We start from the raw sequence: 57,671 nt of genomic DNA on the forward strand, positions 1-57,671 counted from the left end.
GTCATCCGATGCCGGAATACATGTAATTAAGAATTGGACGCAGACGTTATGAGTTATTTAGAGCTACTTCCAGCAGTGGATGTCAAAGATGGTCGCGCCGTCAGGCTTGTCCAAGGCGAACTCAGCGCCGAGACTGCTTACGGCAATCCGCTTGAAGTTGCCTTGGAATTTCAAGCAGCAGGGGCCGAATGGTTACACCTGGTAGATCTCGATGCCGCCTTCGGAATCGGTGAGAACAGTGCGCAGTTAGCAGAAGTTGTTGGCCGACTCGATATCAAGGTGGAGCTTTCTGGGGGAATTCGTGATGATGAATCACTTGCGCGAGCACTTGCAACAGGATGTACTCGTGTCAATCTTGGAACTGCAGCGTTAGAAAATCCAGAGTGGACTGCTCGCGTGATTGCCGAACACGGTGATCGGATTGCGGTGGGCCTTGATGTGCGCGGACATGTTCTTGCCGCACGTGGGTGGACCAAAGAAGGTGGAGATCTCTTTGAAACTATTGAGCGCTTAGAGCGTGATGGATGTGCGCGCTATGTGGTTACTGATGTAACTAAAGATGGAACTCTGCAAGGACCAAATATTGAGTTACTCAAAGAGGTGTGTGCTGTTACTTCAAAGCCAGTAGTTGCATCGGGTGGAATTTCATCTTTGGCAGATATCGCCGCACTTTCAGCGCTGAACTCACTTGGCGTGGAAGGTGCGATTGTGGGCAAAGCGCTCTATGCCGGTGCCTTCACTCTTGCCCAAGCACTCGAGCAGACACGATCATGAGTCTTTCCGTACGAATCATTCCGTGCCTTGATGTCACTGATGGCCGAGTGGTGAAGGGAGTTAACTTCACAGATCTTGTAGATGCGGGCGATCCGGTAGAAATGGCTGCGCTCTATAACAAAGAGGGCGCTGATGAACTCACCTTCTTAGATATTTCGGCAAGTGTTGCCGGGCGCGAAACAACTCTTGATGTGGTGCGCCGAACTGCCGAACAAGTTTTTATTCCACTGACGGTAGGCGGCGGTATTCGCACGGTGGAAGATGTGGACCGCTTACTACGTGCCGGTGCGGATAAAATCAGTATCAATACTGCCGCGATTGCGAGACCAGAACTCATCTCTGAAATTGCAGATCGTTTTGGTTCGCAAGTTCTTGTGATCTCTATCGATGCCCGCCGGGCCCGAACTGAATCCGGTTTTGAGGTAACGACTCATGGCGGTCGCCAGAGTGCTGGCATCGATGCACTTACTTGGGTTGAAAAAGCATGCGCACTAGGAGTCGGTGAAATATTGCTCAACTCAATGGATGCCGATGGAACTCGCGCCGGATATGACATCGGAATGATCAAGGCAGTACGAGCTGTGGCAAAAGTTCCCCTAATCGCAAGTGGAGGGGCGGGAACCCTGGAAGACTTCAGCGCCGCCCTGGATGCTGGGGCCGATGCCCTGCTTGCAGCAAGCGTCTTTCACTTTGGGGTGCATCGCATCGGGGATGTGAAGAAATATCTGACTGCTCAGAATTATTCGGTGCGCAATACCCAGAGCGCGTAAGGCAGAATGAGCACATGAGAGCTGAACTTTCCCCAGAAATACTCGCGCTCTTAAAAGACCCAACAACTTTGATCCCTGCAATCGCACAAGATGTTAATTCCCGAGAAGTACTCATGCTTGCCTATATGAATACCGAAGCACTCGCGTTGACTCTTGCAACCGGCAAGGCAACTTACTTTTCCCGAAGTCGCAATGAGATCTGGGTAAAAGGTGAAACATCGGGACATACCCAGATGGTGCATTCGGTGGCACTTGATTGTGATGGCGATGCACTTCTGATTACCGTCGACCAAGTGGGGGCCGCCTGTCACACCGGTGACCAGACTTGCTTTCACCAAAGCCTTGGTAATTTCTCATGAAAATTAAAGAATTTCGCAAGCACGCACAATCTCACAATGTCATTCCGGTTTATCGAAAACTTCTTGCTGATGGCGAAACGCCACTTAATATCTATAAGAAGTTAGCTCAAAATAAGCCTGGGACCTTTCTGCTGGAGTCGGCAGAGCACGGGGGAGTATGGTCCCGATATTCATTTATCGGGGTGAAAAGTCAGACCACGTTGACCGAAAAAGATGGGCAAGCGCTCTGGATTGGAAAACCTCCGGTAGGAGTTCCGACAGGAGTCGATCCACTGACTGCGCTACGTCAAAGTGTTGCCCATTTAAAATCACCAAAAATTGAGGGCTTACCAACTCTGACCGGTGGACTCGTTGGATATATGGGCTATGACGCAGTGCGCCGGTTAGAGAAGTTGCCAACAACTTCTGCGCGCGATATTGAACTTCCTGAAATCTCCTTCATGCTTACCAGTGATCTAGTTGTCATGGATCACTCAGATGGCACCATCATCTTGATTGCCAATGCAATCAACTGGGATGGATCAAGTGAGCGCGTCGATGATTCATATCGTGATGCAGTCTCTCGCTTAGACCGGATGCAAAAGGAGCTACTCGGTTCCATCGCTGGAGATGTATCGGCCCTTCCCTCCTTTGATAAACCTATCTTTGATCGCAGTATGAGCGAGCAAGATTTCAAAAGCAAGGTGGAAATTGCAAAGGAGGAAATTCGTGCAGGTGAAGCTTTTCAGATAGTTCTCTCGCAGAGATTTTCCATGCCTACCTCGGCTGATGCGCTTGATATCTATCGCATGCTGCGCCTTAATAACCCCAGCCCATATATGTATCTCTTTAGATTTGAAGATGGATATGACGTTGTTGGTTCAAGTCCGGAAGCACTTGTGAAAGTCACCGGTAAGCAAGTGATGGTGCACCCCATTGCCGGAACTCGCAAACGCTCTGACTCCATTGAAGAAGATGTGCGATTAGGCGAAGAGTTACTGGCAGATCCTAAAGAGCGGGCAGAACATTTGATGTTGGTAGATCTGGGACGTAATGATTTAGGTCGCATCTGCGCACCTGGTTCTGTTGAAGTAATTGATTTTATGCACATCGAACGTTATTCCCATGTGATGCATATTGTTTCTACCGTCGTGGGCGAACTTGCAAGTGATAAGTCACCGATTGACGCACTCTTTTCAGTCTTTCCTGCCGGAACACTCTCCGGCGCTCCAAAGCCGCGAGCGATGGAGATTATTGAATCCCTTGAGCCCACACGTCGCGCGCTCTATGGTGGAGCAATCGGATACTTTGATTTCACCGGCAATATTGATACCTGTATCGCGATTCGCACGGCGCTGGTGCATAACGGGATCGCATATGTGCAAGCTGGCGCCGGAATTGTTGCGGACTCTGATTCCACTGCCGAAAATGATGAGACCCTTAATAAGGCAGCGGCTGTTTTGGGCGCTATCGCAGCTGCCAATGAGATGAAGCGATAAAAACGGTGAAAATTCTCATCTCACTAATCTGCGTGGCAACGATTGCAATTATTCTAAGTCGCAGACTTCGACTCTCAACTCGGTATGAGCGAGCTCCGCGAACTCTCACCCAGTGGAACGCACTGGATAAAGGCATCGATCCCACAGAGGAAAAGCAATGAGCGTTCTTGATTCAATTATTGAGGGTGTCCGTGAAGATCTTGCCATGCGTCGACTGCCGCTATCGCAGATTCATGAAGCGATGGAGAATGCGGCAAAACCACTAGATGCTTATGCATTCCTTTCACAATCTGAGATGAATGTGATTGCTGAAGTAAAGCGATCATCTCCAAGTAAGGGCGCACTTGCACCCATTACAGATCCAGCTGCGTTAGCAGAGCAATATCAAGAAGCCGGTGCAGCTGCAGTCAGTGTTCTTACCGAGCGTCGTCGTTTTGCCGGCTCACTTGAAGATCTCGATGTGGTGCGGGCACGGGTAACAATTCCGGTGCTTCGCAAAGACTTTATGGTTGATGAGTATCAATTCCTAGAAGCACGGGCACATGCCGCCGATATTGTGCTTCTTATTGTTGCTGCTCTTTCTCGTTCTCAACTCAAGGATTTTTATGACCTCTCCTGCGAACTTGGGATGGCTTCACTGATTGAAGTCCACACTGCGCAAGAGCTAGAAAGTGCGATGGAGATTTCACCACGCATGATTGGCATCAACTCTCGCAACCTTAAGACTCTCGATGTCGATACCCGGGCCTTCGCTGATCTCATCCCGCAGATTCCCGATGAGATTATCCGAGTGGCCGAGTCTGGAATCTCGAGCCGAAGTGATGTTCAGGGTGCGCAAAACTGTGGAGCTTCTGTGATTTTGGTCGGTGAAGCGCTGGTTAAGTCTGGGGATCCGATTTCTGCGATGCAGGAGTTGCTGGGTCGCCGGTAGTCTTGGGCTTATGACTACGACTGCCGAGAACGCGCTAGCCGAGATAGCCGGACATTTTGGTCCCTATGGCGGCCGGTTCGTTCCCGAAGCACTTATCGGTGCTCTTGAAGAGTTAGATGCGGCAAGAATTTTTGCCCAAACCGATCCAACTTTTATCGCCGAATTAGCAGAGTTACATCGCACCTATACCGGTCGTCCCAGCATCATTACAGAGGCAAAAAGATTCGCTGAGCATGCAGGTGGAGCGCGAATTCTGCTCAAGCGAGAAGATCTCAATCACACTGGAAGTCATAAAATAAATAACGTTTTAGGTCAAGCACTTCTGACAAAGCGAATGGGCAAGAAACGCATTATTGCTGAGACCGGTGCCGGTCAACATGGTGTTGCTTCAGCAACTGCTGCGGCATTGATGGGTCTTGAATGTGTTGTCTACATGGGCGAAGAAGATACAAGACGTCAATCACTGAATGTTGCGCGCATGAAGTTACTTGGCGCCGAAGTTATTCCAGTGACGTCTGGTTCTCGCACACTCAAAGATGCAATTAACGAAGCAATGCGCGATTGGGTTACTAACGTTGAGACAACGCATTACATGCTGGGCACAGTAGCCGGACCGCATCCATTCCCATCGATGGTCCGTGATTTCCATAAGATTATTGGCGAAGAATCTCGCGAACAGGTATTGGCACTGACCGGAAGATTGCCGGATGCCGTGATGGCATGTGTGGGCGGCGGATCTAATGCAATTGGAATTTTCCATCGCTTTATTTCCGATGAATCTGTACGACTGATTGGACTCGAGGCAGCAGGAGATGGTGTTGAAACTGGTCGCCATGCAGCAACTATTACCGGGGGATCACCGGGAGTTCTTCACGGAAATCGAACTTATGTATTACAAGATGCCAATGGACAGACAATTGAATCTCATTCGATTTCGGCGGGTCTTGATTATCCGGGTGTGGGCCCAGAACATGCCTACCTTCATGACGTAGGTAGAGCGGAATACCGAGCTATCACTGACGCGCAGGCGATGGAAGCATTCTCACTTCTTTCAAAGACCGAGGGAATCATTCCTGCGATTGAAACGGCGCATGCTCTGGCTGGTGCGATGCAGGTGGGTAAAGAACTTGGTCCTGATGCAATTATTCTGATTAATCTCTCTGGCCGCGGAGATAAAGATGTGCAAACGGCGGCGCAGTATTTTGGAATTCCACTTTAAATGAGCACACCGCTTGAAACCCTTTTCACTACCGTTCGCAGCGAAAATCGCGCAGCGCTTATTGCTTACATCCCGGCAGGTTTTCCCACTCAAGAGGGATGCAAAAAGGTAATTCAAGCATTTGTCGATGGCGGCGTTGATGCAATCGAAATCGGTTTTCCCTATAGCGATCCAGTGATGGATGGCCCAACGATCCAAGCTGCAGCCGATAGGGCGCTATCGCAGGGCACTGGGGCGAAGGAAGTTTTCGAAGCACTCAAGCACGCCACAGATTTAGGTGTGCCAGCAGTTGTGATGACGTATTGGAACCCGATTGAAAAATACGGAGTAGAAAAGTTTGCCCAAGCGATTTCAGACAACGGCGGCTCTGGTGTTATTACTCCCGATTTAACTATTGAAGAATCAGCAGCCTGGACGGCCGCTGTTGCGCAAAGTGAAATTAACTCAATCTACGTTGTTGCGCCAAGCACGAAAGATGCACGACTTACCAGTGTGACTGATCATTGCAGTGGTTTTGTCTATGCGGCTTCACTGATGGGTGTGACAGGAACACGCACAAGTGTTTCATCCGGTGCGCCAGATCTCGTTGCTCGGATTCGAAAGAGTACGGATACGGCGGTGGCGGTGGGACTCGGTGTTTCAACGAGAGAGCAAGCCAAGGGCGTGGCAGGGTATGCCGACGGTGTAATAGTTGGGTCAGCATTTATCAATAAACTTTTGGAGTCAGAAGATGAAGCAAGTGGTTTAATTGCTGTGCGTGAGTTAGCGGAGCAACTATCACAAGGGGTACGTGAAGGACGATGAGAGAATTTAAGTTGTGGTTTGGTCTAGCTTCACGATTGACCTTGGGTGGAGTTCTGCTCGTTGCTGGATATTTAAAGTATGACGAGATTGATAAATCGCAGATGGCTGTGCGAGCCTACGAAATGCTTCCTATCGCTCTAGCTAATTTCATCGGCATAGTTCTGCCATTCGCTGAAATCGGGATGGGTTTGCTTCTGATCCTCGGCGCAGCTACTCGAATCACAGCAGCGCTCAGCGCCTTGCTCATGGTGGTCTTCGTTATTGGCATCTCACAGGCGTGGGCGCGAGGCCTTTCTATCGACTGTGGCTGCTTTGGAGGGGGAGGCCAGGTTGAGCCTGGAACTGCGAATTACATCACTCCACTGCTACGAGACACCGGCCTATTGGCCCTTGGGATTTATCTTTTTCGCTACCCACAAAGTAAATTTAGCCTTGATAAATCCTCGCAGAAACTGAATCTAGAAAAAGGGATATGAAATGAGCGCGAAGCCACAACCTGGGAAAGATAACTTCACTCGCAACCTTGTTATTGGTGTTGTACTCGGTGTAGTCCTAATTATGCTCGTACCAACGATTATCTCTAAGCAGACCAAGCTAGCTGCAAAGATTCCAGCGAGTGTTTCCGCAGAACGAGGATATGGAATTGTCTTTAATGGTGAACTCACCGGCGTTCCTGTCCTTGATATTTATGAAGATTTCCAATGCCCTAGCTGCGCACGTTTTGAAGGAACCCAAGGTCAGTACCTTGACTCAATAATTGAAGATAAGAAGGCAACTGTTGTCTTCCACACTCTCTCATTTCTCGGTCCCGAATCCGTAATCGCGGCAAATGCAGCAGCATGCTCGGCCGACGAAGGTAAATTCTTAGCTCTCCACAAGATGCTCTATCAGACTCAACCTCGAGAAAATTCCGGAGCCTGGACTAATGAAGCACTTGTTGCAGCTGGGGAATCAGTGGGTATTAAGTCAAAAGAATATGAAAAGTGTGTCAACAATGGCACCTATGCTGATTGGGTGGGAAATGTGCAAGCCTCCGCTGCACAGAGTGATGTGAATTCAACTCCAACAGTCTTTATCAACGGTAAGGAACTAGATCGCAATGCCTATTACGATCCGGCTCTCTTTATCGCCGCTGTAGAGCGCGGATAATTTTTGCGCAGTGCAATTCCAACGCCAACTATTTCGGCGTTTGAAATTGGTCCGCTCACGATCCACTTCTATGCTCTCTGCATTATTGCCGGGGTTGCACTCGCAATCTGGTTAGGCAATCGCAGGTTTCTCACCTACTTCCCGCAAGGAGTGGGTGTCGTTGCAGATGTTGCCGTATTTGCAATCCCTGCTGGTGTAATCGGTGGCCGTCTCTATCACGTAGTGACATCACCAGAAAATTACTTTGGTGCAAATTCTCGGGCTCTTGATATCTTCAAAATCTGGAATGGCGGCCTTGGAATTTGGGGCGCGATTGCACTCGGTAGCGTGGTTGCCTTTTTTTACTATAAGAGAATTGCATCGGCGAAAGATTTGCCATCTTTTGCCTATTTTGCCGATGCACTTGCACCGGGTATCGCAATTGCCCAGGCGATAGGGCGCTGGGGAAATTGGTTTAATGCTGAGCTCTTTGGTCGCCCACTTGATGCACCGTGGGCACTTTCGATTCCACTGCAATCTCGCCCGGCTGGATATGAAAACTTCGAAACCTTTCACCCCGCATTTCTCTATGAATCACTGTGGTGCTTTCTTATTGCCGCAGTGTTACTCGCCGCGCGAAAGCGTCTAGTCCCAGGATCTATCTTTCTGCTTTACATCACACTTTACTGCTTCGGGCGTTTCTTCTTTGAAGCTATACGTATTGATTCGGCCCAGTCTTTTGCCGGACTTCGCCTGAATCAATATGTTGCCGGATTGTTGTTTCTTGGGGCAGGTGCAGCATTTCTGAAGTTTTATCGACGGACAAGGTAGGATTCGCATATGGCTTTAGAGGATGTATTCCAGCGCAATCTGCATCACCGCACCCACCGTGCTGGTTGGTTGCGGGCTGCCGTCCTTGGTGCAAACGATGGTTTAGTTTCAACTGCCTCGCTCATGATTGGCGTTGCAGCTGCTCGCGCCGGTGAGCAGAGTTTCCTTATCACGGCAGGTGCTGCCGGAATTGCCGCTGGTGCGATGTCGATGGCTGTTGGTGAATATGTCTCGGTTAGATCACAAAATGATATTGAAGAATCAGACAGACTCCTGGAGATTGAGCATCTAGCAATTGATCCGGAAGGCGAGTTTGAAGAACTTGTACATATCTATATGGAGCGCGGGCTATCTCGTGAACTTGCGGTGCAGGTTGTTCATGCCATGCATGAGCGCAATCCATTGGAAGCGCATCTACGCGATGAACTAGGTCAGCATCCGCATACAAAGGCACGTCCAGTGCAAGCAGCGGTGGCATCGGCAATCGCATTTACGCTCGGAGGGTTAATTCCATTTGTGGGCGCATTCGCACCGACCTTCGGAGCAGCCGCATCGAGCATCGTTGGATTCACCATCGTGGGTCTGGTAATTACCGGAGTTGTGAGCGCGCGCACAGCTGGGGCGAAGATACTGACCCCGACACTGCGAGTCATGGCGGGCGGCGTCTTGGGTATGGCTATCACCGCCGGGATTGGTCACCTCTTGCATTTGAGTGGCATCTAAAGCACCCCCTTGCTACCCTTTTGACCAGTAGATTTTAAGATAGTTGGGCCAATGATGTCCCTGAGTTAGCTAGAAATAGAGGGGCATCAGCGAATGGCACTTTCATCGAATTATCCTGTCGCAGAGGGTCTTTACGATCCTGCACAAGAACACGATGCATGCGGCGTTGCGATGGTTGCCACCTTAAATAAAATTGCTACACATGACATTGTTGCCAAAGCACTTACTGCACTTCGCAATCTAGAACACCGTGGCGCATCTGGTGCAGAACCAGATAGTGGTGATGGTGCCGGAATTCTGATTCGAGTCCCTGATGCTTTTTATCGCGCCGAAGTTTCATTTACGCTACCTGTCGAAGGATCCTACGCAACTGGAATAGCATTTATTGCACAAGGCGCCGAGGTTCGCGCACAGATTGCAAAGCTCGCAGATGAAGAAGGTCTCACCGTCCTTGGTTGGCGCGAGCTACCAATTAATTCTTCTGCTCTAGGAAAGACCGCCCTCTCTGTTATGCCGCGCTTTGAGCAACTCTTCGTTGCTGGAAAGAAAAATGAATCAGGAATCGCTCTTGACCGTTTGGCATTCGCACTTCGCAAGCGTGCTGAGCACGCACTTGATCTCTATTTCCCTTCATTGTCATCACAGACAATTGTTTACAAGGGCATGCTGACAACCGGACAATTAGAAGAATTCTTCCCAGATCTCAGTGATACTCGTGTTGTTTCTCCACTGGCTCTGGTGCACTCACGTTTTTCTACCAACACATTCCCATCATGGCCACTTGCCCACCCGTATCGATTCATCGCCCACAACGGCGAAATCAACACAGTAAAGGGAAATAGAAATTGGATGCGAGCTCGCGAATCACTTCTTGAAAGTGATGTCTTAGGCAAAGATCTAACCCGACTATTTCCTATCGTTGAAATGTCAGGTTCTGACTCAGCTTCATTTGATGAAGTACTAGAACTTCTCTATCTCGGCGGTCGCTCACTGCCACACGCAGTTTTGATGATGATTCCAGAAGCGTGGGAGAACCACGCGACCATGTCACAGAAGCGGCGCGACTTCTATGCATTTCATTCCTCACTGATGGAGCCATGGGATGGACCAGCCTGCGTTACTTTCACAGACGGCCACCAAGTGGGCGCTGTGCTGGACCGCAATGGTTTGCGCCCATCTCGATACTGGGTAACAGCTGACGGTCTCGTTGTTCTCGCCTCTGAAGTAGGCGTACTTGATATTCCGGCGGAGAAGATTGTCCGTAAGGGTCGTTTGCAACCAGGAAAAATGTTCCTAGTTGATATCGAAGCTGGCCGCATTATTGAAGATGATGAGATTAAAGATTCACTAGCTGATGCCGCGCCATATGGCAGCTGGTTAGCCGATGGAATGATCAGACTTTCAGATCTTCCGGCGCGCGAACATATTGTTTATCCACACAAGTCAGTGCTGCGTCGTCAAAAGGCATTTGGATATACAGAGGAAGAAATTAAGATTATCGTCACTCCAATGGCAAAAGGTGGGGGAGAAGCACTTGGTTCCATGGGAACTGATACGCCAATCGCTGCTCTATCGGCAAAGCCACGCCTGCTCTTTGATTACTTCACTCAGCTCTTTGCGCAAGTAACTAATCCGCCACTGGATGCTATTCGTGAAGAGTTAGTAACAAGCTTGGGTGGAGCTATCGGTCCAGAACACAATCTGCTTGATCCTGGTCCTGAGTCATGCCGCCAGATTTCCATTGCCTTCCCGGTAATTAACAACGATGAGCTCGCAAAGATTATTCACGTTAATGCCGATGATAATTATCCTGAACTTGAGTCCTACGTTGTTCGGGGACTCTTCCCGGTCACAGGTGATGGCAACACCCTGCACACTCGTTTGGAAGAGATTAAGAAGGAAGTTTCCCAAGCGATTGCTAATGGCGCACACATCATCGTTCTCTCTGATCGTGATGGCGATGCCGAAGATTGCCCAATTCCTTCACTTCTACTTACCGCCGCCGTGCACCACCACCTAATTCGTGAGAAGACTCGCACCAAAGTTGGCCTCGTTGTCGAAGCGGGCGATGTTCGAGAAGTTCACCACGTTGCACTTCTGATTGGTTATGGCGCAGCTGCAGTAAATCCATACCTAGTGATGGAAACTGCTGAAGATTTAGTAACGCAAGGAGTTATCACCGGCATTACCCCGGAAAAGGCGGTTGCCAACGTTATTAAGGCGCTGGGCAAAGGCGTTCTTAAAGTAATGTCCAAGATGGGTATTTCAACTATCGCCTCCTATACCGGAGCGCAGGTCTTTGAAGCGATTGGTCTGGGGCAAGATCTCGTTGACGAATACTTTGTCGGAACCACTTCTCGTTTAGGTGGAGTGAGCCTGGATGTCATTGCGCAAGAGACAATCAGACGTCATCACCTGGCATACCCGGTTGGGGGAGAGATTCCTGGCGCCAAGCGCTTAGCTGTTGGCGGGGAATATCAATGGCGCCGCGATGGTGAGCCACATTTATTTAATCCAGAGACCGTTTTCGCACTTCAGCATGCAACTCGCAATAAGCGTTATGACATCTTCAAGCGCTATACCAATCAGGTTAATGATCAGAGTAAAACTCTGATGACTCTGCGTGGGCTCTTTGAATTTAACACCTCACAGCGCGCGCCAATCTCTATTGATGAAGTTGAGCCAATTTCGCAAATTGTGAAGCGATTCTCAACTGGTGCGATGTCTTATGGCTCGGTTTCACAAGAAGTCCATGAGACGCTGGCTATTGCCATGAACCGTATGGGCGGTAAATCAAATACAGGTGAAGGCGGAGAAGATGCCTCACGCTTCCTTCCGATGGCTAACGGTGATTCCAAGAACAGTGCAATCAAGCAAGTTGCATCCGGTCGATTTGGCGTGACAAGTAATTACCTCACCAACGCCACAGATATTCAGATCAAAGTGGCACAGGGTGCTAAGCCTGGTGAAGGTGGCCAACTTCCTGGATTCAAGGTCTATCCATGGATCGCACAAGCACGTCTTTCAACTCCCGGTGTGGGACTCATCTCCCCGCCCCCTCATCACGATATTTATTCGATTGAAGATTTAGCGCAATTGATTCATGATTTAAAAAATGCTAACAAGGATGCACGTGTGCACGTCAAACTTGTTGCTGAAGTGGGCGTGGGAACCGTTGCAGCTGGTGTCTCTAAAGCACACGCAGATGTTGTTCTTATCTCTGGCCATGATGGTGGAACAGGTGCATCTCCTCTTACTTCACTTAAGCATGCGGGTGCTCCATGGGAGCTAGGCCTTGCCGAAACCCAACAGACGCTGCTTCTTAACAACTTGCGTGATCGCATCGTTGTGCAGGCAGATGGGCAGATGAAGACAGGTCGCGATGTAGTGATTGCAGCGCTACTGGGTGCAGAAGAATTCGGTTTTGCAACTGCGCCATTGGTTGTTTCTGGTTGCATCATGATGCGTGTGTGTCATCTAGATACATGTCCGGTCGGTATCGCTACCCAGAACCCAGAGCTACGTAAGAAGTTCTCTGGAAAGCCTGAATTTGTTGAGACATTCTTTGAATACATTGCCGAAGAAGTTCGTGAAATTCTGGCATCCCTTGGTTACAAGACATTGCTTGAGGCAATTGGCCACGTGGAAAACCTTGATACCCGCGCCGCTATTGATCACTGGAAGGCGAGCGGTTTAGATCTTTCTCCACTTCTGATGCGCCCTGATGTTGATTCGCCTTTACATAACACCACACAGCAAGATCACGGATTAGCAGCAGCACTTGATAACAAGCTCATCGAGCTATCAAAGGCAGCGCTTGAGTCCAAAGAATCTGTGCGTATTGATGTGCCAGTGCGAAATGTGAACCGCACGGTTGGAACAATGTTGGGAGCCGAGATCACACGTCGTTATGGGTCCGAAGGACTTCCTGCCGGAACTATTGATGTGACGCTGCATGGATCTGCGGGCCAATCACTGGGTGCTTTTATTCCACAGGGTCTGACCATTCGTATGTATGGAGATGCCAATGATTATGTGGGCAAGGGAATTTCAGGGGGCCGAGTAATCGTGCGCCCAGATGAGAAGGCCACATTTAAATCTGAATCAAATGTAATTTCCGGAAACGTCATTGGATATGGGGCGACATCAGGAGATATCTACATCCGCGGTCTTGCTGGTGAAAGATTCTGCGTGCGCAACTCTGGCGCTACTGCAATTGTTGAGGGCGTGGGCGATCACGCACTTGAATACATGACCGGTGGCACAGTGGTCATTCTTGGCAAAACTGGCCGAAATATTGCAGCAGGTATGTCTGGTGGACGTGCTTTCGTGTTAGACCTTGATACCGCAATCGTTAATACCGAGATGGTTGATGTCTTGGCAGTGCCGGCAGATCAGCGCGAAAACCTTCGTGCCTTGCTATCTTCTTTCCACGTTGAAACGGGTTCAGAAATTGCAGAATCAATCCTTAAGAATTGGGAGACAGAGCTCGCGCGCTTCTCACTGATTATGCCTCGTGATTACGCTCGTGTGCTAGCAGCGATTGAGAAGGCTAACCGAGAAGGTTTACCGGTTGATGAGTATGTAATGGAGGTTGCAGCAAATGGCTGATCCAAAAGGATTTATGACGACTCCGCGCGAGACGCCCAAGCGACGTCCGGTCGATGTTCGTATTCAAGATTGGCGCGAAGTTTATGAACCTCAATCGATGGAACATCTGCAAAAGCAAGCAGGTCGTTGCATGGATTGCGGAATTCCGTTCTGCCACTCTGGTTGCCCCCTAGGTAACCTGATTCCAGAGTGGAATGACCTGATTTTTCGTGGCGATAAAGTCGAAGCTATTGATCGTCTGCACGTTACCAATAATTTCCCTGAGTTCACGGGTCGCCTATGTCCTGCGCCATGTGAGACAGCGTGTGTTGTCGGAATTAACCGCGATGCTGTCACCATTAAGCAGATTGAACTTCGCACCATTGAAGAAGCATTTGATGATAACAATGTAAAGCCGCTAGCCCCTGAGCGTCTTACTGGAAAGACTGTGGCTGTCATTGGCTCTGGCCCTGCCGGGTTAGCTGCGGCGCAACAACTTACTCGCGCTGGTCACACAGTTGCTGTCTATGAGCGAGCAGATAAAATTGGTGGCCTGCTTCGTTATGGAATTCCAGAATTTAAGATGGAGAAGCACATCGTTGACCGCCGACTTGCACAGATGGAGCAAGAAGGAACTCGATTCCGTCCAGGTGTTGATATCGGCGTGGACCTCACTGGCGCCCAACTTCGCAGTACCTACGATGCAATCGTTCTAGCAATCGGTGCAACGCAGTGGCGTGATCTTCCCATTCCAGGGCGCGAAAACAAGGGCATCTACCAAGCAATGGAATTTCTTCCTTGGGGAAATAAGCAAGCTTTGGGAGAAATCGAAGAGTCACCTATCAATGTTGCTGGAAAACATGTAGTCATTCTTGGTGGCGGAGATACCGGCGCGGATTGCTTAGGCACTTCGATTCGACAAGGTGCGGCCAGCATCACGCAAATTGAAATTATGCCGCGACCAACAGATGAACGTCCTTCATCACAACCTTGGCCGACCTACCCAATGATCTATCGCGTATCTAGTGCGCATGAAGAACTCGACAACCGAGTCTTCTCAGTGAGCACACAAGAATTTATTGGCGATGGAAACGGGAACCTTAAAGCTCTTAAGATTGTGGAAACTAAGTTTGAAAATGGAAAGTTCGAACCTGTTCCAGGCACTGAGCGCGAGATTCCGGCGGACTTTGTCTTCCTAGCTATGGGATTCACTGGACCAGAAAAGTCTGCCATCATCGAACAACTTGAAGTTGGCCATGATGATCGTGGCAATATTTCCCGCGATGAGAATTTCCAATCAACTGAAGAAGGAATCTTCGTGGCAGGAGATGCTGGGCGCGGGCAATCACTGATTGTCTGGGCGATAGCCGAAGGTCGCGCAGCTGCTGCAGCTGTAGATCGCTACCTCGTGGGGGAGACGCAGTTACCTTCACCGATTGAGCCCACTACTCGCTCGCTAATGGTTTAAATCAGGTTTAACCCAGTGGCTTAATCGCCATTACACCCGAAGTTCACGTCAGCGACGCCGTAACTTCACCACAAGCCTAGATAGGGTAATCACATGCGTCGCGCAAAAATAGTTTGCACCTTAGGTCCAGCAGTTGAGTCTCCAGAGAAAGTAAAGGAGCTCATCGAAGCCGGAATGAATATGGCTCGCTTAAATCTCTCCCATGGTTCCTATGAAGAACACCAAGGGCGCCTAGACCGAGTGCGTGCAGCTGCGAAAGAGGCAGAGAAAGCTGTTGCAGTTCTGGTTGATTTGCAAGGACCAAAGATTCGTTTAGCTCGATTTGAAAACGGACCACACGAGCTATCACGTGGGGATATCTTCACCATCACCACCGATGAAGTTGCTGGCACAAAAGAGCGCGTTGGTACTACTTACAAGGGGCTGCCAGGAGATTGCAAAGCTGGCGATCGCATTCTTATCGATGATGGAAGAGTTACCGTTGAAGTATTGGAAGTCAAGGGCAACGACGTCATTACAAAATGCACCCAGCCGGGTTTTGTCAGCAATAACAAGGGAATTAACTTGCCGGGTGTGGCAGTTTCGGTGCCTGCGATGTCAGAAAAAGATGAGGATGATCTCCGTTGGGGACTACGTGCTGGAGCGGACTTTATCGCTCTCTCTTTCGTTCGAAATGCAGCAGATGTGAAAGTTGTTCACGCCATCATGGAAGAGGTTGGAATTAGAGTTCCGGTAATTGCAAAGATTGAAAAACCTCAGGCGGTAGCAAATTTAGAGGAAATTATTGCCGCCTTCGATGGAATTATGGTTGCTCGTGGCGACCTCGGTGTTGAGCTGCCTATTGAAGATGTTCCGATGGTGCAAAAGCGTTGTATCGAGCTCTCCCGTGATGCGGCAAAGCCAGTCATAGTTGCAACACAGATGCTTGATTCTATGATGAGTAACTCTTCTCCCACTCGCGCGGAGGCAACAGACTGCGCAAATGCGGTACTTGATGGCGCAGATGCACTCATGCTCTCAGGAGAGACAGCCGTGGGTGAATTCGCTATTCAAGCGGTGCAGACAATGGCTCGCATTATTGAACGCACCGAAGAGCTTGGGCTTGACCGAATCCGGCCATTAACAAAAAATCCACGCACCAAGGGCGGTGCGATCACAAAAGCGGCGGCCGAAGTAGGGGAAATTTTGGGTGCCAAGTTCCTGGTGACATTTACTCAATCTGGTGACTCTGCGCGTCGGATTTCACGACTTCGTTCATCAATTCCTATCATTGCAATCACTCCTGATGTCGGTACCTATAACCGGCTGGCACTGACGTGGGGCGTTGAGTCATTGATAATTTCGATGGTCAAGCACACTGATGAGATGGTTTTACAAGCAGATAAAATCCTTATCGATGGAAAGCGTGCTGAAATAGGCGAGCCTGTCGTGATTGTCGCTGGATCTCCACCAGGAATACCTGGTTCAACCAATGCGATGCGAGTACACATTGTGGGTGATGCCGTAAACGGCGTTGTTCCTGCGTATCGTTAATCCACAACGCTCACCGTTTCACCTATCTGCCGACTTCTAATACGATATGGGCTCACGCCTCGGTACTCCAACGGTAGAGAGGGCAGTCTCAAACACTGCATAGTGTCGGTTCGAATCCGACTCGAGGCACATGAGCAATGAAGCGGGTGCCAAGAAGGCTGTCAGAATTCTGGTTGCCGAAGATGAGGCTCTTATTCGTATGGACCTCGTGGAAATGTTGCAAGAAGCAGGTTATGACGTCATTGCCCAAGCAACTAACGGCGAGGAAGCAATTGCACTCGCGTTAGAACACCAACCGGACCTTGCAATTCTTGATGTGAAGATGCCGGTGCTTGATGGCATTTCTGCGGCAGAAAAGATCATTGCAACTGCGCCAGTTTTAATGCTGACCGCATTTAGCCAACGTGAGCTCATTGACCGCGCGCGCGATGCTGGAGTGATGGCATACGTGGTTAAACCATTTACTATCGGCGATCTTGTTCCTGCAATTGAAATAGCCATCAGTCGTCACACACAGATGCAATCACTGGCACTTGAAGTTGCAGATCTTCATGAGCGACTAGAGACTCGTAAAATTATCGATCGCGCAAAAGGAATCTTGATGAAGGCTTTGAATCTTTCAGAACCTGAGGCATTTTCCTGGATTCAAAGGGCGGCGATGGACCGACGCCTTAGTATGAAAGAGGTTGCCCAGGCCGTGATTTCACCTGAGGCTGCCCTGGATAAATAGCCCCACTTTGGGGACTTTCGTAACCAAAAAGTAATCACTCACGCGGGGAAAGCTCGAATTCCACCTTGTCTCAACCACAGGTTGAGCATTACTCTTAGCGCTTCCCTGTCCCGGGACACATGAAAGACGAAACAGGAAGGCAATACATGAATAAGAAGATCGTAAGCGGCTTTGCAATAGCTGCTGCTGCAACACTTGCATTCGGTGCAGTTGCAACAGCTCCAGCGAACGCTGCTGCTAAGAAAATAAAGCTTGCATACATGGGCCCACTAACTGGTGGAGCTGCATTTCTAGGTACGGATCAAATTCCTGGTGCAATCTGGGCAATCGATCAGTACAACCGCACAAACCCAAAGGTGAAGATTGAGCTTGTCAAGGCAGATTCACAGTGCGATCCAACAGTTGCTGCAAACGTTGCTCCAGGTGTTGCTGCTGATAAGGCAATCATTGGCGTCATCGGAACAGCATGTTCTGGTGAAGCTCGTAACTCATTCCCAGCATATAAGGCTGCAGGTCTGACTATGGTTGCTCCATCAGCTTCAGCAGTGGACCTTACAAACAGAAAAGCGAAGTCGAACGGCTTCCCAATCTTCCACCGCGTTGTTGCTAATGATTCGTACCAGGGTCCAGCTCTTGCTCGCTATGCAGCAGACGGAGTTGCTTCACCTAAGTACTACATGATCGATGATCAGTCTACTTATGGCGCACCACTCATCAGAGAAAACGCAACTCCAACTGCAAAGAAGCTCGGCACAATCGTGGGAACAGATAACTTCCCAGATGACACCAAGGACTTCACATCAGTTGTTGCAAAGGTAAAGGCTTCTGGAGCGAATATTGTTCTATTCGGAGGTTATGACTACACAGCTGGTCCACTCATCAAGGCACTTCGCGATGGTGGATATAAGGGTGTATTCGCAGGCGGCGACGGAGTTCAGACTTCTGGCTTCGTAGGACTTGCAGGCGGAAAGGCAATTGCTGTAGGCGTCAAGATGACTGCAGCAGATGTTCCATTCAATACATTGCTTACAGCAGCACAACTAGCTGACTTCACCAAGGTAACTGGTGTGAAGGTTCCTGGTCTATATGCAGGAACAGCATGGACTGCGGCCAACGTCTTCATTCAGTGCATTAAGGAAGGCGCATCAACTCGTTCAGCAATCCAGAAGTGTGTAAACAATGGCACATTTACTGATGCTGGCGGAAATAAGTTCAAGTTCGATCGTTACGGTGACCCAACAACAGCTGCAGCCGTTGGTGGATATATCGTTACGAAAGACGGCGAAACCATCTACGACAAGATTGCTTAATAGCTTCTTTCACGTAGTTAAGTAGTTGCAAGGCAGTAAGCGTGACCACCACCCAGTTAGTCTGGGTGGTGGTCACGCTTCATAACACTCGCTAGTTTCGAGATTGGTAAAAATGAATTTTTCAGTGCTCCAAAGTCAATTCGCCTCCTTGGCTTTCCAAGGGATTGCGCTGGGCCTTATTTACTCCCTAGTGGCTCTGGGGTACACCATGGTTTATGGAGTCCTTAGACTCATCAACTTTGCAAATTCTGAAGTATTCATGTTGGGAACATTTGCAACACTCTACGTAGAGGCGCATATTTTCAAGATAACAAATGATTCCGAACAGTTACACGGAATAAAATTAATTTTAGTTCTACTGGCGGCTCTCGTTGGCTCCATGGTCGTTTGCGCCGTGCTCGCGATGCTTGTTGAATTGGTGGCCTACCGAAGATTACGAGCGCGGGGAGCAAATAGACTTGCATCCTTGATTTCGGCTATTGGCGTTTCAATATTTCTTCTTGAAGGCGTGCGAATCATCACAGAGTCACGACCAATGGCTGCTCCCCGGGTTCTGCAAAAGTGGAGTTTTGGAACCGTGTGGGGCGCCGATATTCGCATCGATACAGTTCTTACAATCATCATCCCAATCGTGGTGTTCGTAATCCTAGATCGCTTCGTCACTAAGACTCGTCTCGGCAAGTCAATTCGCGCGGTCTCTATGTCCGAAGAGAATTCGAAGCTGATGGGAATCAATATCAACCGTGTTATTACTTTGACATTCTGCATTGGAGGCATCACCACAGGAGTCGCTGCGTTTTTGTATACAACAGTCTATGAGAACACCGTCTTTAAAGTCGGCTTCACAATGGGCATAGCGGCATTTACTGCAGCCGTTCTAGGTGGCATTGGAAATCTTCGAGGAGCGTTTTATGGTGGTTTGGCTCTGGGAATTCTTGAGCAGTTCGCTTCGGCGATTTTAGGTGGCCAGTGGAAGGCCGTTACTGTATTTATGGTTTTGGTTGTAGTCCTACTATTCAAACCGAACGGCCTCTTTGGTGAAGCTGTTCAGCAAACGAGAACATGATGAGTAAATTTGGTAATTTCAATCTTCGCGATAAAGGTGCTGCCATCTGGACCGGATGGAATCGTGCGACTCGAACAATTTTTGTTCTGGTCATTGTTGGTCTTGCGGCACTTCTTCCATTCTCCGCACAGTGGGGCCCTACTTCTTTCCTGAATACTCCCATCACATCTTTTGAAAATGTATTGGTTTATCCAATAGGGATGTTCGTTCTCATGGCCCTTGGACTCAATATCGTTGTAGGAAAGTCAGGACTTCTCGATCTCGGTTATGTTGCATTCTTTGCTATTGGTGCCTACACCCAAGGAATTATGTCGACTACGCTTGGTTGGAACACCTGGGAAATTATGCCTTTTGGAATTGGATTTGCGATGCTCTCCGGTGTGCTACTTGGACTTCCGGCGCTTCGCTTACGTGGTGATTATTTAGCAATTATAACTTTAGGCTTTGGTGAGATCGTGCGAATAGTGGCGCTAAATCTGAGCGCTACTGGCGGCAGTGAAGGAATTCCTGGAATCCCGAACCCACCTGCTGTCCTTGGATTTAAGTTCGATTTGATGCACCCGCAAGATTTCTTCTGGCTTGTGCTCTTCATGATTCTTTTAGTTATTTGGATGATTCGTCGCTTTACCGTTCGTCGTCCCGGTCGTGCATGGGAGGCCATCCGTCAGGATGAGGATGTTGCGGCACTTATGGGTGTCAACACTCTTATCTACAAGCTCTGGTCATTCGTTATCGGTGCCGCAGTTGGTGGGGCCGCTGGCGTACTTTATGCATCCAAAGTGATGGTTATTTCACCGGATATGTTCAAGTTCGATGTATCAATCTTAATTCTTGCCTGCGTCGTCTTCGGTGGTATTGGAAACATCTGGGGTGTAATCCTGGGTGCCTCCATTCTGGCGTACTTGCCAGAGCGCATCCGATTTATCTCCGATGCACGTCAATTGGTCTTTGGGCTAGTTCTCATCATCATGATGAATTTACGTCCAGATGGCCTCTTGCCCCGTAAGAAGCGAGAAAAAATTGAAGAGAAGAGGACGATGTAATGTCGAAGAAACTTCTCGAACTCAAGAACGTCACCATTAAATTCGGTGGTGTCACAGCTCTGAATGAAGTCGATTTCCATGTCAATGAGGGCGAGATTTGCGCTCTCATTGGACCAAATGGTGCGGGCAAGACTACGGTCTTTAACGTTGTGACTGGTGTTTATCCTCTAACATCTGGTGAGATTGTGTTTAACGGTGAAAACATTAATGGCAAGAAGCGTCACCATATTGTTAAAGCTGGCCTTGCTCGTACATTCCAGAATGTTCGCCTCTTTGGAGATATGACCGCGCTAGAAAATGTTCAGACCGCAGCGGATGTTCACAAGAAGACCGGTCTAATTCGCGCCCTTTTTGGAACACCATTGAATCGCCGCGAAGAGCGAGATGGCAAGGCTCGCGCTCATGAGCTTCTTGAGTTTATGGGAATCAATCACCGAGCAGATCAGTTGGCTAAGAATCTTCCCTATGGTGATCAGCGACGTCTTGAAATTGCACGTGCACTAGGCACAGAACCGAAGTTGATTTTACTTGATGAGCCAGCTGCGGGATTTAACCCCGCGGAGAAGGTTGCGCTGGCTGAAACGATCAAGAGAATCCGCGATAAGGGATATACCGTGCTTCTCATTGAACACGACATGTCACTGATTATGGGAATCTCTGATCGTGTTGCGGTGCTGGATTTTGGCCAAAAGATTGCAGATGATCTTCCATCAGTAGTTCAAAATGACCCTCGAGTAATTGAGGCCTACCTGGGAGTGCCTGCGGATGAATCTTGAAATTAAGGACCTTCGAGTTCACTACGGCAAGATTGAGGCTATTAAAGGTGTCTCAGTTGTTGTCAATCAAGGTGAAATTGTAACTCTGATTGGTGCTAATGGAGCAGGTAAGACAACGATTCTTAAGACCATCTCTGGTCTTCGTCCAGTTTCCAGCGGAAGCATCACATTTGACGGTGAAGATATCAATAAGATTCCAGCACACAAGCGGGTAGATCTCGGTATCTCGCAAGTTCCTGAAGGTCGCGGAATTTTTCCGGGTATGACAGTTCTGGAAAACCTTGAGATGGGAAAGTTTAATCGCAAGGATCGTAAATCTGAGATGAATCAAGACCTTGATCGCGTTTACACCTTATTTCCACGTTTAAAAGAGCGTGTCGCGCAAGCCGGCGGAACTCTTTCAGGTGGCGAACAGCAGATGCTTGCAATGGGTCGTGCGCTCATGGCTCGTCCGAAGGTATTACTCCTTGATGAGCCATCTATGGGGCTAGCACCACAGATGATTGCAAATATCTTCCGCATCATTACCGAGATTAATAAGCAGGGAGTAACAATTCTCCTGGTTGAGCAAAATGCCCAGCAGGCACTACAGCGTGCTCATCGTGCGTACATCCTTGAGACTGGAAATGTTACGAAGGAAGCAAAGGCTGCAGATCTACTTAACGATCCAGCTGTTCGTGAGGCATACCTGGGAACAGGTGCGCACTAGTTCCGTATTAGGAATTATTCTTACGAATTGAGAATGAGGCAGGTGATGCGAGCTGTACAGGTTCGCTGACCTGCCTCGTTTGTTATTACGATCTCATAGACACATAACGTGCGGCCCAATGAAATAGGGGTAGCAACTGCTGTTACCCAACCACTTGTTGCTGATTTATGGTGAGTCGCGTTGATATCAACGCCAACAATTTTGCGATCAGGACCAGCATGTAATTGCGTTCCAATGGAGCCAAGTGATTCAGCAAGCACAACATTGGCCCCGCCATGGAGCAATCCAATTGGTTGCGTGTTTCCCTCAACTGGCATCCGAGCAACAAGTCTTTCGGGGGAGACTTCAAGCATCTCGATGCCCATCTTGATATCGAGGGCGCCTTGTCCGCGTTCTTTGATGATTGCTAGGTAATCTGGTTGCGTCATAGTTGATGAGTTTATATCTAAGATGAGCCTATGACCACGAAGAGATTACTTCTTATCGATGGTCATTCCATGGCATACCGTGCTTTTTTTGCTCTCCCAGCCGAGAATTTCACCACTGCCCAGGGCCAGCACACCAATGCAATCTATGGTTTTGCAACGATGCTCATCTCCCTTCTAAAAGATGAAAAGCCCACCCACGTGGCGGTGGCCTTTGATGTCTCTCGCAAGACATTTCGCACCGAGATTTTTCCTGAGTACAAGGCAAATCGAGCAAAGACACCTGATGAGTTCAGATCTCAGATGTCATATCTCAATGAATTAGTAAAGGGTTTTGGAATCTCGCAATTCTCACTTGAAGGATTTGAAGCAGATGACCTGATTGCCACAATTACCAAACGCGCAGAGAAAGAGGGCGCAGAGGTATTGATCTGTACTGGAGACCGTGACAGTTTCCAGTTGGTCACAGCTCAAACAACTGTTCTCTACCCCAAGCGTGGTGTGAGTGAGATGGCGCGCATGACCCCGCAATCAGTGCAAGAGAAGTACGGAATGACGCCGGATCAGTATCCGGATTTTGCCGCACTTCGTGGGGATCCCAGCGATAACCTGCCATCAATTCCTGGTGTCGGTGAAAAGACGGCCGCAAAGTGGGTTGTGGAATATGGCTCTCTTACCGAACTACTTTCAAAGGCTGCGACAGTGGGTGGCAAGGTGGGTGAATCACTGCGAGCAAATATCGATAACGTGGTGCGCAACCGTGAACTCACCCAACTTATTCATGATGCACCCATCACCTTTGAAATTGATGCGCTGGCATGGAAGGGAGTTGATGACTCCAACCTCACCGCTCTCTTTGAGCAGTTGGAGTTTAGAACGCTCAAAGAACGCTTGAAAGCTATCTCAACGACGCTAGCTACCGTGAAAGATACGCAGAAGAGCAAGAGTGCTGACTCGGCGCCCTCACTCTTTGGGGCTGAAGTTACTTCCGAAATTCTTTCGGCTAAAGAGGCCGATGCAAAGATTGCCTCACATACAGGTCCAATCGCGATTGCGTGCGACTTAGTAGATGACCAACTTCAAAGATATGCCGTAGCTCTTTCTAAGAGTTCAGCTTTTCTTGTTGATTCACTTGAGATGGGTTCATGGGCAAGTGATGCGAAGGTAGAAAAAATTGCCCATGACGGGAAAGCCATTGCTCGCCAAGGAGTTCTCACCGGTGTTGTTTTTGATACCTCACTGGCTGCATATCTGGTTAACCCTGGCGTGCGCGCACAAGATGTTTCAGATCTACTTGAACGCTGGGGAGATGGCAGCCAACTTGATGAGTCTTCTGCTGAACAACTCTTATTAACTACGGCATGTGCACTCTTTGGTCTTCGTGATTCACTGACCGCAGAGCTAGAAAACCGTGGTTTAACTAAGTTATATAACAAACTCGAACTTCCGATAGCAGATTTACTGGCAATTATGGAGAACCGGGGGATAGCAGTAGATAAGAAGGAGCTTCAAACCCTGGCTGCCTTCTTTGATGCCGAGGTCGCGCGCGAGACCAAGAATGCTCATGAGGCTGCGGGACATGAATTTAATGTTGCTTCCCCTAAACAGTTGCAGGTTGTTCTCTTCGATGAGCTCGGTTTGCCTAAGACTAAGAAGATAAAGACTGGATTTACAACCGATGCCGATGCGCTCTCATGGTTATTTGAAAAGACATCACATCCTGTCTTGGCGGCACTTTTGCGTATTCGCGAGACGAAGAAGTTGGCAACCACAATTGAAGGACTTGTTGTTGAAATCAAGAGTGATAAGAGAATCCATACCCACTTTGCCCAGACAGTTGCTGCCACAGGGCGCTTGTCCTCAGTTGCGCCCAATCTGCAAAATATTCCGGTGCGCACCGAAGAAGGTCGCAAAATTAGAAACTGCTTTATTGCAGGAAGTGGTTATGACGCACTCCTGACGGCTGACTACAGCCAGATTGAAATGCGCATCATGGCTCACTTATCAAATGATGAGCATTTACTTGCAGCTTTTGAATCCGGTGAAGATCTACATGCAACTGTTGCCGCCGAGGTATTTGGTGTTAAGGCAAGTGATGTCGATCCTGAAATGCGTAGGCAAATTAAAGCGATGTCATATGGCCTTGCCTATGGCTTGAGTTCATATGGGTTAGCTGTTCAATTAGATCTCACTCCACCTGCCGCCCAAGATTTGATGGATCGATATTTCGAGCGTTTTGGTGGGATTCGCGATTACTTAAAGACTGTTGTCGATGATGCGCGCAAGGTGGGTTACACAGAAACAGTGATGGGACGTCGCAGATACTTGCCCGATTTGCTTCACGATAATCGTCAACGTCGAGAGGTAGCTGAGCGCATGGCTCTCAATGCTCCAATTCAAGGATCGGCCGCTGACATCATTAAGCAAGCGATGCTTAACGTGCAGCAGGCGTTGGTCGCCGGTGGTTACAAATCTCGGCTCTTGTTGCAGGTTCACGATGAATTGATCCTGGAAGTAGTAAAGAGTGAAGTTGATAAAGTCTCTGAACTTGTCCGCATGCAGATGGGCAGCGCATTTCCACTTCGGGCGCCGCTGGATGTCTCAGTGGGAATCGGTGCTAGTTGGAATGAAGCGGCTCATTAGCGATTTATCTGAATAACAGGCCCTGGTTGCCCATATTTTGAGGCTGGGATTTGCTACTAAATCACCTTCACACGTATTCTTGCGCAGTCCTGTCCCTACTACTTTCTATCCCTACGGAGCACCTTGACTACTCAAATTGCAATAAATGACATTGGTTCAGCGGAAGATTTCTTAGCCGCAATTGAAGGAACAATCAGAAATTTCAGCGACGGAGATCTCGTCGAAGGTACAGTTGTACAAATTGATCGCGAAGAAGTACTCCTCGATGTCGGCTACAAGACAGAAGGCGTAATTCCAGCACGCGAACTTTCAATCCGCCACGATGCAGATCCAAATGACATCGTTAAGGTCGGAGATCGAGTAGAAGCTCTCGTATTGCAGAAGGAAGATAAAGAAGGTCGCCTGATCCTTTCCAAGAAGCGTGCTCAGTATGAGCGTGCTTGGGGAGATATCGAAGGCAAGAAAGAGCGCGACGAGGTTGTCGTGGGAACTGTTATTGAAGTTGTCAAGGGCGGACTCATCGTCGACATCGGATTGCGTGGCTTCTTGCCAGCATCACTTGTTGAAATGCGTCGCGTTCGTGACCTCACTCCTTACATCGGTAAGCAGGTTGAGTGTCGCATCATCGAACTCGATAAGAATCGCAACAACGTAGTTCTTTCACGTCGTGCATTCCTTGAACAGACACAGTCACAATCACGTACTGAATTCCTGAACCAGCTCCAAAAGGGCCAGGTTCGCACAGGTGTTGTCTCATCAATCGTTAACTTCGGTGCATTCGTTGACCTTGGTGGCGTTGATGGTCTTGTTCACGTCTCTGAGCTCTCATGGAAGCACATTGATCACCCAGGTGAAGTTGTTGAAGTTGGCGACGAGGTAACTGTTGAAGTTCTCGAAGTTGATTTTGAGCGTGAGCGTGTCTCACTCTCACTTAAGGCGACACAAGAAGATCCGTGGCAGGCATTTGCTCGCACCCACACAATCAACACTGTTGTGCCGGGCGTCGTAACGAAGCTTGTTCCATTTGGTGCATTCATCCGTGTCCACGAAGGCATTGAAGGCCTAGTTCACATCTCAGAGTTGGCAGAACGCCACGTTGAGATTCCAGAGCAGGTTGTTGCCGTAGATGACGAACTATTCGTGAAGATCATCGATATCGATCTTGAGCGTCGTCGCATCTCACTCTCACTTAAGCAAGCAAATGAAGGCCAAGAAGTAGAGATCGAAGCATTTGATCCAACTCAATACGGAATGTCTGCTCGTTATGACGCAGAAGGAAACTTCATCTATCCAGAAGGATTCGATGCTGATACCCAAGAGTGGAAGCCAGGCTTTGACTCACAGCGCGAGGAGTGGGAGCGTCAATACGCTGTTGCTCAAGAGCGCTTCCTTGCACACAAGAAGCAGAAGGCAGAAGCAAAGGTTGCGGAAGAAGCAGCTGTAGTTGCCGCCGAATAAGTCTTAAAGAAAGAGAGACTCATACGGGTCGCGGGGTGTTACTTAACCTCGCACACCCCGCATGGGTCTCTTTTTTCATCCTCAGAGATAGGCTAGCTCCATGTTAGTTGTTGCACTCACTGGTGGCATTGGTGCAGGAAAGTCCACTGTGGCGCAATGCTTTGCCGAACTTGGGGCGCTAGTAATCGATGCGGATCAACTCGCTCGTATGGTCATTGAACGAGGAACCGATGGTTTTGCTGAAGTCTTACTTCGTTTCGGAGATGAAGTAATTCAAAATGGTGATATCGACCGTAAAAAACTTGCTGAGATTGTTTTCAGCGATGCGTCAGCACGAGCAGATTTAGAGGCGATTATTCATCCGCGGGTTCAGGCGATCTTTGCCGAAGCAGTGGCTGACCTAGATCACGATGACATCCTGATTTATGAAATTCCATTATTGGCAGAAACAAATGCGGCTGAGAAGTTTGACTATGTCATTACCGTTGAATCAGATTTAGAGCTACGCAAGGAACGCTTGCTTAAGCGAGGACTCTATATTTCACAGATCGAGAAGCGGATTGCAGCCCAGGCATCACCTGAATCTCGAGAAGCTCTTGCTGATACTGTTATTTACAACAACTCTGATGAAGATTCGCTCCTGCGCCAGGTTGAAAATCTCTGGGAGAGCGTTCTTCTGCCGCAGTCGCTAGGCTAAGAGTGTGCGCCCAGTAACTGATCTCCAGCGGAAAGTCGCGCCCTTTCAGGTCATAAGTGATTACATTCCAGCCGGAGATCAACCAGCGGCAATTGAGGAGATCGCAAAGCGGATCAATAACGGCGCTCAGGATGTTGTTCTCTTAGGTGCTACCGGAACTGGAAAGTCGGCAACCACGGCTTGGCTGATTGAACGTTTACAACGTCCCACACTTGTTCTCGCGCCAAATAAAACCTTGGCAGCCCAGTTGGCCAATGAATTTAGAGAACTGCTGCCTAATAATGCGGTGGAGTACTTCGTTTCATACTATGACTACTACCAACCTGAAGCCTATGTTCCGCAAACTGATACCTTTATTGAGAAAGATTCAAGTGTCAATGATGAGGTCGAGCGACTTCGTCACTCAGCGACCAACTCACTTCTTACTCGCCGCGATGTTATTGTGGTTGCAACAGTGTCTTGTATTTATGGGCTTGGAACGCCGCAGGAATACATAGACCGGATGATTCGCCTGAAAGTGGGCGATGAAATCGAACGTAATGCGCTGCTACGTAAGTTTGTTGATGTTCAATATAAGCGAAACGATATGGCCTTTGAGCGCGGCACCTTCCGGGTTCGAGGTGACACCGTAGAGATAATTCCGATGTATGAAGAGTTGGCTGTGCGTATTGAAATGTTCGGGGATGAGATTGAGAAGATTATGACGCTCAATCCGCTCACCGGTGAGATTGTCCATGATGAAACTGAAATCTATATCTTCCCGGCAACCCACTATGCCGCCGGTCCAGAGACGATGAAACGCGCTATGGGGGAGATTCAAGATGAGCTTCAGGTGCAGCTCAATCTCTTTACCAAGCAAGGCAAGTTACTTGAAGAACAGCGCCTTCGCATGCGTACTACCTTTGATTTGGAAATGATGGAGCAACTGGGTTTCTGTTCTGGCATTGAAAATTACTCACGTCATCTAGATGGACGCGAAGCCGGATCTGCGCCCAACTGTCTCCTTGATTACTTCCCGGAGGATTTCCTGGTTGTCATTGATGAAAGTCACGTGACTGTTCCACAAATTGGTGCGATGTTTGAAGGCGATGCATCACGTAAACGAACCTTGGTGGAACACGGATTTAGATTGCCCAGTGCACTAGATAACCGACCACTTAAGTGGCCGGAGTTTTTGGAACGCACAGGGCAGAAGGTTTATTTGTCAGCCACACCCGGCAAATATGAGATGGAGAAGGTCGGGGGAGATGTCGTTGAACAGGTGATTAGACCGACTGGGTTGGTTGATCCACAAATCATTATCAAGCCAATTAAGGGGCAGATTGATGATTTACTCTACGAAATCAATATTCGGGCAGAGAAGAATGAGCGCGTATTAGTTACTACTCTGACTAAGAAGATGTCAGAAGACCTTACGGATTACCTGCAAGAGCGCGGAGTGAGAGTTCGCTATCTTCACTCTGAGGTAGATACCTTGCGACGTGTTGAGTTACTACGTGAACTTCGTATGGGTGAGTACGACGTCCTGATTGGAATCAACCTCTTGCGCGAAGGACTCGATTTACCGGAAGTTTCACTTGTCGCAATTCTCGATGCTGACAAAGAAGGCTTCTTGCGTTCTGCAACTTCACTGATTCAAACAATTGGGCGCGCCGCTCGAAATGTTTCAGGTGAAGTCCATATGTATGCCGACAATATGACCGCGGCCATGACCAAAGCTATTGATGAGACCAATAGACGAAGAGCGAAGCAGGTTGCGTATAACCTCGAGCGCGGGGTGGATCCCCAACCGCTACGTAAGAAGATCAGCGATATCACTGACCTCATCGCCCAAGAAAGTGATGACACAGATGACATCATGGCCGGAATTAAGGGTAAGAAATCTTCGGCGGCCCTGCCATTCTTATCGAAATCAACGGATTCCATGCCGCGCCAAGAACTCATTGCATTGATAGGCTCCCTCACCGAGCAGATGCGTGGCGCAGCCGATCAACTTCAATTCGAACTTGCTGCTCGCCTGCGTGATGAATTAAAAGAGCTAAAGCGTGAACTTCGTGGAATGGATGAGGCTGGTACGTGAGCATCGATAAGTTAGTCGTACGTGGTGCGCGCGAGCATAACCTCAAGGATGTTTCTATTGAACTTCCACGCGATGCACTCATTGTCTTTACCGGCCTTTCAGGCTCGGGTAAATCAAGCCTTGCCTTTGACACCATCTTTGCCGAAGGTCAGCGTCGTTATGTCGAATCTCTTTCCGCCTATGCCAGACAGTTCTTAGGTCAGATGGATAAGCCTGATGTCGATTTCATTGAAGGCTTATCTCCGGCAGTTTCTATCGATCAGAAATCAACGAATCGAAATCCACGCTCAACGGTGGGAACAATTACCGAGGTCTATGACTACTTCCGACTGCTCTTTGCACGTGCTGGTCGCCCGCACTGCCCAGAGTGTGGCAAGGCTGTTTCCCGACAGAGCCCGCAACAAATCGTGGATCAAATCCTCACCATGCCGCCAACAACTAAGTTCCAAGTATTGGCACCAGTCATCCGCGAACGTAAAGGTGAGTTTGTCGAACTCTTTGCAGAGTTAGTTACGCAGGGCTACTCCCGCGCTCGAGTTGATGGGGAAATCATCCAACTCACCGAAGCGCCAAAGCTTAAAAAGCAGGAGAAGCACACCATCGAAGTTGTCATCGATCGCCTGACAGCTAAAGCTGAGAGTAAATCTCGCCTGACTGATTCGATTGAGACTGCCCTCAAACTCGGCAATGGCTTAGTACTTCTTGATTTTGTTGATGCCAAGAGTGGTGAGAAGGAACATACCTATAGCGAGCACTTAGCTTGCCATGATTGCAATCTCTCTTTCGAAGAACTTGAACCGCGCTCGTTCTCTTTTAACTCTCCATTTGGAGCGTGTGAAGAATGTTCTGGAATCGGAACTAAGTTAGAGGTGGATGAAGAACTCATTATTCCTGATGATTCAATCTCCATAAATGAAGGTGCTATTGCACCTTGGGCTGGGGGACAGTCATCAGAGTACTTCCTGCGATTACTTGAAGCGCTGGCGCTGGAACTCAAATTCTCACTCGATAATCCTTGGAAGAAACTCTCGGTTAAAGCCAAAGAAGCAATTATGAATGGCTTTGATTACGAAGTTCATGTCAAGTATAAGAATCGTTATGGCCGTGTCCGTAACTATTCAACTGGCTTTGAAGGTGTCATTCCCTTTATTCATCGTCGCCATGGTGAAACCGATAGTGATTACAGCCGCGATAAATACGAGGCATATATGCGCGAGACGCCATGTCCTGCTTGTAAGGGTGCGCGCTTGAAGCCAGAGGTACTTGCGGTCACGCTAGGCGGAAAATCAATTGCCGAAGTATGCGCACTTTCTATCGATGATTGCGCAACGTTTCTCAAGCAAGTGACCCTCAATAAGCGAGAAGCACAAATTGCTGAGCGCGTTATGAAGGAAGTTCATGCCCGGCTAGGTTTTTTACTTGATGTGGGCCTTGATTACTTATCACTCGACCGCCCGGCAGCAACGCTTTCTGGCGGTGAAGCTCAACGTATTCGTCTTGCAACCCAGATTGGTTCCGGACTTGTCGGAGTTCTCTATGTCCTAGATGAGCCATCCATCGGACTTCATCAACGTGATAATCGCAGGTTGATTGAGACCCTAACGCGCCTTCGCGATCTTGGAAATACTCTGATTGTTGTTGAACATGATGAAGAGACCATTCGCACTGCAGATTGGGTCGTTGATATTGGACCTGGTGCCGGCGAGCACGGCGGTCGAGTCGTTGTCTCAGGTTCCTATGAGGAACTGATTGCATCGAAGGAATCAATTACTGGTGCTTATCTATCGGGGCGCAAATCAATAGAGATTCCAAAGACCCGTCGTGCAGTCGATCCAAAACGTCAATTGGTGATTAAGGGCGCGAAGGAGAATAACCTCAAAGATGTCGAGGTTAGTATTCCGTTGGGACTCTTTGTCTCAGTGACCGGAGTATCAGGTTCTGGTAAATCAACACTGGTTAACGACATTCTCTATACGACTCTTGCAAATAAGCTCAATGGTGCACGTCTAGTTCCAGGTCGTCACCGCACAATTACCGGCATCGATCAACTAGATAAAGTTGTGCATGTTGATCAATCACCTATTGGGCGTACACCGCGATCTAACCCAGCAACTTACACCGGTGTCTTCGATAAAGTTCGCGCCCTCTTTGCCGAAACTACGGAAGCGAAAGTGCGTGGCTATCAGCAGGGTCGTTTCTCCTTTAACGTCAAAGGTGGACGGTGCGAGAATTGCTCTGGAGATGGAACCATCACCATTGAGATGAACTTCTTACCTGATGTCTATGTTCCGTGCGAGGTCTGTCATGGCGCGCGCTATAACCGGGAAACTCTTGAGGTTCACTACAAGGGCAAGACCATTGCCGAAGTTTTGGATATGCCGATTGAGATTGCGCATACTTTCTTTGAATCTGTTCCCACTATTGCGCGCTACCTCAAGACCTTATGTGATGTGGGCCTTGGCTATGTGCGTCTAGGTCAATCAGCTCCCACTCTTTCAGGTGGAGAAGCCCAGCGCGTGAAGCTTGCGACCGAGCTACAACGCAGATCAACAGGGCGCACGATCTATGTCTTAGATGAGCCAACGACAGGACTGCACTTTGAGGATGTCAATAAACTGCTCGGTGTTCTTAAGCGCCTGGTGGAAAGTGGAAATACCGTGATTGTGATCGAGCACAATCTCGATGTCATTAAGTCTTCGGATTGGGTCATTGATATGGGACCAGAAGGTGGCTTCCGCGGCGGAACCGTCGTTGCCGAAGGTACTCCAGAAGATGTGGCAAAGGTGAAAGCTAGTTACACCGGGCAATACTTAGCTGAAGTTCTGGCAACTAATCGCGCGATCGTTAAGAAAAGCCCAGCGAAGAAGAAATAATGGCGGAACCTTCCAGTTATCGCCCACGCGAGATTCCTGAAGAGCCAGGGGTATATCGCTTCTATAACGCTGATGACAAAGTCATTTATGTGGGTAAGGCGAAAAATCTAAAGAATCGATTGACAACCTATTTCGGTTCCAATCTTGCGCAGAAGACCTATCGCATGGTGCATGAAGCGGTGCGAGTGGACTGGACCATTGTCGCAACCGAGCTAGAAGCGTTGGCGCTGGAATTTTCCTGGATCAAGCAGTATCACCCGACGTATAACGTGCAATTTAAGGACGATAAGTCTTATCCATATCTGGCTATTTCGATGGCCGATGAATTTCCACGAATTTTCGTTACCCGCAAAGAGAAGCGTCCCGGACTTAAATACTTTGGTCCTTATACAAATGCCTGGGCGCTGCGTAATACCTATGAAGTGCTCCTTAAAGTCTTTCCGGTCCGCTCCTGCAGTGCTGGAAACTTCCAGCGCGCACAGCGAACAAAGCGGCAATGCTTACTTGGAGATATTGGTAAATGTGCCGCGCCTTGCGTTGGTTGGGTAACACCACAGGAACATAGAGAGATTGCGGAGAAGCTCGATTCATTTATGGAAAAAGGGATGGAGAACTTGCTGCCAACCTTACGTACGGAGATGGAGTTGGCGTCGGACTTAGAAGAGTTTGAACGAGCTGCGCGTCTGCGCGATCAGATTGAATCTTTTGAGAAAGCGCAGCGCTCAACACAAGGCAATCTCTCTGATGACCTCGATGGTGATTTCATCTCAATCCATGAAGAAGGACTTCATGCTGCTGGTTCAATCTTCATGGTTAGGCGCGGTTCCATTAAAGGTTCGCGTTCCTGGATAGTGGATCAGGAAAAAGCCCTGGAAGGAGATGATCAGATTGCCTCACTGTTCTTCTCAATCTATAGCCAGAGCGCACCAACAGATATTCCACATGAGATCTTCCTTAATCAAGAACCGGTAGATCGCACTGCACTAGAAGACTGGCTCTCGTCCATCCGTGGTGCTCGAGTTGCTATTAAAGTTCCACAGCGTGGTGAGAAGGTGGAGCTCCTGCAAACAGTTGAGCGCAATGCTCATTACGCACTTGTTCAGTATTTAAGTAAGCGCGCAACAGATGCTGCAGTCTCGGGTAAGGCGCTGCTTGAACTTGAGGAAGAGTTACAGCTTTTGCGCACCCCTCTGCGCATTGAGTGCTATGACATCTCCAATATTTCAGGAACTACAGTTGTTGCATCTATGGTCGTCTTTGAAGATGGCCTAGCAAAGAAGAGCGAATATCGCCGCTTCATTATTGATACCGATACGGCACAGGATGACACTCGAGCCATGCACCAAGTAATTACCCGTCGAATGAAGAGGTTATTGGCAGATAGAGATGTCAATAAGAGCGAGGTTGCTGAAACTGGTGGAAAGTTGAGCAAGTTTGCCTATCCACCACAGCTAATCGTTGTTGATGGCGGCGCCCCGCAAGTTGCTGCAGCCGCGCGAGCACTTGATGAACTAGGAATAACAGATGTTGCCTTATGTGGCTTAGCAAAGAGACTGGAAGAAGTCTGGATGCCAGGGGATAAAGATCCTTTGATCCTGCCGCGAACAAGTGAAGGCATGTATTTACTACAGCGCATTCGAGATGAAGCTCATCGATTCGCAATTACCTTCCACCGCAGCCGTCGCTCCAGAGTGATGCTGGAATCTCTCCTCGATGAGATTCCACAACTGGGAGAAACACGAAGAGCCGCGCTCCTTGACCGTTTTGGGTCAGTTACTGCGATGCGCAAAGCCAGTGCGGATGATTTAGCTGCAACACCCGGAATTGGAGCCACCATTGCCGCAATTATCTATAGCCATCTGCAATCGCTATCAATTCCAGCGGTGGATATGAATACTGGCGAGATACTTGACAGCTAGGGGAGAATACGAAGCATGAGCACAAAAGAGCTTCTGGTTCTCACCGGAATGTCTGGCGCCGGGCGATCCACAGTTGCCCACGCGCTAGAAGATCTTGGCTGGTATGTCGTTGATAATTTACCGCCAGCACTCGTTCCTCAGTTGGCAGAGCAAGCCCACGACACACACGCATCGTTAGCCGTTGTCGTCGATGTTCGCGGCGGAAAATTCTTCGATGAACTCAGTAGCGCACTTGATACCTTAAAAAAGTCAAGCGTTCCTTATCGTTTGCTCTTTCTAGATGCCACAGACCAAGCACTTGTGCAGAGATTTGAATCAACGCGCAGACCGCACCCGCTACAAGGGAAGGATCGCATCGTTGACGGAATTGCACGTGAGCGAGCAAAACTGGAAGAGATACGAGCTGGCGCAGATGTTGTTATTGATACATCTAACCTGAACGTGCACCAATTAGAAAAGCGTACGAGTGAGATATTTGCTGCCGGAATGCTTCCCAGTATTCGCATCAATGTGCTCTCTTTTGGATATAAGTATGGAATACCGGTAGATGCCGATTTGGTATTGGATTGCAGATTCATTCCCAACCCGCATTGGATTCCAGAACTCAGACCAATGAATGGCCTAGATGCACCGGTCTCAGAAAAGGTTCTTTCGAGTGAGGGCGTTGCAGAATTTGTGTCGAGTTATGTTTCGGTCGTGCGACAGATGATTCCGGGATATTTTCGAGAAGGAAAGAAGTATGTGACGATTGCAATTGGTTGCACCGGAGGTAAACATCGCTCGGTTGCCATTGCAGAAGAAATTGCCAAGCAGTTGATTACCGTCTCCTCTGATCTTGAGATATCAGCGCACGCAACACATCGCGATGTAGGGCGGGAATGATTTCACAGAAAAAAGTTGTCGCACTCGGTGGTGGTCATGGATTAGCTGCAACCCTGACAGCGCTACGACAATTCACAACCGAGATCACCGCGATAGTCACCGTTGCAGATAACGGCGGATCCAGTGGAAGGTTACGGGAAGAATTTTCCATCATGCCACCGGGTGATTTAAGAATGGCACTGGCTGCGCTATGTAGTGATGACGAGTGGGGTCGTAGTTGGGCGCAAATTATGCAATATCGCTTCACGAGCACGGGTGAACTCAATGGTCATGCTGTGGGAAATCTTCTGCTGGCAGCACTCTGGGATCGCGATGAAGATACCGTTGCTGGTCTTGATCGGGTGGGCGCACTCTTGAAAGTTGTTGGTCGCGTTCTGCCGATGGCGGCGCAAGCACTAGATATTGAAGCAACCTTTGAAGACGCTAGCGGCACACACATTGTCCGCGGACAGGCAGAGGTAGCAACAAGTAACGGACGATTGAAATCACTTCGCATCATTCCGGAAAACCCTGATGCGCGTGCAGAATCTATTGCGGCGATTGCCGATGCGCAGTGGATCACGATGGGGCCTGGCTCCTGGTTTTCTAGCGTTATTCCACATTTACTTGTGCCCGCGCAGCGAGCAGCGCTGGTGGCTTCACCTGCCAAAAAGATTCTTTTACTCAATCTAGATTCCACCGATAAATCTGCGGGGGAGTACGCCGGGTATTCACCACTAGAGCATTTGATGATTCTCAATGAATATGCACCGGATTTAGTATTTGATGTTGTTGTAGTAGATGCCTCATCTTCGGGGGCCGAGGAATTACAGCGCCATCTTTCAACTACAGGTTCAGAGTTTATTGCCGCTGATTTGCGCAGCAAAAGCTCGCCCTTGCATCATGATGTCAATAAATTGGGTCAGCTTTTCGCACACATAGATGCAGAAATACTGGTTGGATAACCCCATGGCAATGACCGCTGCAGTCAAAGACGAGCTCAGTCGTCTTTCGGTAACCAAGCCTTGTTGCCGAAAGGCCGAAGTCTCATCGCTACTTCGTTTTGCAGGTGGGCTTCATATCGCCGCCGGCAAGGTAGTTATTGAAGTCGAGCTCGACACATCCCAGAGCGCTAGACGGCTGAAGAAAGATATCGCCGACATCTACGGTCACGATAGTGATTTGGCAGTTCTTTCTTCCAGTGGCCTACGTAAAGGTTCACGTTATGTGGTGCGTGTTATTGAATCAGGCGATGCTCTTGCTCGCCAAACAGGTTTGATTGATGCCAATGGTCGCCCGGTTCGCGGACTTCCACCTCAAGTAGTTGCGGCAAATGTCTGTGATGCCGAAGCAGCCTGGCGTGGTGCCTTTATCGCACATGGGTCACTGACTGAACCTGGTCGTTCCTCATCACTTGAAATTACCTGTCCCGGACCAGAGGCAGCACTTGCCCTAGTTGGCGCAGCTCGCCGTTTGAATATCGTGGCCAAAGCTCGAGAAGTGCGCGGAGTCGATCGTGTTGTTATTCGAGATGGCGATGCCATCGGTGTTTTGCTTACTCGCTTAGGTGCGCATGAAAGTGTGCTTGCTTGGGAAGAAAGGCGTATGCGCCGGGAAGTTCGCGCGACAGCCAACAGACTTGCAAACTTTGATGATGCCAATCTGCGGCGCTCTGCGCGAGCAGCCGTTGCGGCCGCAGCTCGCGTGCAACGTGCGATGGAAATTCTCGGTAGTGAAATACCAGATCACCTCAAAGAAGCCGGTGAACTCCGTATTTCACATGGACAGGCAAGTTTGGAAGAACTTGGATCACTTGCAACACCACCTATGACCAAGGATGCAATTGCTGGGCGTATTCGTCGGTTGCTGGCCATGGCCGATAAACGTGCCGGTGAATTAGGTATCCCGGACACCGAAGCTGGATTATCACCTGACTTATTGGGTGAATAACAGGTTAAAGATACGTGGTTGCGTGCAAGCAACCGGGGAGAAGCAGCTAGAGCACTGGTAGAGTGCGCACTAAGCCCCCAGCGTTGTGGCGTTAAAAATAGCCACCTTTATCTGGGGCAATAAACAATGTAAAAGAGGTTTCACATGATTAATGTCGGAATTAATGGTTTTGGACGCATTGGACGTAACTTTTTCCGTGCCGCACTCACCAACCCAAATATCAATATCGTCGGTATTAATGACCTGACTGATAATGCAACACTGGCACATCTGCTCAAGTACGACTCAATCTTGGGTCGCCTTGGTCTTGATGTCACATATACCGATGACAGCATGAGCGTCGGCGGTAAGACATTCGCAGTATTTGCAGATCGTGACCCAGCAAATCTTCCATGGGCTTCGGTTAAGGCAGATATTGTTATTGAATCAACCGGCCACTTCACCAAGGCAGCAGATGCCAAGAAGCACATTACAGCCGGTGCTAAGAAGGTAATTATTTCAGCGCCAGCTTCAGATGAAGACATCACCATCGTGATGGGTGTGAACCACGATAAGTATGACCCAGCCAACCACCACGTGATTTCAAATGCATCCTGCACAACAAACTGCCTAGCTCCGATGGCTAAAGTTCTTCACGATAACTGGGGAATTGTTAAGGGCTTGATGACCACTATTCACGCCTATACCAACGATCAGGTCATCCTTGATTTCCCACATAAGGATCTCCGTCGTTCCCGCGCGGCTGCCACAAATATGATTCCTACATCCACTGGCGCAGCTAAAGCCATCTCGCTCGTTCTGCCAGAGCTCAAGGGCAAGCTCGATGGTTATGCGATGCGCGTTCCAGTTCCAACAGGGTCCGCGACCGACCTCACCGTTGAACTTGCCAAAGAGGCGAGCGTTGCCGAGATTAATGCCGCAATGAAGGCAGCTTCAAACGGAGCACTCAAGGGATTTCTTTCATACACTGAAGATCCAATCGTCTCTTCAGATATCGTCACCGATCCATCTTCTTGTATCTTCGATTCCGGCCTGACTAAGGTAATCGGAAATCAAGTCAAAGTTGTTGGTTGGTATGACAACGAATGGGGTTACTCAAACCGACTAGTTGACCTAGTGGGATATCTTGGTAAATCTCTCTAATGACTTCATTGGTCGATCTAGATGTTGCTGGTAAGCGGGTATTTCTCCGGTGCGATCTCAACGTTCCTTTAAAGGAATCAAAGATCACAGATGACGGTCGTATCCGCGCATCGCTACCAACAATTAGCGCACTCCTTGAAAAAGGTGCGAGCATTGTTATCGCGGCGCATCTAGGTCGCCCAAAAGGTGAAGTAAAACCAGAACTATCGCTAGCTCCAGTAGCGGTGCGCTTAGCTGAATTGCTTGGAAAACCAGTGCAATTTATCCCGGCAATTACGGGAGCAGATGTCACAGCAAAGGCAGAAGCTCTGGGACCAGGTGAGATTCTACTTCTGGAAAACATTCGCTTCGCATCTGCTGAGACATCTAAAGATGAGCGTGAGCGTTTAGCTTTGGCCACAGAGCTAGCGAAGTTAGCTGATATCTATGTGGGCGATGGCTTTGGCGCTGTGCACCGTAAACATGCTTCGGTATTTGATCTTCCCAAGTTGCTGCCTCATGCAGCAGGAACTTTGGTATCTGCCGAAGTTGAAGTGTTAAAAAAACTCACTGTTGATCCGGTGCGCCCTTATGGAGTTGTCCTTGGTGGGTCGAAGGTTTCCGACAAGATAGGTGTCATCGCTAACCTGCTTGGAAAAGTAGATGTGATGGCTATTGGCGGAGGAATGCTCTTCACCTTCTTAGCTGCACAAGGCAAGGAAATTGGAACTTCACTTGTTGAAGTAGATCTGATCGATACCGTCAAGGGTCTGATCAAGCAGGCCGAAGATTCTGGGGTTAAGTTATTAATCCCTGCAGATATCGTTATTGCTCCAACATTTTCAGCCGATGCAACTCCTACTCTTGTTAGCGCCGATGCGATTCCGAATAATCAGATGGGACTTGATATTGGTCCTGAATCAGCTGCTGCTTTCGCTGCGGCGATTAAGAATTGCAAAACAGTTTTTTGGAACGGTCCAATGGGCGTCTTTGAATTTCCCAAATTTGCAGCCGGAACCAAAGTTGTCGCACAAGCGCTGACTGAAGTCTCTGGAATTTCAGTAGTTGGTGGTGGCGATTCCGCGGCGGCGGTTCGAGCACTTGGATTCGAAGATTCCCAATTTGGCTATATCTCAACCGGCGGTGGAGCATCACTTGAATACCTTGAAGGAAAAGAGCTCCCTGGTCTGACCGCACTTGATCTGTAGCATTCGACACCAAAGGAGAACCAAATGCGTAAACCGTTAATGGCGGGCAACTGGAAGATGAACCTCAATCACCTTGAGGCGATTGCAGTTGCTCAAAAACTCGTCTACTCACTTGCCGATAAAGATTACGACGAAGTCGATGTTGCAATTATTCCTCCCTTTACCGATATCCGTTCCATTCAGACCATGGTCGATGGCGATCGCCTTCGTCTGCAATATGGCGCGCAAGATCTCTCTCCGGAAGCATCTGGTGCTTTCACGGGTGATATCTCTGGCTCGATGCTCGCAAAATTAGGCTGTACCTTTGTTGTGATTGGTCACTCGGAACGACGCGCCATCCATCATGAAGATGATGCACTTATTAATCGCAAAATCAGAGCGGCACTTACCCATGAGCTCACGCCAATCTTCTGTGTCGGAGAAGATCTACCAGTGCGCGAATCAGGTGCTCACGTTTCACATGTCATCCGCCAAGTGCGGGCAGGTCTAGAGGGATTTCATAAGCCAGAGCTGAAGAAAATTGTGATTGCCTATGAACCAGTGTGGGCAATTGGAACCGGCAAGAGTGCCACACCAGAAGATGCGCAAGAAGTATGTGCGGCTATCCGGGAAGAGATTGAGCAGATTGGTTCTGCAGAAATTGCTGCAAATATGAGAATCCTCTATGGCGGTTCAGTGAAATCTTCCAACATTGCAGAGATCATGAAGCAGGCTGATGTCGATGGCGCCCTCATTGGGGGAGCAAGCCTTGACCCAGAAGAGCTGGCAAAGATTGCCAAGTTCCACACCCAGGCGTGATTCAAGAGTTTCCCATTCATTCGGGTATCCTGTTCCCCTACCTCTAGAGGAGTTTCACCGTGGCTTTAGCGCTTTCAATCTTTCTCGTCATCACCAGTTTCTTGATGATTCTCTTGGTTTTACTCCATAAGGGCAAAGGATCAGGACTCTCTGATCTCTTCGGCGGCGGAATCTCTTCCAACTACGGAGGCTCTTCTGTAGTTGAAAAAAATCTTGATCGCATCACCATTGTCGTTGGTGGCCTCTGGTTTGCCGGTGTCGTAGCTCTCTCTCTTGTTTTGAAAGGTTAATTCATGGCAAGTGCTATTCGTGGCAGTCGTGTCGGTGCTGGCCCAATGGGCGAGGCCGAGCGCGGAGATCAGATTGAACGCGCCACCGTTTCGTATTGGTGTGCAAATGCCCATGAAGTAAGACCATCGTTTGCGGTTGAAGAGACGGTCGTTATTCCTGATCAATGGGATTGCCCTAAGTGCGGCCTTCCGGCAGGTCGCGATAAAGCTAATCCGCCATCAGCGGTTGTCAATGTTCCTTATAAGACTCACCTTGCTTATGTGAAGGAAAGACGCACAGATAAAGAAGGCGAAAAGATTCTTGAAGATGCCTTGCGCAAACTTCGCGGGGACGATATCGAATAAAGATTTAGATTAAAGATTTTTCGCAGCTGCGAGAATCTGATCAATACCCACTTTGCGGTTCTGCAGATGCAGACGTAAGAGTGGGTATTTTCTTGCCGCAAGTGCGCGGTTATCACCTATCGCTTGCGCCATCAATAGCGTGCGTAGTGAGAATGATTGACCTGGAATTTGGTAATCAGTGTGTGTCACACCAGTAATCTGTAAGAAAGAACCATTTTGCTGTCCACCTTTATGAAACTGTCCCGTGGAGTGCAGGAATCGTGGACCCCAACCAAAAGATGTTGGTCGTCCTGATTTCGCTGCCAGAATTGATCGCAGCTCTGCAATCTTCTTATCATCTCGTCGATCTAGGTAGGCCATGATCGCGATGTAGCCACCCTCTTTTACATCTTCGATAAAAGTTGCCAGCGCATCTGTGAGTGATTGGCCTTCCCCAAAGATTTCAACACCGGCATCTACTTGCCGAGGCCTAAGCTCTGGAATTTCGTTCTTCCATTCAGCTAAGCAGGAAGATGTCTGTTCTTTAGCCTCGGTGACATTGGGTTGGTTGAAGGGATCAATTTTCAGCGCGAGGCCGAGGAGGGCTGTGACCCATTCCCAGAAAATAAAGTGAGCACCGAGTGCGCCTTCGACAACTAAATCAGTTTCGTTGCCGCAATAGCTCACTGTGAAAGCACCGCCGATTGCAGCGTTAGTAGTGTTCTCTGTGACTATCGGCAGGCGCCCGACTGAGTTCTTCCCAGTTGATTCTGCAATCAGTTGCTCAATCCAATCTGATAAGCCAGGCATATCTGATTGCGCATCAGTGAATCCGATGTATTGAGCGCTCTGGGTTGCAAGGAGATAAGCGGTATCGAGTACTGGTTGGGCATCAGCGATGAAAGACTCTTTTTCAATACGTGAATCATCCAGCAGTGTTTTTACAGGTGAACCAGATAGCGCAGAAGGTGCCAGTCCGAAGGCGCCAAGCACACTAAATCTTCCACCGACCTGAGGGTCGGCGTTTAGAACCGTGAAGCCTTGCGCGCGCGCATCAACATCTAGGGGAGAGCCAGGGTCAGTCACAAAAAGGAAATGGTCGACGGGCTTTAGTCCAGCGTCTTCAAACTTCTGCGCTAAGAGAGCGCGTTGTGAAGCTGTTTCAATTGTGGAACCAGATTTAGAACTCACAATCACCAGTGTCTTACTCAAATCACCGTTGAGTGCGTGCACGGCATAGTTCGGATCAGTTGAGTCGAAGATAAAAACATCATTTTTGTAAGTCTGAGCGATGACCTCAGGGCCAAGTGAAGAGCCTCCCATTCCGCAGAGAATGATGCGGGAGAGTGAGGAAAACTTCGTCACTAAGGCATCTAGCTGGGGGAGCAGAGCTGCAGAAGTTGTTGGTAAATCAACCCAGTTCAAACGAATGGCAGCTTCTGCGGCGGCAGCTGCGCCCCATGTGTTTGCATCCTTCGCCGCAATCTTTACATGCGCTTTCGCTAAAGATTTATAGAGTTTAGACTGGCGATCGACTTTAGAAAGCGCGCGCCCAGATAACTTCATTTAGCCCAGTGCCTTCTTGACCGTACTGACAATTGCGTCCGGTGTAAAACCAAATTCGGTAAAGAGTTTGTTACCCGAAGCTGATGCACCGAAGTGGTCGAGCGAGATAATCACACCGCTATCACCAACGTATTCACGCCAACCTTGAGCTATTCCTGCCTCGATACTCACACGCAATGATTTCTTTGGAAGTACAGATTCTCGATATGCAGGAGTCTGCTCGTTAAACCATTCCAGGCAGGGCGCACTCACAACGCGAGTGGAGTGACCATCTTTTTCTAGTGCGATCTGAACATCGAGTGCGATACCGACTTCTGAACCAGTTGCGATGATGACAATTTTTGGTGCAGCGGAGGCTTCCTTCAAAATATAGGCGCCCTTATCGACCCCGGTTGCGGCGCCATGGGTCGTGCGATCAACTGTGCGTAAATTCTGACGAGACAGCAGAATGCCTGCTGGCTCTTGTCGTGTGAGGATTGAGCGCCACGCTTCGGTAACTTCATTAGCATCTGCCGGACGAATGACGGCAAAGTTTGGAATAGCGCGCAGCGCTGCAAAATGTTCTATCGGTTGATGTGTAGGGCCATCTTCGCCTAAGCCAATCGAATCATGTGTCCAGATAAATGTGCTGGGAATATCCATGAGAGCTGCCAGGCGCACGGCGGGTCTCATATAGTCGCTAAAGACTGCAAATGTTCCACCGAAGGATCGAGTAAGACCATGCAGAGTTATTCCGTTAAGAATGGAGCCCATTGCATGCTCACGAATACCGAAGTGAATAATGCGACCATAAGGATCGGCGTTCTTCATCGCACTTGTTGCAGGCAAGAATGAATTCCCACCTTCAATAGTGGTGTTATTACTATCTGCTAAGTCTGCAGATCCGCCCCAGAATTCAGGAAGCACCTTTGCAATGGCGTTGATGACTTGTCCGGATGCGGCGCGAGTGGCCACCTCTTTTCCACTTTCAAAGACAGGAAGATCTTTATCCCAGCCTTTCGGCAGTTCTTTTGTGACAAGGCGGGCAAGAAGTGCTGCGCGCGCTGGATGGACTGACTTCCACTCGGTGAATTTCTTACTCCACGTGGCATGCGCTGCTGCGCCGCGATCTTTCACAGCGCGAACATGGGCAAAAACTTCTGCCGGCATTGCAAACTTTTCTTCTGGATTAAGCCCCAACTCAACCTTAGTTGCGGCAATCTCTTCATCTCCAAGAGCTGAACCGTGAGACTTGGCAGTGCCACGCAACTTAGGGGCAGGCCAAGCGATAACAGAGTGCATGCGAATCAGAGATGGCTTGGCCGTGTTGCTTTTCGCAGCAATCATCGCTTTATCTAGTTCACCGAGATTAATGTTGCCATCAGGAAGTGCTGCGACTTCGTGGACATCCCAGCCATATGCGCGATAGCGAGCAGCAACATCTTCGGTAAAGGCAACGTGGGTATCGCCTTCAATTGAGATGCGATTATCATCATAAATAATATTTAGATTACCAAGTGCTTGCGTTCCGGCAAGTGAGGATGCTTCACCTGATACACCTTCTTGTAGATCACCATCAGAACAGATAACCCAAATGGAGTGATCAAAGAGAGACTGGCCAGCAGGTGCTTCAGGGTCCAGAAGTCCACGTTCATAGCGCGCAGCCATGGCAAAGCCGACAGCAGTTGCAACTCCAGCGCCGAGTGGACCGGTTGTCATTTCAACTCCCACTGTGTGGCCGTATTCCGGATGTCCTGGTGTCAATGAATCGAAAGTTCTAAATGACTGCATATCCTGCATCTCAAGCCCGTAGCCGCTGAAGAAGAGTTGTGTGTAAAGAGTTAGTGATGAATGACCGCAAGAGAGAATGAAGCGATCGCGGCCTAACCAATGCGGGTTGGCCGGATAATGCACGAGATGTCGTTGAAATAAGTTATATGCCACTGGCGCGAGTGCCATCGCGGTTCCGGGATGGCCATTTCCGACTTTTTGTACCGCATCCATCGCGAGGGCGCGAGCATATGCAACCGCGCGATCATCGAGTTCGGTCCAACCAGCTATCTGTGTCATCTCTCTTCTCCTTATGCGTGTTTACGTACAACTGAAAGCCGGATTCGCCATGCCGCAATCCAGACGAGAACGGAACCAAGTAAGTGCAGCATCACTAATCCTTCTGGCACTCCTAGGAAGTATTGAATATACCCAATTAGGCCTTGAAGAAGTGTCAGAATAAAAAATATCTTAATCCAACGTTTGGTCTCAAAACGAAGATTGGGGGAGAGGAAGAAGAGAACGGTAACAACAATTAAGAGCCAGACTGCGGCACTATGAAAACGAGTAATGGTAGTGATACCAAAATCTAGACGAGGGGCATCGACATCACCGGCATGCGGACCAGATCCCGTGACTAGCGTGCCAATAGCAATTGCGACAAATGCCAGAGTGAGGTGAAGTAAAGAAAAGCGTGAAATTCTCACCTGAGATGCAGATGTTCGCACTTGCGGATGATGTCTCCTGGAATGCAGTGATGTAGCTGCGGCAATGAGTGCTATTGAAAGAATGAAGTGCGATGCCACAGCGAGTGGGTTCAGATCAGTTAATACTGTAATTCCACCCAGGACTCCTTGACCTAAAATTCCCAAAATCTGAGTAGCAGCTAAAAATCTTAGGTCGCGACGTCTGCTGCGAAACACGGCAATAAAGGTTGCAAGAGCAGCAAAGAGCAGTGCGAATGTGAGTAAGCGATTTCCGAATTCAATCCATGCATGAAAGGCGCCTTCAGCTTGTCCTTCAACTGGTAGATAAGAGCCGGGCACGCACTCTGGCCAGGTGGGACATCCCAAACCCGAGCCGGTCACGCGCACCGCTCCTCCGGTCACGACTAAGGCTGATTGAAGAAAGAGCAGGAGGCCGGTGAGGGTTGGCAGTAGGCGATTTGCAATCGTCCCGGATTTACTCACGCTGCGTAGCCTATGACCTACACATCGGTAGGACGCGCCGGCTCGAGTGGCAAGGGCGAGGGAATTACGACACAATAGTGTTGTGAAAATCGATGACCTCAGTACACGTGATGCTGTAGCGCGCTCGGTTCTAGAAAATGGTCCCTCCACTGCGGTAATCCTTGGCGCCAGACTCAGACTTACGCCTCCAGGCATTCGCCGCCATCTTGAAATTCTCGTCGCCGATGGAATTCTGGAAGCGCGCGATCCGCATGTGGCTCTTACGCGAGGACGCGGTCGGCCTTCAAAAGTTTTCGTGATGACCGATGCTGGTCGGGAACAGTTTGAGCATTCCTACGATGACTTAGCTGTTGCCGCTTTGAAATTCATGTCATCGCAATCCGGAGAACATCAGGTCTATGCCTTTGCCCAATCTCGCGCAGATGACATTGAGCGCAAAGCAACTGTGGCCTTGGCTAAGTCGCCGAATAAAACAGAAGCGCTGGCAACTTTCTTAACCGAGCAAGGTTATGCGGCAAGTATTGAAGTCCATGCCAATGGTGAACAACTCTGTCAGCACCACTGCCCAATCGCACACGTGGCCGCTGAATTCCCCCAACTATGCGAGACCGAGACCGAAATCTTCTCCAAGATTCTAGGAACACACGTGCAACGACTGGCAACGATTGCCCATGGTGATGGTGTTTGCACAACGTATATTCCAAAGACTGTCAATAATAAAAAAGTTACAACTACCGCTGGAAAGGCACACAAATGACAACAGCACATCCAGAACTCGAAGGCCTCGGAAATTACGAGTACGGCTGGTCAGATAGCAACGATGCCGGATCTAATGCAAAGCGTGGTCTGAGTGAAGAGGTAGTTCGTGACATTAGCTCTAAGAAATCAGAGCCACAGTGGATGTTAGACCTGCGCCTGAAAGGCCTTGATCTCTTCTACAAGAAGCCAATGCCATCATGGGGTTCAGATCTATCCGGTATTTTCTTTGACACCATTAAGTACTTCGTGCGCTCTACTGAGAAGCAAGCAGCCACCTGGGATGACCTTCCAGATGATATTAAGAACACATACGATCGCCTTGGTATCCCAGAGGCAGAAAAGCAACGCCTAGTTTCTGGTGTTGCAGCCCAGTATGAATCTGAAGTTGTCTATCACTCAATCCGGGAAGACCTTGAGAAGCAAGGCGTGATCTTCCTTGATACAGATAGCGGCCTAAAGCAGCACCCAGAACTCTTCAAAGAGTATTTCGGAAGCGTTATTCCGGTTGGTGATAATAAGTTTGCAGCTCTTAATACCTCTGTCTGGTCTGGTGGTTCATTTATTTATGTTCCTAAGGGTGTCCATGTTGATATTCCATTGCAGGCATATTTCCGCATCAACACTGAGAACATGGGTCAATTCGAGCGCACACTGATTATCGCTGATGAAGATTCATACATTCACTATGTTGAGGGTTGCACTGCACCTATCTACAAGTCAGATTCGCTTCACTCAGCAGTTGTTGAAATCATCGTTAAGAAGGGTGCCCGCGTTCGTTACACAACGATTCAGAACTGGTCGAATAACGTTTATAACTTGGTAACAAAGCGTGCCACATGTGCCGAAGGTGCAACGATGGAATGGGTCGATGGAAATATTGGCTCAAAGGTCACCATGAAGTATCCAGCTGTAATGTTGATGGGTCCTCACGCAAAGGGTGAGACTCTCTCACTTGCATTTGCCGGTCCTGGCCAACACCAAGATTCTGGTGCAAAGATGGTTCATGCTGCGCCGTATACATCGTCTTCAGTAATCTCTAAATCAGTTGCCCGCGGGGGAGGCCGTACCTCTTATCGCGGACTCGTTCAGGTGCAAGAAGGTGCTCATCACTCAGCAAGCACAGTGAAATGTGATGCGCTGCTGGTAGATACAATTTCACGTTCTGACACATATCCGTATGTAGATATTCGCGAAGATGATGTTTCAATGGGTCACGAGGCTACTGTCTCGAAGATTTCAGATGATCAGCTTTTCTATCTCATGTCACGTGGACTCAATGAGGATGAAGCGATGGCAATGATTGTTCGTGGGTTTATCGAACCAATCGCCCGCGAACTTCCAATGGAGTACGCACTTGAACTTAACCGCCTGATTGAATTGCAGATGGAAGGTGCTGTCGGATAATGACAACACTGCAATCAAATATTCTGGAAAAGCACACCCCTTCCGGTCGGGAAGAGGCGTGGCGCTTTACCCCCCTGAAACGATTAGGTGGAATGCACGATGGAACAGCTACACCTGTTCTGCGTAATTCACTCATCGCTAAAGGCGACCTACCTTCGGGAGTGACTTTAACCTGCACAACAATCACGGCAGTGACCGAGACTGATGATGCGATCGTTAATCGAATTCGTGAATTCACAGATCAGGGAACGATTCTTGAGATCGCATCCAACGCTGAAGTTGCAAGCCCAATCTTTCTAGGCCGCACACCAGGTGCTCTAGATACCGCAGAGTTTGCTCGAGTACTGATCAAGGTTGGTACCCACGCGAAAGCAACGGTCATCATTGAAAACACCGGCGATACTCATCTGGCAGAAGATTTAGAGATCCAGGTAGGCCCAGGGGCCCATCTGACTTTGATCAGCTTGCAAGAGTGGGGCGCGCAGACAATTCATGCAGGTCGACATCACGCGATCGTGGATCGCGATGCAACATTTAAATCAATCGTTGTCACCGTCGGTGGCAACCTGGTTCGTCTGCTTCCGACTGTTGATTTCATCGCACCAGGTGCATCATGTGATCTCTCAGGAGTGTATTTTGCAACTGCCGGTCAATTCTTTGAACATCGCATGTTTGTAGATCACAAGGTACCAAATGCGAAATCTCGCGTGAATTACAAGGGAGCACTCGCAGGCGATAAGGCACATACAGTGTGGATCGGTGATGTCTTCATTCGCGCCGCAGCTGAGGGTACAGATACCTACGAACTTAATCGCAATCTCTTGTTATCAGATGGCGCACGCGCTGACTCTGTTCCTAATCTCGAGATTGAAACCGGAGAAATTGTTGGCGCCGGACACGCATCTACAACCGGTCGTTTTGATGATGAGCAGCTCTTTTATCTCATGTCTCGCGGAATCAATATGGAGGATGCTCGTCGCCTTGTTGTTCGTGGATTTTTCAATGAAATCGTTTCAGAGATCGGAATCGATGAGATTCAAGATCGCATCATGACTCGAATCGATAACGAATTAGCAAAGGCAGGTAAGTGAAATGTCTGATCTCTCACTAGCCTCTCTGACAGAGGGAAAACCGCTACGTTTTGAAAAAAATGGCGAGTCAATTTGTGTTACGCGAGTGGGCGCTGAAGTTTTTGCAATATCTGATACTTGCAGCCATTCAGAAGCCTCGCTCTCTGAAGGCGATATTGAAGGATTCAAAATTGAATGCTGGCTCCATGGCGCAGAGTTTGATGTTCGCACGGGCGAAGCCCTTACGCCACCAGCTGTAGCACCAGTGAAGTCATACCCAGTAACCATCGACGGAGACTCCGTCACGGTAGAGATGTAACGGAGATAGATATGAGTACTCTAGAAATTCGCGGCCTGAAAGTATCTGTCGAGACCGAACAAGGCGCAATTGAAATTCTTAAAGGGGTAGATCTGACCATTAAGTCAGGAGAAACTCACGCAATCATGGGTCCCAACGGTTCCGGCAAATCAACACTTGCCTATTCCATTGCCGGACACCCTAAATACACAATCACTGGCGGAACTGTGACACTCGATGGCGCAGACGTACTCGAGATGACTGTTGATGAGCGGGCGAAAGCTGGACTTTTCTTAGCGATGCAATATCCGGTAGAAGTTCCGGGAGTTTCAGTCTCCAACTTCCTTCGTACTGCAGCAACTGCCCTACGTGGTGAAGCACCAAAGCTTCGCGAATGGGTCGGAGAAGTTAAAGCGGCGATGGAGACACTCAAGATGGATCCTTCATTTGCACAGCGCAACGTTAACGAAGGATTCTCCGGTGGTGAGAAGAAGCGCCATGAAATCATGCAGCTTGAACTGCTCAAGCCTAAGTTTGCAATTCTTGATGAGACAGATTCTGGGCTCGATGTTGATGCTCTTCGTATCGTTTCCGAAGGTGTTGTTCGTGCCAAAGAAGCCAACAACCATGGAATCTTGCTCATTACGCACTACACCCGAATCTTGAAATACATCAAGCCAGATTTCGTACATGTGTTTGCAAATGGTCGCATCGTTGAAGAAGGTGGCCCAGAGCTAGCAGATAAACTCGAAGCGAATGGATATGCCGAGTACGTAAGCGCTTAATATGTCCTTTAATGCATCTGTCATCGCACAGGATTTTCCAATTCTTTCTCGGAAGATTCGCGATGGCAAACGCCTTGTCTACCTCGATTCAGGTGCGACGAGCCAGAAACCAAATGTGGTCATCGAGGCGCAAAGTGATTTCTATCGACTTCATAATGCAGCAGCGCATCGAGGTGCGCATCAGCTCGCTGAGGAAGCAACGGATGCACTTGAAGGTGCGCGTCAGATCGTGGCTAGCTTTATCAACGCTGATGTTGATGAGGTAGTTTTCACAAAGAGCGCTACCGAAGCGCTGAACCTAGTTTCTTATGCGATGGGCAACGCTGAAAAAGGTAATAGATTTCACCTCTCAGCCGGCGATGGAATTGTCGTCACTGAGATGGAGCACCACGCAAACCTCATTCCTTGGCAACAATTAGCAACGCGTACTGGCGCCTCACTGTCGTGGTTTGAAGTAACCCCTGATGGACGCCTTGATCTCTCCAATCTTGCATCGGTCATTACGGAAAAGACGAAAGTCGTCGCACTGACACAGCAATCAAATGTTTTAGGCACAATCATTCCGCTGGAAGAGATTGTTAAGCGAGCACATGAAGTTGGTGCAGTTGTTGTGCTCGATGCATGTCAATCTGTTCCACATATGGCCGTGGATGTGAAAGCACTCGGTATCGATTTTCTGGCTTTTTCAGGGCATAAAACGGTCGGCCCTACCGGCATTGGAATCTTCTGGGGACGAAGTGAGCTGCTTGCAGAACTACCACCGTTTCTCACCGGTGGCTCCATGATTGAAAACGTCACGATGACCTCTGCAACCTGGGCACCGGCGCCACGTAAATTTGAGGCGGGTGTTCCCAATATGGCGCAAGCTGTTGGACTAGGAGCAGCGCTTACCTATTTGACAAAGATTGGCATGAATCAGATTCACGAACACGAACGTGCTCTGACTGAGTACCTTATTAATGAGTTTTCAACTATAGATGATTTAAAAGTAATTGGTCCACAAGATCTACATATGCGTGGTGGAATTGTCTCGTTCTCAGTAGGGGAGATTCACCCGCATGATTTAGGACAATATCTAGATAGCCAGGGGATAGCCGTGCGAACTGGTCATCATTGCGCATGGCCGCTCACTCGCAAGTTGGGCGTTCCAGCTACTACTCGAGCTTCGTTCTATCTATATAACACAAAAGATGATCTCGACGCCTTAGTCGCTGGGATTCGCGGCGCACAGAAGTATTTTGGATAGCCATGCAATTAGATAATCTCTACCAGGAAGTGATTCTTGATCACTATAAGAATCCACAGCATAAGAAGTTAAATCCAACCTTTGATGCTCAAGTTCATCACATTAATCCAAGTTGTGGCGATGAAATCACGCTCAATGTCACTCTCGATGCGGGCCTGGTAAAAGAAGTTTCTTGGGATGGAGTTGGCTGTTCTATTTCACAAGCAAGCACATCGATTCTCACTGATTTACTTATAGGCAAGAGCCTTGATCGGGCGCAAGAAATCTCTGATGCATTCATGCACCTGATGCAGAGCAAAGGGACTGAAACCGGCGATGCCGAACTCCTGGAGGATGCGGTAGCTCTGGCTGGAGTTTCGCAATACCCGGCCCGCATTAAATGTGCGCTCTTAGGCTGGATGGCATTTAAAGACGCTTCCGTGCAAGCAATAGCAAAGAATTCATAAAAAGAAAGTAGGATACGGATATGGTTGCAAAGATTGAAGATGTAAACGAGGCAATGAAAGATGTTGTCGACCCAGAACTAGGAATCAACGTTGTTGATCTTGGACTGATTTACGACATCATGGTGGATGAGAACAACATTGCCGTGTTGAACATGACTCTCACATCAGCTGCTTGCCCACTCCAAGATGTTATTGAAGATCAGACCCGCGAGGCGCTTAAGCCATTCACCGATGATGTGAAAATCAACTGGGTGTGGATGCCGCCATGGGGCCCAGATAAAATTACCGACGATGGCAGGGAACAGCTGCGCGCTCTCGGCTTTACTGTTTAGTTTTTTATGTCCCAACATGCAGTCTGGATGACCTTTCGCTCCATGACCGCTGATCCATCGGTGAAATCTCAGAAGTTAAAGCCTGGAACGATTAAGCGGATCTTCACCTATGGAGCTCCCTATAAATCACAGATTCTTATCTTTCTTGCAACCGTTGTGATTGAAGCGCTCTTAATAATTAGCACGCCACTCTTACTGCGTGAATTGATTGATAAAGGAGTAATTCCGAAAGATCCCGCCTTGGTGACCAAGCTCGCTCTTTTGGTGGGACTACTAGCAGTTGTGGATGCGCTAGTTAATATCTTCGGGCGATGGTTCTCTGCACGCATTGGTGAAGGCTTGATATATGACTTACGTTCTCAGTTTTTCGCACACGTTCAAAGGCAATCTATTGCATTCTTTACGCGCACCCAGACTGGTGCGCTGATCTCGCGAATTAATTCAGATGTTATGGGTGCTCAGCAAGCTTTCACTGGCACCCTGTCTGGCGTAGTAAGCAATGTTGTTTCGCTGGTACTTGTTGTTACGGCGATGCTCATTCTTTCCTGGCAGATCACAGTTGTCTCACTGCTACTTCTGCCAGTATTTCTTCTTCCCACTAAATGGGTTGGTAAGCGTATTCAGGCGCTAACTCGTGATGCCTTTAATCTCAATGCAACGATGTCGAGCACCATGAATGAACGATTCAATGTTTCCGGTGCGCTCTTGGTCTCCCTTTATGGGAAGCCAGCAAAGGAAGAGAGCTTCTTCCGCACACGCGCACGTAAAGTTGCTGATATTGGAATTCAAACAGCAATGCTCAATCGCATCTTCTTTGTCGGTATCACCAGCGTTGCAGCTGTTGCTACCGCCTTCGCATATGGAATTGGCGGCCATCTAGCTATTGATGGATCAATTACGGTGGGAACACTTCTAGCTATCACCGCATTATTGGCGCGGCTATACGGACCACTGACTGCACTCTCTAATGTGCGCATCGATGTCATGACTGCACTTGTCTCTTTTGAACGCGTATTTGAAGTGTTAGACCTTCATCCGATGATTGTTGATCGCCCCGGAGCCCAGCAACTAAAGCAACAGGAACTGAGCATTGAATTTAGAAATGTGTCATTTTCCTATCCAAAAGCAGAAGAAGTCTCTCTTGCCTCACTTGAATCTGTCTCTAAACCGGAGACGGTAGATAGCGGACAGATATTGAATTCAATTTCATTTACTGCGCCAAAGGGAACACTGACGGCGATCGTGGGACCATCAGGTGCTGGAAAAACCACGATGAGTGCGCTCTTGCCTAGACTTTATGATGTGACAGAGGGTGCAATTCTTATCGGTGGCAGCGATATCCGCGACTACACAGTGCAATCACTCAGAGATAGCATCGGTGTTGTCATGCAGGATGCACATCTCTTTCACGAAACAATCGCTGAGAATTTACGGTATGCCAAGGAAGACGCTACCGAGGAAGAGATGATTCAGGCGTGTAAGTCGGCCCAAATATGGAATCTAATCTCTACACTTCCCAATGGCTTTGAGACCATGGTGGGAGAGCGTGGTCATCGACTTTCCGGTGGCGAGAAGCAGCGTTTAGCTATTGCGCGGCTATTACTTAAAGCGCCATCAATCGTCATTCTTGATGAAGCAACGGCGCACTTGGACTCTGAAAACGAGGATCTTGTGCAAGAAGCACTACGTCATGCGTTGAAAGGTAGAACTTCGATCGTCATCGCACACAGATTAAGCACAGTGATGCAGGCAGATCAGATTCTGGTTCTGGAAAAGGGTCAGATTGTTGAGCGCGGAACGCACGAGGAGTTAATTCAAGGAGCGGGTCTCTACTCCGAACTATTTGCGCGTCAAGACCTCACGACGAATGAGAAACCTTCCGTAACCGATTAATCCACCAAAGAAGACCCATTGCAACGCATAAGCCATATGGGGTCCATCGGAGAGTTCTGGAAGTTCTGCAGGTGCAGCCGGTGACAAGGCCGGATCTGAGCCAGAAACTAAGTCAAGATAGAAATCTTCACTTGTAGCTCCACCTTGAGCATTTGCCTTCGAAACCAATCCAGTATCTGAGTTAGTCGGTATTGCAAAAAATGATCCCCGAGGTAACGAACTATCTAATCGCAGGCGTCCAACAATCTCTACATCACCTGATGGAAGTTTCGGCAGTGTAGGTCTGGTTTGTGCGTTCTTTCCTGCCTGAACCCATCCACAATCAACCCAGTAACTTCTTCCACCCGTGTCATTAAATTTAGTGAGAAGTTCGAAACCATATTTGCCCTCGAAGTATCTATTTCTGAGAAGTATCTGGGTGTCAGGGTCAAAGCGCCCGCGCGTGGTTACAGGCTGCCATTCGTGGTTCGCTGGTTGATCTTGTACTGAGGCTAGTGAGACCGGGGTCATTGTTGAATGTTTTTCGATAATGAAATTGCGCTCGTGCCTGGCAACACCGCGATGGTATTGCCATTGCGCCGCCCAGAGACAACCTGCAATGAGAACGAGCGCAATGACTGACTTAAAAAACGAAAATTGCTCACGCTTTTTTGTACTACTCAATTCCTCGCGGCCTCTTCTTGAGTATCGCTGATCCAGGAATTACGGTCTCACGACCAGCATTTGCAACAACTACTGCAATATAGGGCAGGATGACAGCGCCAACGAGTGCGAACCATCGATACGGACTTGGTAGTAGGACAGTCAAAATAAAGCAGGCTGTTCGCACCATCATGGATAGAAAATATCGACGTTGCCGCGCACTCTGGTCTTTGGAAAGGCCAGTTGACGCGCTAGTAATATCAAAAGCAGCATCTTCTTTAGCCATAGCCCAACAGTAGGGTAGTTTTCTCTCATGAGCGAGCCGACTTCCATCGCATTAGTTACCGGCGGCAATCGCGGAATTGGCTTAGCTATTGCGACCGCTCTCAAAGAAGCGGGTCATCGCGTTGTCATCACTTATCGCAGCGGCACCCCACCCACTGGTTTTGATGCAGTCCAGATGGATGTCACCGACTCGGCGAGTGTTGAATCAGCTTTCACAAAGATTGAGAGTGAGATCGGTCAACCAGAAATTATTGTGGCAAATGCTGGAATTACCAAAGACACTCTGGTCTTGCGTATGACTGATGAAGATTTCGAAAGTGTGATTGATGCTAACCTCACTGGCGCTTTTCGCGTTGCTAAGCGCGCCACCAAAGGTCTCCTGAAATTGAAGCGTGGTCGCCTGATTTTTATCGGTTCAGTTGTGGGTGGGGTAGGAGCTGCCGGGCAAGTGAACTATTCAGCTTCTAAGTCTGGGCTAGTTGGAATGGCTAGATCTTTTTCAAGAGAACTCGGATCACGTGGCATCACTGCCAACGTTGTTGCCCCGGGATTTGTAGAGACAGATATGACGGCAGAACTCGATGAGAAGCGCCGGAGTGAAATTGCGGCACAGGTTCCGCTCGGTCGATTCTGTTCAGCACAAGAGATTGCAGATGTGGTCACATTTATTGCATCTGCCAAAGCTAGCTATATCACTGGCGCCATCATTCCTGTTGATGGCGGACTTGGAATGGGGCACTGATATGGGAATTTTAGAGGGCAAGAATATTTTGGTAACTGGTGTTCTCACCGATGGCTCTATCGCTTTTCATATTGCTCGCTTGGCACAAGAAGAAGGTGCGCAAGTTGTTCTTACAGGTTTCGGTCGCGGCCTTAGTCTGACAACTCGTATCGCAGGACGCCTGCCAAAGCCCGCTCCAATTCTTGAACTCGATGTAACAAATCAGGAGCATCTTGATGGGTTAGCAAAAGAGGTAAAGAAGCACCTTCCACACCTTGATGGAGTTGTGCATTCGATTGGTTTCGCACCTGAAGCAGCACTGGGTGGCAACTTTCTCAATACTGCTTGGGAAGATGTGGCAACGGCGGTGCAGGTCTCTGCCTACTCTTTGAAATCACTGACAATGGCATGCCATCCGCTATTTAAGGATGGGGCATCTGTTGTCGGACTCGATTTTGATGCCCAAGTTGCCTGGCCAAAGTATGACTGGATGGGAGTTGCCAAAGCAGCCCTTGAATCCACATCGCGCTATCTCGCTCGCGATCTTGGAAAAGATAATGTTCGCATCAACCTCATTGCAGCAGGTCCGATTAGAACCATCGCTGCTAAATCGATTCCTGGATTTAGTGAATTTGAAAACGTCTGGAATGAGCGCAGTCCATTGAAGTGGGATGTTGCAGATCCAGTGCCGGCAGCGCAAGGCGCAGTTGCGCTACTCAGTGATTGGTTTCCAAAAACGACGGGCGAGATTATTCACGTCGATGGTGGCCTGCACGCGATGGGCTAAAGCCCTTTTCAAGCGAGGATTTTTCTATTTGCCCGCACTCGGGTAGCCTTTGCCTCAGACCAGTAGCCCACAGCTGCTGCAAGAGGAGCTCACCGCTCCCACCTCTACTGCTTCGGCGGATTGGTTTGTCGGATTTAAATCTAGGATTCTAGATTTATCTGCCTATGCGGTGCGCGAATTTTGCGGCAACTTGGATACACAAGTGAACCGAACATAGGAGCAGAAATCACAACAGAGCCCCGCATTAATGACCGTATCCGCACACCCCAAATTCGTCTCATCAATTACACAGGTGAACAAGTTGGAGTTGTAGATATCGAAGCAGCGCTAGCTATGGCAGATGAAATCGGACTCGATCTCGTAGAGATTGCACCCGAAGCTAATCCGCCAGTTTGTAAGATCATGGACTTTGGAAAGTACAAGTACGAGATTGCACAAAAAGCTCGCGAAGCACGTCAGAACCAGACCCACATTGTGGTGAAGGAAGTGCGATTGACGCCAAAGATTGAGAATCACGACTACGAGACTAAACGCTCGTCAGTTGAGAAGTTTCTCAAAGGTGGCGACAAGGTGAAGATAACGATGAAGTTTCGTGGCCGTGAGCAAACACGTCCAGAGCTCGGATTCAAACTCTTGCAACGTCTTGCAGAAGATGTGAAAGATATTGCTTTCGTTGAATTCGCCCCTAAACAAGAGGGTCGACAGATGACGATGGTGTTAGGTCCGACGAAGAAGAAGACCGAAGTAGTAGCAGAGCAGAAGGCAGCGAAAGCTGCGAAGGAAAAAGCAGCCGAAGAAGCTGCTAAATAGTTTTACTCACGACGACGTAACAGGAGATAAGAAATGCCAAAGATGAAAACCCACAGTGGTGCGAAGAAGACCTTCCGCGTCACAGGTACCGGAAAGATCATGCACGAGCGTGCAGGCAAGCGCCACCTTTTGGAGCACAAGTCATCACGCGTTACTCGTCGTTTGAGCCAAGAGTCATCAGCTAAGTCAACCGTCACAATGACAGCCAAGCGCATGCTTGGTTTGAAGTAAGGGAGCGCCACTAAATGAGAGTCAAGCGCGGAGTACACGCAGCAAAAAAGCGTCGCACAACCCTTGAACGTGCCAGCGGATATCGCGGACAACGTTCACGTCTTTTCACAAAGGCGAAGGAGCAAGTTACGCACTCAATGGTTTATGCCTTCAACGATCGTAAAGATAAGAAGGGTGATTTCCGTCAGCTCTGGATTCAGCGCATCAATGCTGCATCTCGCGAAAATGGAATGACATACAACCGCTTTATCCAGGGTCTTAAGGCTTCCGGACTTGAAGTAGATCGTCGCGTTCTCTCAGATATCGCAACGAATGACCCAGCAGCATTTAAAGTTCTTGTCGACGTTGCTCGCAAGAACCTTCCAGCTGCCTAAGTCCATCTAGAAACAGAAGTTAGAACCAATGATTGAGAGCCTTCACTCGCCGCATATCGCGCGAGTGAAGGCTCTTATTGGTTCCAAAGGGGCGAAAGAACGCCGCGAACAAGGACTCTTTGTGGCAGAGGGCGTGCAATGCACACGCGAGGCACTCACTTCTGCTGGCGGTCCAGAGATAAAAATTCTTTAT

At 48.8% G+C, this 57,671-nt stretch carries 56 protein-coding genes and 1 tRNA gene (2 of these 57 only partly in view); 51 read left to right on the forward strand and 6 right to left on the reverse strand.

What is annotated here, in order from left to right; genetic code table 11:
* From hisH to A1sIIB142_RS02705, 22 genes are all read left to right on the forward strand, one after another.
* On the forward strand, positions 1-52 hold the 3' end of the coding sequence (gene hisH, locus A1sIIB142_RS02600; protein ID WP_223299214.1) for an imidazole glycerol phosphate synthase subunit HisH. The gene continues 542 nt to the left of window position 1, outside the view; only the last 52 of its 594 coding nucleotides appear in the window; its start codon lies off the left edge, out of view; the stop codon is at positions 50-52.
* Positions 49-774 carry a bifunctional 1-(5-phosphoribosyl)-5-((5-phosphoribosylamino)methylideneamino)imidazole-4-carboxamide isomerase/phosphoribosylanthranilate isomerase PriA gene (priA, locus tag A1sIIB142_RS02605; RefSeq protein ID WP_095693557.1) on the forward strand — a complete coding sequence of 242 codons (726 nt, stop codon included), beginning with the start codon at positions 49-51 and terminating at the stop codon, positions 772-774. Before hisH ends, priA begins: the two co-directional genes overlap by 4 nt.
* Positions 771-1,544: an imidazole glycerol phosphate synthase subunit HisF gene (gene hisF, locus A1sIIB142_RS02610; RefSeq protein WP_095693558.1), complete on the forward strand. Its 774-nt coding sequence runs from the start codon at positions 771-773 to the stop codon at positions 1,542-1,544. Before priA ends, hisF begins: the two co-directional genes overlap by 4 nt.
* A 14-nt stretch (positions 1,545-1,558) precedes the next feature.
* Positions 1,559-1,903, forward strand: a complete 345-nt coding sequence (hisI, locus tag A1sIIB142_RS02615) for a phosphoribosyl-AMP cyclohydrolase (protein WP_095693559.1) — start codon at positions 1,559-1,561, stop codon at positions 1,901-1,903.
* Positions 1,900-3,381, forward strand: a complete 1,482-nt coding sequence (locus tag A1sIIB142_RS02620) for an anthranilate synthase component I (protein ID WP_095693560.1) — start codon at positions 1,900-1,902, stop codon at positions 3,379-3,381. Before hisI ends, A1sIIB142_RS02620 begins: the two co-directional genes overlap by 4 nt.
* A gap of 157 nt (positions 3,382-3,538) precedes the next feature.
* A complete protein-coding gene (gene trpC / locus A1sIIB142_RS02625; RefSeq protein ID WP_095693561.1) occupies positions 3,539-4,312 on the forward strand; it encodes an indole-3-glycerol phosphate synthase TrpC in 774 nt (257 codons plus the stop codon).
* Between the two features lie 10 nt (positions 4,313-4,322).
* Positions 4,323-5,531, forward strand: coding sequence for a tryptophan synthase subunit beta (gene trpB, locus A1sIIB142_RS02630; RefSeq protein ID WP_095693562.1), 1,209 nt, complete (start codon positions 4,323-4,325; stop codon positions 5,529-5,531).
* A complete protein-coding gene (gene trpA / locus A1sIIB142_RS02635; RefSeq protein WP_095693563.1) occupies positions 5,532-6,335 on the forward strand; it encodes a tryptophan synthase subunit alpha in 804 nt (267 codons plus the stop codon). It abuts the gene before it with no gap.
* Positions 6,332-6,811 carry a MauE/DoxX family redox-associated membrane protein gene (locus tag A1sIIB142_RS02640; protein ID WP_095693564.1) on the forward strand — a complete coding sequence of 160 codons (480 nt, stop codon included), beginning with the start codon at positions 6,332-6,334 and terminating at the stop codon, positions 6,809-6,811. The genes trpA and A1sIIB142_RS02640 overlap by 4 nt, the downstream gene beginning before the upstream one ends.
* A gap of 1 nt (position 6,812) precedes the next feature.
* Positions 6,813-7,484 carry a DsbA family protein gene (locus tag A1sIIB142_RS02645; RefSeq protein WP_095693565.1) on the forward strand — a complete coding sequence of 224 codons (672 nt, stop codon included), beginning with the start codon at positions 6,813-6,815 and terminating at the stop codon, positions 7,482-7,484.
* A 3-nt stretch (positions 7,485-7,487) separates the two neighbouring features.
* Entirely contained in the window at positions 7,488-8,294 is an 807-nt protein-coding gene (gene lgt / locus A1sIIB142_RS02650; protein WP_095693566.1) for a prolipoprotein diacylglyceryl transferase, read from the forward strand.
* Between the two features lie 9 nt (positions 8,295-8,303).
* A complete protein-coding gene (locus A1sIIB142_RS02655) occupies positions 8,304-9,017 on the forward strand; it encodes a VIT1/CCC1 transporter family protein (RefSeq protein ID WP_095693567.1) in 714 nt (237 codons plus the stop codon).
* Between the two features lie 93 nt (positions 9,018-9,110).
* Positions 9,111-13,628: a glutamate synthase large subunit gene (gene gltB / locus A1sIIB142_RS02660; protein WP_095693568.1), complete on the forward strand. Its 4,518-nt coding sequence runs from the start codon at positions 9,111-9,113 to the stop codon at positions 13,626-13,628.
* Entirely contained in the window at positions 13,621-15,075 is a 1,455-nt protein-coding gene (locus tag A1sIIB142_RS02665; protein WP_095693569.1) for a glutamate synthase subunit beta, read from the forward strand. The genes gltB and A1sIIB142_RS02665 overlap by 8 nt, the downstream gene beginning before the upstream one ends.
* A gap of 93 nt (positions 15,076-15,168) precedes the next feature.
* Positions 15,169-16,608: a pyruvate kinase gene (pyk, locus tag A1sIIB142_RS02670; protein ID WP_095693570.1), complete on the forward strand. Its 1,440-nt coding sequence runs from the start codon at positions 15,169-15,171 to the stop codon at positions 16,606-16,608.
* A gap of 56 nt (positions 16,609-16,664) precedes the next feature.
* Positions 16,665-16,737 (forward strand) — tRNA-Leu (locus A1sIIB142_RS02675).
* A gap of 1 nt (position 16,738) precedes the next feature.
* The gene (locus tag A1sIIB142_RS02680) at positions 16,739-17,338 is read left to right on the forward strand and encodes an ANTAR domain-containing response regulator (protein ID WP_095693571.1); all 600 of its coding nucleotides are present in this window, start codon (positions 16,739-16,741) and stop codon (positions 17,336-17,338) included.
* Positions 17,339-17,484: 146 nt separating this feature from the next.
* Positions 17,485-18,648 carry a branched-chain amino acid ABC transporter substrate-binding protein gene (locus A1sIIB142_RS02685; protein ID WP_190283288.1) on the forward strand — a complete coding sequence of 388 codons (1,164 nt, stop codon included), beginning with the start codon at positions 17,485-17,487 and terminating at the stop codon, positions 18,646-18,648.
* Positions 18,649-18,856: 208 nt separating this feature from the next.
* Complete coding sequence (locus A1sIIB142_RS02690; RefSeq protein WP_236849868.1) at positions 18,857-19,714, forward strand: branched-chain amino acid ABC transporter permease; 858 nt, start codon at positions 18,857-18,859, stop codon at positions 19,712-19,714.
* A complete protein-coding gene (locus A1sIIB142_RS02695; protein WP_095694132.1) occupies positions 19,714-20,757 on the forward strand; it encodes a branched-chain amino acid ABC transporter permease in 1,044 nt (347 codons plus the stop codon). Before A1sIIB142_RS02690 ends, A1sIIB142_RS02695 begins: the two co-directional genes overlap by 1 nt.
* Complete coding sequence (locus A1sIIB142_RS02700) at positions 20,757-21,533, forward strand: ABC transporter ATP-binding protein (RefSeq protein WP_095693574.1); 777 nt, start codon at positions 20,757-20,759, stop codon at positions 21,531-21,533. The genes A1sIIB142_RS02695 and A1sIIB142_RS02700 overlap by 1 nt, the downstream gene beginning before the upstream one ends.
* A complete protein-coding gene (locus A1sIIB142_RS02705) occupies positions 21,523-22,242 on the forward strand; it encodes an ABC transporter ATP-binding protein (protein ID WP_095693575.1) in 720 nt (239 codons plus the stop codon). The genes A1sIIB142_RS02700 and A1sIIB142_RS02705 overlap by 11 nt, the downstream gene beginning before the upstream one ends.
* A 20-nt stretch (positions 22,243-22,262) precedes the next feature.
* Here the strand turns inward: A1sIIB142_RS02705 and A1sIIB142_RS02710 are convergent, their stop codons facing one another.
* The gene (locus A1sIIB142_RS02710; RefSeq protein ID WP_095684643.1) at positions 22,263-22,670 is read right to left on the reverse strand and encodes a PaaI family thioesterase; all 408 of its coding nucleotides are present in this window, start codon (positions 22,668-22,670) and stop codon (positions 22,263-22,265) included.
* Between the two features lie 30 nt (positions 22,671-22,700).
* Between A1sIIB142_RS02710 and polA the strand changes: the two genes are divergently transcribed.
* From polA to A1sIIB142_RS02780, 14 genes are all read left to right on the forward strand, one after another.
* On the forward strand, positions 22,701-25,310 hold the full coding sequence (polA, locus tag A1sIIB142_RS02715) for a DNA polymerase I (protein ID WP_095693576.1): 2,610 nt from the start codon (positions 22,701-22,703) through the stop codon (positions 25,308-25,310).
* A gap of 123 nt (positions 25,311-25,433) precedes the next feature.
* Entirely contained in the window at positions 25,434-26,768 is a 1,335-nt protein-coding gene (gene rpsA / locus A1sIIB142_RS02720; RefSeq protein WP_095674731.1) for a 30S ribosomal protein S1, read from the forward strand.
* Positions 26,769-26,868: 100 nt separating this feature from the next.
* On the forward strand, positions 26,869-27,465 hold the full coding sequence (gene coaE / locus A1sIIB142_RS02725) for a dephospho-CoA kinase (protein WP_095693577.1): 597 nt from the start codon (positions 26,869-26,871) through the stop codon (positions 27,463-27,465).
* A 4-nt stretch (positions 27,466-27,469) separates the two neighbouring features.
* Complete coding sequence (gene uvrB, locus A1sIIB142_RS02730) at positions 27,470-29,545, forward strand: excinuclease ABC subunit UvrB (RefSeq protein WP_095693578.1); 2,076 nt, start codon at positions 27,470-27,472, stop codon at positions 29,543-29,545.
* Between the two features lie 2 nt (positions 29,546-29,547).
* Positions 29,548-32,418: an excinuclease ABC subunit UvrA gene (gene uvrA, locus A1sIIB142_RS02735; RefSeq protein WP_095694133.1), complete on the forward strand. Its 2,871-nt coding sequence runs from the start codon at positions 29,548-29,550 to the stop codon at positions 32,416-32,418.
* Positions 32,418-34,337: an excinuclease ABC subunit UvrC gene (uvrC, locus tag A1sIIB142_RS02740; RefSeq protein WP_095693579.1), complete on the forward strand. Its 1,920-nt coding sequence runs from the start codon at positions 32,418-32,420 to the stop codon at positions 34,335-34,337. The genes uvrA and uvrC overlap by 1 nt, the downstream gene beginning before the upstream one ends.
* 15 nt (positions 34,338-34,352) lie before the next feature.
* Positions 34,353-35,219: an RNase adapter RapZ gene (gene rapZ, locus A1sIIB142_RS02745; protein ID WP_095693580.1), complete on the forward strand. Its 867-nt coding sequence runs from the start codon at positions 34,353-34,355 to the stop codon at positions 35,217-35,219.
* Positions 35,216-36,163, forward strand: coding sequence for a gluconeogenesis factor YvcK family protein (locus A1sIIB142_RS02750; RefSeq protein WP_095693581.1), 948 nt, complete (start codon positions 35,216-35,218; stop codon positions 36,161-36,163). Before rapZ ends, A1sIIB142_RS02750 begins: the two co-directional genes overlap by 4 nt.
* A 4-nt stretch (positions 36,164-36,167) precedes the next feature.
* Positions 36,168-37,148: a DNA-binding protein WhiA gene (gene whiA, locus A1sIIB142_RS02755; RefSeq protein ID WP_095674737.1), complete on the forward strand. Its 981-nt coding sequence runs from the start codon at positions 36,168-36,170 to the stop codon at positions 37,146-37,148.
* Between the two features lie 144 nt (positions 37,149-37,292).
* Positions 37,293-38,291 (forward strand): type I glyceraldehyde-3-phosphate dehydrogenase, encoded by a 999-nt coding sequence (gene gap, locus A1sIIB142_RS02760; RefSeq protein WP_095693582.1) that lies wholly within the window; start codon positions 37,293-37,295, stop codon positions 38,289-38,291.
* On the forward strand, positions 38,291-39,478 hold the full coding sequence (locus tag A1sIIB142_RS02765; protein WP_095693583.1) for a phosphoglycerate kinase: 1,188 nt from the start codon (positions 38,291-38,293) through the stop codon (positions 39,476-39,478). Before gap ends, A1sIIB142_RS02765 begins: the two co-directional genes overlap by 1 nt.
* 24 nt (positions 39,479-39,502) lie before the next feature.
* Complete coding sequence (gene tpiA, locus A1sIIB142_RS02770; RefSeq protein WP_095693584.1) at positions 39,503-40,276, forward strand: triose-phosphate isomerase; 774 nt, start codon at positions 39,503-39,505, stop codon at positions 40,274-40,276.
* A 59-nt stretch (positions 40,277-40,335) separates the two neighbouring features.
* Positions 40,336-40,566 (forward strand): preprotein translocase subunit SecG, encoded by a 231-nt coding sequence (gene secG / locus A1sIIB142_RS02775; RefSeq protein WP_095674741.1) that lies wholly within the window; start codon positions 40,336-40,338, stop codon positions 40,564-40,566.
* A gap of 3 nt (positions 40,567-40,569) precedes the next feature.
* Positions 40,570-40,911 (forward strand): RNA polymerase-binding protein RbpA, encoded by a 342-nt coding sequence (locus A1sIIB142_RS02780; protein WP_095674742.1) that lies wholly within the window; start codon positions 40,570-40,572, stop codon positions 40,909-40,911.
* 9 nt (positions 40,912-40,920) lie between these two features.
* On the opposite strand, the gene A1sIIB142_RS02785 is transcribed toward A1sIIB142_RS02780, so the two are convergent.
* Genes A1sIIB142_RS02785 through A1sIIB142_RS02795 form a run of 3 tightly spaced genes read right to left on the reverse strand, consistent with a single transcriptional unit; the run spans position 40,921 to position 45,395 of the window.
* The gene (locus tag A1sIIB142_RS02785) at positions 40,921-42,456 is read right to left on the reverse strand and encodes a hypothetical protein (protein WP_095693585.1); all 1,536 of its coding nucleotides are present in this window, start codon (positions 42,454-42,456) and stop codon (positions 40,921-40,923) included.
* Positions 42,457-44,505 carry a transketolase gene (tkt, locus tag A1sIIB142_RS02790; protein WP_095693586.1) on the reverse strand — a complete coding sequence of 683 codons (2,049 nt, stop codon included), beginning with the start codon at positions 44,503-44,505 and terminating at the stop codon, positions 42,457-42,459.
* An 11-nt stretch (positions 44,506-44,516) separates the two neighbouring features.
* On the reverse strand, positions 44,517-45,395 hold the full coding sequence (locus tag A1sIIB142_RS02795; protein ID WP_223299216.1) for a COX15/CtaA family protein: 879 nt from the start codon (positions 45,393-45,395) through the stop codon (positions 44,517-44,519).
* 82 nt (positions 45,396-45,477) lie between these two features.
* Between A1sIIB142_RS02795 and A1sIIB142_RS02800 the strand changes: the two genes are divergently transcribed.
* From A1sIIB142_RS02800 to A1sIIB142_RS02840, 9 genes are read left to right on the forward strand one after another with little or no spacing between them, the layout of a single operon-like run.
* Entirely contained in the window at positions 45,478-46,152 is a 675-nt protein-coding gene (locus A1sIIB142_RS02800) for a helix-turn-helix transcriptional regulator (RefSeq protein WP_223299217.1), read from the forward strand.
* Positions 46,149-47,558, forward strand: coding sequence for a Fe-S cluster assembly protein SufB (gene sufB / locus A1sIIB142_RS02805; protein ID WP_095684655.1), 1,410 nt, complete (start codon positions 46,149-46,151; stop codon positions 47,556-47,558). The genes A1sIIB142_RS02800 and sufB overlap by 4 nt, the downstream gene beginning before the upstream one ends.
* Positions 47,558-48,649 (forward strand): Fe-S cluster assembly protein SufD, encoded by a 1,092-nt coding sequence (sufD, locus tag A1sIIB142_RS02810; RefSeq protein WP_095693588.1) that lies wholly within the window; start codon positions 47,558-47,560, stop codon positions 48,647-48,649. Before sufB ends, sufD begins: the two co-directional genes overlap by 1 nt.
* 1 nt (position 48,650) lies before the next feature.
* Positions 48,651-48,947 carry a non-heme iron oxygenase ferredoxin subunit gene (locus A1sIIB142_RS02815; RefSeq protein WP_095693589.1) on the forward strand — a complete coding sequence of 99 codons (297 nt, stop codon included), beginning with the start codon at positions 48,651-48,653 and terminating at the stop codon, positions 48,945-48,947.
* A gap of 11 nt (positions 48,948-48,958) precedes the next feature.
* A complete protein-coding gene (gene sufC / locus A1sIIB142_RS02820; RefSeq protein ID WP_095674749.1) occupies positions 48,959-49,711 on the forward strand; it encodes a Fe-S cluster assembly ATPase SufC in 753 nt (250 codons plus the stop codon).
* Between the two features lies 1 nt (position 49,712).
* Positions 49,713-50,957, forward strand: coding sequence for a cysteine desulfurase (locus tag A1sIIB142_RS02825; protein WP_095693590.1), 1,245 nt, complete (start codon positions 49,713-49,715; stop codon positions 50,955-50,957).
* A gap of 2 nt (positions 50,958-50,959) precedes the next feature.
* Positions 50,960-51,403, forward strand: a complete 444-nt coding sequence (gene sufU / locus A1sIIB142_RS02830) for a Fe-S cluster assembly sulfur transfer protein SufU (protein WP_095684658.1) — start codon at positions 50,960-50,962, stop codon at positions 51,401-51,403.
* A 20-nt stretch (positions 51,404-51,423) separates the two neighbouring features.
* Complete coding sequence (locus A1sIIB142_RS02835; protein WP_095674752.1) at positions 51,424-51,735, forward strand: metal-sulfur cluster assembly factor; 312 nt, start codon at positions 51,424-51,426, stop codon at positions 51,733-51,735.
* A gap of 6 nt (positions 51,736-51,741) precedes the next feature.
* Positions 51,742-53,628 carry an ABC transporter ATP-binding protein gene (locus tag A1sIIB142_RS02840; protein WP_095693591.1) on the forward strand — a complete coding sequence of 629 codons (1,887 nt, stop codon included), beginning with the start codon at positions 51,742-51,744 and terminating at the stop codon, positions 53,626-53,628.
* On the opposite strand, the gene A1sIIB142_RS02845 is transcribed toward A1sIIB142_RS02840, so the two are convergent.
* A complete protein-coding gene (locus tag A1sIIB142_RS02845; RefSeq protein ID WP_095693592.1) occupies positions 53,575-54,291 on the reverse strand; it encodes an SURF1 family protein in 717 nt (238 codons plus the stop codon). The two genes, A1sIIB142_RS02840 and A1sIIB142_RS02845, sit on opposite strands and share 54 nt — an antisense overlap.
* Positions 54,284-54,556, reverse strand: a complete 273-nt coding sequence (locus tag A1sIIB142_RS02850) for a DUF3099 domain-containing protein (RefSeq protein ID WP_095693593.1) — start codon at positions 54,554-54,556, stop codon at positions 54,284-54,286. Before A1sIIB142_RS02850 ends, A1sIIB142_RS02845 begins: the two co-directional genes overlap by 8 nt.
* Positions 54,557-54,583: 27 nt before the next feature.
* Between A1sIIB142_RS02850 and fabG the strand changes: the two genes are divergently transcribed.
* The 6 genes from fabG to A1sIIB142_RS02880 all read left to right on the forward strand — a co-directional run.
* Positions 54,584-55,297, forward strand: coding sequence for a 3-oxoacyl-ACP reductase FabG (gene fabG / locus A1sIIB142_RS02855; RefSeq protein ID WP_095693594.1), 714 nt, complete (start codon positions 54,584-54,586; stop codon positions 55,295-55,297).
* A gap of 1 nt (position 55,298) precedes the next feature.
* Positions 55,299-56,063 carry an enoyl-ACP reductase FabI gene (gene fabI / locus A1sIIB142_RS02860; protein WP_095693595.1) on the forward strand — a complete coding sequence of 255 codons (765 nt, stop codon included), beginning with the start codon at positions 55,299-55,301 and terminating at the stop codon, positions 56,061-56,063.
* 180 nt (positions 56,064-56,243) lie between these two features.
* Positions 56,244-56,873: a translation initiation factor IF-3 gene (gene infC, locus A1sIIB142_RS02865; protein WP_223298193.1), complete on the forward strand. Its 630-nt coding sequence runs from the start codon at positions 56,244-56,246 to the stop codon at positions 56,871-56,873.
* Between the two features lie 33 nt (positions 56,874-56,906).
* Positions 56,907-57,104 (forward strand): 50S ribosomal protein L35, encoded by a 198-nt coding sequence (rpmI, locus tag A1sIIB142_RS02870; protein ID WP_095674758.1) that lies wholly within the window; start codon positions 56,907-56,909, stop codon positions 57,102-57,104.
* 14 nt (positions 57,105-57,118) lie between these two features.
* A complete protein-coding gene (gene rplT, locus A1sIIB142_RS02875) occupies positions 57,119-57,478 on the forward strand; it encodes a 50S ribosomal protein L20 (RefSeq protein WP_095674759.1) in 360 nt (119 codons plus the stop codon).
* A gap of 28 nt (positions 57,479-57,506) precedes the next feature.
* Positions 57,507-57,671, forward strand: partial view of a TrmH family RNA methyltransferase gene (locus A1sIIB142_RS02880; protein WP_095693596.1) — the 5' end (the start) only. The gene runs 621 nt beyond the window's last position; 165 of the gene's 786 nt are visible here — the first part of the coding sequence; it begins with the start codon at positions 57,507-57,509; its stop codon lies beyond the right edge, outside the window.

The sequence above is a fragment of the Candidatus Planktophila versatilis genome, from assembly GCF_002288345.1.
Taxonomy (GTDB): domain Bacteria; phylum Actinomycetota; class Actinomycetes; order Nanopelagicales; family Nanopelagicaceae; genus Planktophila; species Planktophila versatilis_A.

What these genes read in the sequence shown, in the direction of transcription:
- A1sIIB142_RS02815 (WP_095693589.1), top strand. Translation starts at nt 48,651, where the DNA reads ATGTCTGATCTCTCACTAGCCTCTCTGACAGAGGGAAAACCGCTACGT.
- A1sIIB142_RS02780 (WP_095674742.1), top strand. Translation starts at nt 40,570, where the DNA reads ATGGCAAGTGCTATTCGTGGCAGTCGTGTCGGTGCTGGCCCAATGGGC.
- A1sIIB142_RS02695 (WP_095694132.1), top strand. Translation starts at nt 19,714, where the DNA reads ATGAGTAAATTTGGTAATTTCAATCTTCGCGATAAAGGTGCTGCCATC.
- A1sIIB142_RS02785 (WP_095693585.1), bottom strand. Translation starts at nt 42,456, where the DNA reads ATGAAGTTATCTGGGCGCGCGCTTTCTAAAGTCGATCGCCAGTCTAAA.
- A1sIIB142_RS02620 (WP_095693560.1), top strand. Translation starts at nt 1,900, where the DNA reads ATGAAAATTAAAGAATTTCGCAAGCACGCACAATCTCACAATGTCATT.
- rplT (WP_095674759.1), top strand. Translation starts at nt 57,119, where the DNA reads ATGAGAGTCAAGCGCGGAGTACACGCAGCAAAAAAGCGTCGCACAACC.
- A1sIIB142_RS02680 (WP_095693571.1), top strand. Translation starts at nt 16,739, where the DNA reads ATGAGCAATGAAGCGGGTGCCAAGAAGGCTGTCAGAATTCTGGTTGCC.
- trpA (WP_095693563.1), top strand. Translation starts at nt 5,532, where the DNA reads ATGAGCACACCGCTTGAAACCCTTTTCACTACCGTTCGCAGCGAAAAT.
- hisI (WP_095693559.1), top strand. Translation starts at nt 1,559, where the DNA reads ATGAGAGCTGAACTTTCCCCAGAAATACTCGCGCTCTTAAAAGACCCA.
- A1sIIB142_RS02690 (WP_236849868.1), top strand. Translation starts at nt 18,857, where the DNA reads ATGGTTTATGGAGTCCTTAGACTCATCAACTTTGCAAATTCTGAAGTA.
- priA (WP_095693557.1), top strand. Translation starts at nt 49, where the DNA reads ATGAGTTATTTAGAGCTACTTCCAGCAGTGGATGTCAAAGATGGTCGC.
- rpmI (WP_095674758.1), top strand. Translation starts at nt 56,907, where the DNA reads ATGCCAAAGATGAAAACCCACAGTGGTGCGAAGAAGACCTTCCGCGTC.
- coaE (WP_095693577.1), top strand. Translation starts at nt 26,869, where the DNA reads ATGTTAGTTGTTGCACTCACTGGTGGCATTGGTGCAGGAAAGTCCACT.
- A1sIIB142_RS02825 (WP_095693590.1), top strand. Translation starts at nt 49,713, where the DNA reads ATGTCCTTTAATGCATCTGTCATCGCACAGGATTTTCCAATTCTTTCT.
- trpB (WP_095693562.1), top strand. Translation starts at nt 4,323, where the DNA reads ATGACTACGACTGCCGAGAACGCGCTAGCCGAGATAGCCGGACATTTT.
- A1sIIB142_RS02705 (WP_095693575.1), top strand. Translation starts at nt 21,523, where the DNA reads ATGAATCTTGAAATTAAGGACCTTCGAGTTCACTACGGCAAGATTGAG.
- sufU (WP_095684658.1), top strand. Translation starts at nt 50,960, where the DNA reads ATGCAATTAGATAATCTCTACCAGGAAGTGATTCTTGATCACTATAAG.
- gltB (WP_095693568.1), top strand. Translation starts at nt 9,111, where the DNA reads ATGGCACTTTCATCGAATTATCCTGTCGCAGAGGGTCTTTACGATCCT.
- rapZ (WP_095693580.1), top strand. Translation starts at nt 34,353, where the DNA reads ATGAGCACAAAAGAGCTTCTGGTTCTCACCGGAATGTCTGGCGCCGGG.
- A1sIIB142_RS02655 (WP_095693567.1), top strand. Translation starts at nt 8,304, where the DNA reads ATGGCTTTAGAGGATGTATTCCAGCGCAATCTGCATCACCGCACCCAC.
- tkt (WP_095693586.1), bottom strand. Translation starts at nt 44,505, where the DNA reads ATGACACAGATAGCTGGTTGGACCGAACTCGATGATCGCGCGGTTGCA.
- trpC (WP_095693561.1), top strand. Translation starts at nt 3,539, where the DNA reads ATGAGCGTTCTTGATTCAATTATTGAGGGTGTCCGTGAAGATCTTGCC.
- sufD (WP_095693588.1), top strand. Translation starts at nt 47,558, where the DNA reads ATGACAACACTGCAATCAAATATTCTGGAAAAGCACACCCCTTCCGGT.
- A1sIIB142_RS02710 (WP_095684643.1), bottom strand. Translation starts at nt 22,670, where the DNA reads ATGACGCAACCAGATTACCTAGCAATCATCAAAGAACGCGGACAAGGC.
- fabG (WP_095693594.1), top strand. Translation starts at nt 54,584, where the DNA reads ATGAGCGAGCCGACTTCCATCGCATTAGTTACCGGCGGCAATCGCGGA.
- gap (WP_095693582.1), top strand. Translation starts at nt 37,293, where the DNA reads ATGATTAATGTCGGAATTAATGGTTTTGGACGCATTGGACGTAACTTT.
- whiA (WP_095674737.1), top strand. Translation starts at nt 36,168, where the DNA reads ATGGCAATGACCGCTGCAGTCAAAGACGAGCTCAGTCGTCTTTCGGTA.
- A1sIIB142_RS02765 (WP_095693583.1), top strand. Translation starts at nt 38,291, where the DNA reads ATGACTTCATTGGTCGATCTAGATGTTGCTGGTAAGCGGGTATTTCTC.
- A1sIIB142_RS02835 (WP_095674752.1), top strand. Translation starts at nt 51,424, where the DNA reads ATGGTTGCAAAGATTGAAGATGTAAACGAGGCAATGAAAGATGTTGTC.
- A1sIIB142_RS02850 (WP_095693593.1), bottom strand. Translation starts at nt 54,556, where the DNA reads ATGGCTAAAGAAGATGCTGCTTTTGATATTACTAGCGCGTCAACTGGC.
- A1sIIB142_RS02685 (WP_190283288.1), top strand. Translation starts at nt 17,485, where the DNA reads ATGAATAAGAAGATCGTAAGCGGCTTTGCAATAGCTGCTGCTGCAACA.
- A1sIIB142_RS02645 (WP_095693565.1), top strand. Translation starts at nt 6,813, where the DNA reads ATGAGCGCGAAGCCACAACCTGGGAAAGATAACTTCACTCGCAACCTT.
- sufB (WP_095684655.1), top strand. Translation starts at nt 46,149, where the DNA reads ATGACAACAGCACATCCAGAACTCGAAGGCCTCGGAAATTACGAGTAC.
- polA (WP_095693576.1), top strand. Translation starts at nt 22,701, where the DNA reads ATGACCACGAAGAGATTACTTCTTATCGATGGTCATTCCATGGCATAC.
- fabI (WP_095693595.1), top strand. Translation starts at nt 55,299, where the DNA reads ATGGGAATTTTAGAGGGCAAGAATATTTTGGTAACTGGTGTTCTCACC.
- sufC (WP_095674749.1), top strand. Translation starts at nt 48,959, where the DNA reads ATGAGTACTCTAGAAATTCGCGGCCTGAAAGTATCTGTCGAGACCGAA.
- A1sIIB142_RS02665 (WP_095693569.1), top strand. Translation starts at nt 13,621, where the DNA reads ATGGCTGATCCAAAAGGATTTATGACGACTCCGCGCGAGACGCCCAAG.
- pyk (WP_095693570.1), top strand. Translation starts at nt 15,169, where the DNA reads ATGCGTCGCGCAAAAATAGTTTGCACCTTAGGTCCAGCAGTTGAGTCT.
- A1sIIB142_RS02700 (WP_095693574.1), top strand. Translation starts at nt 20,757, where the DNA reads ATGTCGAAGAAACTTCTCGAACTCAAGAACGTCACCATTAAATTCGGT.
- tpiA (WP_095693584.1), top strand. Translation starts at nt 39,503, where the DNA reads ATGCGTAAACCGTTAATGGCGGGCAACTGGAAGATGAACCTCAATCAC.
- hisF (WP_095693558.1), top strand. Translation starts at nt 771, where the DNA reads ATGAGTCTTTCCGTACGAATCATTCCGTGCCTTGATGTCACTGATGGC.
- A1sIIB142_RS02840 (WP_095693591.1), top strand. Translation starts at nt 51,742, where the DNA reads ATGTCCCAACATGCAGTCTGGATGACCTTTCGCTCCATGACCGCTGAT.
- A1sIIB142_RS02750 (WP_095693581.1), top strand. Translation starts at nt 35,216, where the DNA reads ATGATTTCACAGAAAAAAGTTGTCGCACTCGGTGGTGGTCATGGATTA.
- A1sIIB142_RS02640 (WP_095693564.1), top strand. Translation starts at nt 6,332, where the DNA reads ATGAGAGAATTTAAGTTGTGGTTTGGTCTAGCTTCACGATTGACCTTG.
- uvrC (WP_095693579.1), top strand. Translation starts at nt 32,418, where the DNA reads ATGGCGGAACCTTCCAGTTATCGCCCACGCGAGATTCCTGAAGAGCCA.